Below are 57671 nucleotides of genomic sequence, written 5' to 3' on the forward strand. Positions count from 1 at the left end.
AGGAATTACCGAACTTGCTCAGGAAGTATTTGGTGTCAATACGAAATTGTATGTACCAAATCAAATCGGTATTCGTAATCCAGCCTTTGCCCAAGTTATTAGTATTGTCGAATATGTCGGAAACTTGGATGAAGTAGAAATGATTGCACAAGCAGCTGTAAATGGAGAAGCCACTCTTCGTCAAAAACCGGTGGAAATCCCAATGGATTTACCAAGAGTCCGTCCAAGCGTTCAGCCAGTTCAGCGGGAAGTTGTGCCAGAAACAAGCAGTGAACCAGTGGAAGATAGAAGTTTTGTTCCTTACTCAGAAGAAGTGGAACAAGATGAGCCAAAGGCGAAAATTACGGATCGCATTCGTGGTTTGTTCGGAAGCATGTTTGAATAAGAAAAGAGAAAAGGGAATAAACTATGACATTTTCATTTGAAGCAGCAGCAGCTCATGGCGCTGTCATTAAAGTTATTGGTGTTGGTGGAGGTGGTGGTAACGCCATCAACCGTATGATTGAAGAAGGTGTTTCAGGGGTTGAATTTATCGCTGCAAACACAGATGTACAAGCGCTCAGCAGTTCAAAGGCAGAGACTGTTATTCAGTTGGGACCAAAATTGACTCGTGGACTCGGTGCTGGAGGTCAACCTGAAGTTGGCCGTAAAGCTGCTGAAGAAAGCGAAGAAGCCTTGACCAATGTATTGACAGGTGCCGACATGGTCTTCATCACCGCAGGTATGGGTGGTGGATCTGGTACAGGAGCTGCCCCAGTTATCGCTCGTATCGCAAAAGACTTGGGCGCCTTGACAGTTGCTGTTGTGACTCGTCCATTTGGTTTTGAAGGAAACAAACGCGGAACTTTTGCGGTTGAAGGAATAGAAGGTCTTCGTGAGCAGGTTGATACGCTATTGATTATCTCAAACAACAATCTTCTTGAAATTGTAGATAAGAAAACGCCACTTCTCGAAGCTCTTAGCGAAGCGGATAATGTCCTTCGTCAAGGGGTACAAGGGATTACAGATTTAATTACCAATCCTGGTTTGATTAACTTGGACTTTGCAGATGTGAAGACCGTTATGGAAAACAAAGGGAACGCCCTTATGGGAATCGGTATTGGTTCTGGAGAAGAGCGTGTCATTGAAGCAGCTCGCAAAGCGATTTATTCCCCACTTCTTGAAACAACCATTGATGGAGCTGACGATGTCATTGTCAATGTAACTGGTGGATATGATATGACCTTGACAGAGGCTGAAGAAGCGTCTGAAATTGTTCATCAAGCCGCTGGTCAGGGTGTCAATATCTGGCTTGGAACATCAATTGATGAAACAATGAAGGATGAAATCCGCGTGACAGTAGTTGCTACAGGTGTTCGGCAAGAGGGAGCTGAAAAAACAACTCGCTCCCGGGTAGATTATGCACCAGCAAGTCGTCCAAAAACAACTCATTATGATAATCCTACATCATCTTATACAGAGACACCAAAAGCTTCAGCCTTTGGTGAATGGGATTTGCGTCGAGAAAATATTCTTCGTCCAGCGGAACCAACGAACCATTCAACTGTTTCAGTCGAGAAATTTTCGATGGATGATGAAGAAGATGAGTTAGATACTCCACCATTCTTTAGAAATCGTTAAAATGACATTTCAACATAATAAAGATGCCATCTTTACTGCTGTTGAGTTGGCTAAGAAAAATGCGCATCGTTCTCAAGATTTAGTCAATATTATAGCTGTCACCAAATATGTTGACAGCTCTATTGCTAAAGAACTGGTAAAAACAGGTATTGAGCATATCGGTGAAAATCGGGTGGATAAATTCCTTGAGAAATACCATGCTTTAGCTGATGAAAAACTGACTTGGCACTTGATTGGAAGTTTGCAGAGAAGAAAAGTAAAAGACGTTATCAACTATGTTGATTATTTTCATGCGTTAGACTCTATTAAATTAGCACAGGAAATTCAAAAACGTGCGGAAAAGCCGATTAAATGTTTCCTTCAAGTGAATATATCAAAGGAAGCAAGCAAGCACGGTTTTCTAGTTGAAGAAATAGATGCAGTGCTAGAGGAGCTCCTTTTGCTGGACAAGGTGGAAGTAGTTGGTTTGATGACCATGGCACCCTTTGAAGCCAGTCAGACAGAGTTAGTGCAGATTTTTTCAGCGGCGCAAGCTCTGCAACAAGAGCTGGCCAATCGTCACCTACCTCATATGCCCTTTACAGAATTAAGCATGGGAATGAGTGGTGATTTTGAGGAAGCGATTCAGTGTGGAGCAACCTTTATCCGTATCGGAACAGCATTTTTTAAGTAAGGAAGAGAAACGTGGCTTTTAAAGATACATTTAAAAACATTATTAATTATTTTGAAGTAGATGATGCTTCAGAGCAAGAGGAATATGAAGTGTCAAGTGAAGCACCGAAGCTGAGGGTGGCACCGACCAGAGAGGTAGAAACTCCTTCGTCGCAGTTTAGTCGTTCTCATCAAGCCACTTCAAAAGAGAGTGTCTCGCAACCGACACCGCGTCGGCAAGAAGTCTCTTCAATAGGAGACAAACAAACTGAGAAGACAACGATTGATATTAAGTTTCCCAAGAAATATGAAGATGCACCGGAAATCGTCAATCTTCTGTTGGACAATGCCAGTATTTTGATTGATTTTCAGTATATGTCAGAAACGCAAGCTCGTCGCTGTCTCGATTACTTAGATGGTGCTCGTTCTGTTGTGGCAGGAAATTTGAAAAAAGTCTCTAATACTATGTGGTTGCTGACTCCTGTGAATGTCATGGTGAACATCGAGGAACTTCGTTCGTCGAATTTCAACCATGGTCAGGAAGCACAGTTTGATTTTGATATGAAACGGTAGGAGCCTATGGCGGTTGTGATTTTTATACTGCTGAAAGCACTTGAGATTTATTCCTATATATTATTTGGTTATGCCATTTTGAGTTGGGTACCGGACTTATACGATACCTTTATCGGGCGGACCTTATCTTGGCTTGCTCAGCCAGTATTGACTCCTTTTCGTAAGCTGAAGTTACATTTTTTTGGTCTTGATTGGACAATTGTGGTTGTGGCCATCTTATTGAATGTATTGGAACGCTTACTGATTGATTTGCTTCCCTTATTTTTATAAGGTGTGTGAAAAATGAAGCAGTTATTTCAACATTTTTCAAAAGACGAAAAAGAATTCGTTGAGCAGATGATTGATTTGTGCCAGCAAGTCGATACGACCTATTCGTATCGGTTGACACGTTTTTTAAATCCTAGACAGAATCAAATTGCAGCTTCTATCGCAGCACATTTTCAACTTGTTTATTTTTCTAGTCAGGAAGAGTTGGAAACAGAGTTTTCTCGTGGCATTATAGCACCAGACTATTATCAACTGGATGTAGCGCATTTCGAGTTAGCAGTAGTGGAAGTACTGTATCCAAGAAAGTATCATGAGGTGACACATTCACAGATTTTAGGGACTCTCCTACATCGTTTAGGGATTAAGCGAGAATATGTAGGAGATATTCTGGTAGGTGAAGACCAAACTTTTGTAGTGTTGGATAGGAAGTTTCTCCCGCTCTTACAGTCGGAGGTTGCTAAGATAGGACGCACCCCTGTTTCGTGGAAGGAGCGGGAATGGGAAGTCGTTAGCAAACTGAAAAAGCAAGAAGCTCAACAAAAGCAGATTTTAGTGTCTAGTTTGCGTTTGGATAAGTTGATTTCTGTTGCTTTTCAGCTATCACGGACAAGTGCAAGTAAGTTAATTGAAGCAAGACAGGTCAAACTAGATTATCAGCCGATTGCTCAAGCAGGGCACGAGGTTGACATTGGCCAATTGATTAGTGTTCGAGGGTACGGACGAGTCTGTATCAACGAATTAGTCGGCTATTCAAAACAAGGTAAATTGAAATTAGAGATAGAAGTCATTAGAAAGTAGGGAGACATGGTGCTTACATCATTAGAACTAAAAGATAAAACATTTGGTACAAAATTCAGAGGATATGACCCAGAAGAAGTAGACGAGTTTTTAGATATTGTGACAGATGACTACGAAGAGTTGGTGCGTAGAAATCATGAGCAAGAAATGGAAATTAGAACTCTAAAAGATCGACTTGCCTACTTTGATGAGTTAAAAGAGTCGCTCAGTCAATCGGTCATTTTGGCACAAGATACGGCTGAAAAAGTGAAGATTGCTGCGAACGATCAGGCTTCTAATATTGCCAAACAAGCAGAATACGATGCACAAGCCTTGGTCAATGAAGCTCGCAATAAGGCAAATGAAATTCTCCGATTGGCAACTGACAATGCGAAGAAGGTAGCTGTTGAGACAGAAGAATTAAAAAATAAAACACGTGTCTTCCATCAGCGTTTGAAGTCAACTGTTGAGAGTCAGCTGTCATTGATTGATTCACCAGAATGGGAAGAAATCCTTCGTCCGACAGCCTCTTATCTCCAAACAAGCGATGAGGCTTTTCGTGAAGTATTAGAAAATGCCTTGGGTGAAAAAGTGGAAGTCGTTGAAGAAGACCTTGATATGACACGCCAGCTTTCAGCCGAAGAAATGGCTGAGCTAGCCCAACAAGCAGAGGCGCTAGAACAAGCAGAAGCTTGGAATCAGCAAAATTCACTGGGCGTTTCAATTGATTTTAATAGTGAAGAGTAGTAGAAATACGGTAAGATAGAAATAGTTTTAGCGAGTAGGTGATGGTGGAAGACCTGCACTCCCTTTGTATCTTATTATCATTCTATAGGATTTTCCTTGAACAAAGTAGGGGAAAACGGCTTGCTCCCGTTAACGAGCAACAGAAGGGATGGGCATTTTGCCTATCTGAACTAAGGTGGTACCACGAGCTTTCGTCCTTTTTGGCGGGAGTTTTTTTATTGTCATACTCTAAAATATCAGTATCTACTTGCGCTTCACCAAATGACACCAATAGGGAGTGGAATAGCCCGTGGTGAGCGAATGAAGTGAGCTAAATAAGATGCTGTTGCAGTGAGTAATCCTCGTCAAAAATCAACATCTGACGTCGTTCACTCATCTTACTGAACTCTAGTTCTACCTTCAGTTTTTAGGACACAAGCTACGCTAGTTTTACCAATCGCCTTCCACAATTCTCAATTGTGGAACCTAGCAAGAGGTTGATTTTCATTGAGTGTTAGTAAGGAAGTTAAGCTAGAAGAGAAAGCGAGCAAGGTGAGTGAACGACATCAGAATAGGATATGTGGAGAGGGATCAAAAAGAATGTGTGTTGCAGATGATTAGATTAGCATTAGTAGATGAGACAACATTTGAAGCCGTTATTGAGCTATCGGTCAGCCCTAAAGATGAGCGCCGTCTGGCTTCCAATCTCTATTCGCTAGCTCAGGCTTGGCTCTATCGAGATAAGGATCCGGTTGAGCCCTTAGCGGTTCTTGCAGGAGATAAGGTGGTTGGGTTTCTCTTGTTATGCAAAGAGAAGCAGGAATACTTGATTTGGCGCTTGATGATTGACCAAACCTATCAGAATCTAGGCTATGGCAAAGAGGCTCTGAAATGGGTCATTCGACGAGCAAAGGCAGATCCGACTTGCCGTCATGTTTTGGTAAGCTATGTTGTCGGTAATCATCGTATGCGAAGCATATTAGAACGGTTGGGGTTTCATTCTGTAGGTCTATCTAAGAATGAAATAGTAATGAAATTAGACATCAAATAAAGGAGAACTTATGAAATTAAAAGATACTTTGAATCTTGGAAAAACAGCTTTTCCAATGCGTGCAGGCTTGCCAACTAAAGAACCAGTTTGGCAAAAAGAATGGGAAGAGGCAGAACTTTACCAAAAACGTCAAGCATTAAACGAAGGTAAACCGCACTTTGTCTTGCATGATGGGCCTCCTTATGCCAATGGAAATATCCACGTCGGACATGCCCTGAACAAGATTTCAAAAGACATCATTGTGCGCTCAAAATCCATGTCTGGTTTCTATGCACCCTACATTCCAGGTTGGGATACGCATGGTTTGCCAATCGAGCAAGTCTTGGCCAAGCAAGGAGTGAAACGCAAGGAAATGGACTTGGTTGACTACCTCAAGATGTGCCGTGACTACGCCCTCAGTCAAGTCGATAAGCAACGGGAGGATTTCAAACGCTTGGGTGTATCTGGAGATTGGGACAATCCTTATGTTACCTTGACACCCGATTATGAAGCAGCACAAATCCGTGTCTTTGGTGAAATGGCTAAGAAAGGCTACATCTATCGCGGAGCTAAGCCCGTCTATTGGTCATGGTCCTCTGAGTCAGCTCTAGCAGAAGCAGAAATCGAATACCATGACTTGGTATCTACTTCCCTCTACTATGCCAACCGTGTCAAAGACGGTAAAGGAATCTTGGATACAGATACCTATATCGTCGTTTGGACAACGACACCATTTACGATTACAGCTTCTCGTGGATTGACAGTCGGCCCTGATTTTGAATACGTAGTGGTGAAACCTGCAAATGACGACCGTAAATTCCTTGTGGCTGGGGAATTACTGCCTAGCTTAGCAGAGCGCTTTGGTTGGGAAAATCCACAAGTTGTTGCCAGCTATAAGGGGCAAGAATTAGACCGAATTGTGACGGAACACCCATGGGATGTGGAGCATGATGAGTTGGTCATGAATGGTGACCATGTTACCCTTGATTCAGGTACAGGGGTTGTCCATACGGCACCAGGATTTGGTGAGGATGACTACAATGTTGGGATTAAATATGGCTTGGAAGTGGCTGTGACTGTCAACGAGCGGGGGCTTATGACAGAAAATGCTGGTCCAGACTTTGAAGGTCAATTCTATGAAAAAGTTGTTCCAACTGTTATTGAAAAACTTGGCAATCTACTGCTTGCCCAAGAAGAAATCTCTCACTCCTACCCATTTGACTGGCGGACCAAAAAACCAATCATCTGGCGTGCTGTACCGCAGTGGTTTGCCTCTGTATCAAAATTCCGTCAGGAAATTCTTGATGAAATCGAAAAAGTAACCTTCCATTCAGAATGGGGCAAGGTTCGTCTGTACAATATGATTCGTGACCGTGGTGATTGGGTGATTTCTCGTCAACGTGCGTGGGGTGTGCCTCTTCCAATCTTCTATGCGGAAGACGGAACACCAATCATGACAGAAGAAACGATTGAACATGTCGCAGAGCTCTTTGCTGAGCACGGTTCGATTATCTGGTGGGAGCGTGAGGCCAAGGATCTCTTGCCAGCAGGCTTTACTCATCCAGCTTCTCCAAATGGTCAGTTTACCAAGGAAACAGACATTATGGATGTTTGGTTTGACTCTGGTTCATCATGGAATGGGGTCGTAAATACCCGCCCAGAATTGAGCTACCCAGCTGACTTGTATTTAGAAGGATCTGACCAATACCGTGGTTGGTTTAACTCCTCATTGATTACCTCAGTAGCTGCAAATGGTGTTGCACCTTACAAGCAAATCTTGTCACAAGGATTTGTCTTGGATGGAAAAGGGGAGAAAATGTCCAAATCTCTTGGGAATACCATCTTGCCAAGTGATGTCGAAAAACAATTCGGAGCAGAAATCCTGCGTCTCTGGGTAACGAGTGTTGATACTAGTAACGATGTGCGGATTTCAATGGATATTTTGAGCCAAGTTTCAGAAACCTATCGGAAGATTCGTAATACCCTTCGTTTCTTGATTGCCAATACGTCTGATTTTGTTCCAGCAGCAGATACTGTTTCGTATGACGAATTGCGTTCTGTGGATAAATACATGACCATTCGCTTTAATCAAATCGTGTCAAGCATTCGTGAAGCCTATGCGGATTTCAAATTCTTGGATATTTACAAGACAATTGTGAACTTTGTGACGGTTGATTTGTCAGCCTTCTACCTTGATTTCGCCAAAGATGTCGTCTATATCGAAGGAGCAAAATCATTGGAACGCCGTCAAATGCAAACTGTTTTCTATGATATGCTTGTGAAATTGACCAATCTCTTGACGCCAATCTTACCACATACGGCAGAAGAAATCTGGTCTTACCTGGAGCATGAAGCAGAAGACTTTGTCCAATTAGCTGAATTGCCAGAAGCACAAACCTTTGATCATCAAGCTGAAATTTTGGATACTTGGTCAGCCTTTATGGATTTCCGTGGCAAAGCGCAAAAAGCTTTGGAAGAAGCACGTGCTGAAAAAGTAATCGGTAAATCGCTCGAAGCACACTTGATGATCTATCCTGATGAGGCAACAAAAGCACTATTAGAGGCTATTAATAGTGATGTAGCGCAACTCCTCATCGTATCTCAAGTGACGATTGCAGAAGGAGCAGCACCAGCAGCTAGTGTAGCCTTTGAAGATGTAGCCTTTACAGTTGAACGGGCAGCAGGAGAAGTCTGTGAACGTTGCCGCCGCCTTGATACAAGTGTCGGTACACATGCAAATCCGCACCTTGCAACAGTCTGCGACCACTGTGCTACCATTCTTGAAGCCAACTTCCCAGAAGCTGTAGCAGAAGGATTTGAAGCGAAATAAAGAAAGGAATGAGAAGAAAGCCATTATTTCAAAAAAGCGACTTCTCTTACTTCCTCATTCTTTGTTTTCTAGTATCAACAATCATTTTTCTGTTGGCTACCGAGACCGAGATTAGCTAAGAAACCAGGTCAACAGAACAATAGAAAAATCCTCAGAACATTATTTCTGAGGATTTTGTTTATTTCACAATCGGAATAGACATCTCTACCAAGCGCTCAGTATGAATGGTTTGGATGGCTGCTTGGTTTATCATTGAAGCGTCAATTTTGCGCTTGAGGAAGAAGTCACGAATCTGATCGAGTTCGGACATTTGAATTGCACGGTATTTATTGCTAATTAAGAGTTCGTAGTGAAATGGAGCTTGGGTAAAAATCACGTCTGTATTTCCAGCAGAGTAGGTCTCTACCAGAAAGGCGTCTGTATTAGCTAATTGATTCTGCACAAGTTGTGCCTGACTGTTTGTTGTATTGATGATCTTCATGCGTGACCTCCAATCATTCTTTGCATTTATTATAGCACTCTTAGTGGGATTTGACTAGCCTTATTTGTCTTTTTGGGCTAATTTCCATTGCTCGATGCCCCATTTGTGGCTACCACGTTTGAGCTTTTCAATGGCAGTCTCAATATCAAACCAAGCGAGGTGGTTAAAGTCTTCTAGTGGCTGTCCAAGTTCTTGGTAGCTGGTCACTTCGTAGATGTAGGCAGGATTGTAATAGTAGGTATCTCGGTGGCGTGAGTAGAAGTACTCATCTGCCTGCCCATAATAGTCGCCAATCTCTGCTGTAAAGCCCAGCTCTTCCACCAATTCACGCGCAAGGGCAGTCAAGTGATTCTCCCCTGCTTCAATCTCGCCCCCCGGGAGGAACCAAGCGCCGTTAGGCGCTTGAACAAGAATAATCTTCTCTTTGGATTCATCAGGAATGACCGCATAGACGCCGTAGCGATTCTGGTAGGTTACTCCTGTTTCTTTTTTTCCGAATACTGCATGTGTCATGGTATATCCCCTACGATGATTTTCTATCATTATAGCATATTTTTAAGTCAAATGGGTTAGGATTTTGCCTTTATGGCAATATCCCCCTTGCTAGTAAGGACTGCTCGTAAATTCTTTTCTTCTGGATGTTCCAAGTAGAAGTCGGTCAGTGCATCTTCGATGTGTTCTTGAATGGTTCTACGAAGCGGACGGGCTCCCATTTTTGGATCGTAGCCCAAGTCCACCAATTTTTCCTTGACCTTGTCGGTCACATGGAGTGTGAGTCCAGTTGTTGCTAGGCGCTGATTAACATCAAGGAGCATGAGATCCACGATATGAAGGAGATTTTCCTTGCTAAGGGCATGGAATTCAATAATGCCGTCAAAGCGGTTCATAAATTCTGGGCTAAAGAAATTGCTCAATTGACCGAGAACAGACTGGGTACGACCTTCCATCGCAGCACCAAAGCCAACACTTGCTTCGACCTTACCTGTTCCGGCATTGGAGGTCATGATGATGATGGTATCCTTGAAGCTAACTGTGCGGCCTTGGCCATCTGTCAAGCGACCGTCGTCAAGGACTTGAAGGAACATGTGCATGACATCAGGGTGGGCTTTTTCAATCTCATCAAGAAGAATGAGCGAGTAAGGATTGCGACGGACTTTTTCGGTTAATTGTCCTGCTTCTTCGTAGCCGACATAGCCTGGAGGAGCCCCGACCAATTTTGCGACAGCGTGTTTTTCCATGTATTCGGACATGTCAAAGCGAATCATACTATCGGCAGAACCAAAGAGTTCGATGGCGAGTTGTTTGGATAGCTCGGTTTTTCCGACCCCTGTTGGTCCAACGAAAAGGAAACTTCCAATTGGACGGTTTGGTGCACCGAGTCCTACCCGATTGCGGCGAATAGCTTTGGCAATTTTATCAACGGCATCGTCTTGACCGATAACGTGTGCCTTGAGGTCATTTGCAAGATTGACTAATTGCGACTGTTCTTTTTCTTTCAAATCACCGACTGGAATATTGGTTTTTTGCTCAATGATGGCTTCGATTTCTTTTTCGGTAATGACAGGGATATCTTCCTCGCTGATTGTCGCTTTTTGCATCTCTTTGTATTTGGCAATCTGGTCGCGGAAGTAGGCGGCCTTTTCAAAATCCTCATCACGGGTGGCCTGGGCCTTGCGATTTTCAGCATCAATCAAGCGCTGATCAATTTCTTTTGGATCAACGAAATTCAGCGTCAAGTTCATCTTTGAACCTGCCTCATCGAGTAAGTCAATAGCTTTATCAGGCAAGAAGCGGTCTTGAATGTAGCGGTTGGACAAAATGGCAGCCGCTTCAATAGCTTCATCGGTGTATTTAACATGATGATAGTCTTGGTACTTGCTTTGGATCCCTTTTAGAATGGTAATGGTCTCGTCCACACTTGGCTCATCAACCTTAACAGGCTGCATACGACGTTCCAAAGCGGCATCTTTTTCGATAATGCGGTATTCGTTGAGCGTTGTTGCGCCGACTAGCTGCATTTCTCCACGAGCAAGGGCAGGTTTTAGGATATTTCCAGCATCCATGTTACCGTCACCGGCAGAACCAGCACCGACGATTTCATGGATTTCATCGATAAAGAGAATGATTTCCTTACGGTTGCGGATTTCTTCCATGAGCTTTTGCATGCGTTCTTCAAATTGCCCACGGATACCCGTTCCTTGAACGAGGCTAACCACATCGAGTCGAATGACTTCTCGTCCTTGGAGTTTTTGTGGGACATCTCCGTCAACGATTTTTTGAGCTAGACCTTCAACAACGGCTGTTTTTCCGACTCCAGGTTCTCCGATTAGGACAGGGTTATTCTTGGTCCTACGGTTAAGAATTTCAATGACACGCTTGATCTCTTCATCTCGACCGATAACGGGGTCAATATCCCCACGGCGAGCAATTTCAGTGACATTGATCCCAAATTCTTCTAGGAGGCCGTTTGGTTGTTTTGGCGGAGTTGATCCACCGCTGTTGCCACGATTGCCACCGCCTGCTTGGGTTGGCGGTGTTTGATTGCGGCTCTTTCCAGCTGGTGTGTGTCCAGGAATGCCTCCGATATTATTGAAGAATTCGCTAAAGGGATCCATATTATTTGGATTTGTTAAATCGCCTAAGCCTTTTAAAATGGCATTATTTGGATCAGTTTTCATGATTTGGTAACAGTTGTGGCAGAGATCCACTTGTTGTTGTTTTCCATTTAGATTTGTATAAAGATGAATGGTTGCATCATTAATATTACAGTTATGACAAAGCATGGGCAAACCTCTTTTCTGTGAGAAATTCTGCCTTTAGAGCTCTTGAAATTGATACAGGAAAATAGACTTTCTTGCCGTCAAAAAACAAATAGTCAATAAAGGTCAGATATACGTTAATTATATCAAGATTTGGCTAAATTGCAAGAATCTGCTACCTAAATGGGACGGAATTTGTAGGAAAATCAGAATAAAAATGGATGAAGCAAGACTTTTTAGCGAAAATATGGTAAAATACTCCTGTAATTAAGATACTTAGAAATAGGAGAAGTGATATGGAATCACATTTAGTAAGAATTATTAATCGTCTAGAAGCAATGGCGACGGACGGTGGCACGCTAAAACGGAATTTTGAGCGTGATGGTGTCGTGGTTGCAGAGGTTGCTTACAGCTTTGATGAAGAAAATGGTTCAGTCTTTACTCTTCGTGATGTGGTAGCGCGTGAAAGCTATACGTTTGATAGCATTGACTTGATTGCGATGGAAATTTACGAATTATTGTACTAATGTTAATCAGGAAAAGCACTACGGTGCTTTTTTTATCGAATTGAATATTTAAACAAAGGTGTTGAATTTTTATTCAAAAAGAGGTATAATAGGTGACAGATAGTTTGAAAAGAGGTAATTAAATGGATTTTTCATTTCTTCCCAAGTATTGGGCTTATTTTAACTATGGAGCGCTTGTCACACTCTTGATTGCAGCTTTGGTCGTATTCTTTGGGAGTATCATAGGAATTTTATTGGCCTTTGCTCAGCGGAGCAAATTTCGCCCCTTGGCTTGGTTGGCCAATCTCTATGTCTGGATTTTCCGTGGAACTCCTATGGTGGTACAAATCATGATTTCTTTTGCGGTGATGAACATAACGGCACCGACTTTTGAATTGGGAATTTTATCTGTTGATTTGTCACGCTTGTTGCCAGGGATTATTGTCATTTCTATGAATAGTGGTGCCTATGTGTCAGAGACGGTACGGGCTGGGATTAACGCCGTTCCAAAAGGGCAGTTAGAAGCAGCTTATTCATTAGGAATTCGTCCTTTTGAAGCCATGAAATCCGTCATTATGCCACAGGCTATTAAGAATATTTTACCAGCTTTGGGGAATGAATTTGTGACCATTTTAAAAGATAGCTCACTCTTATCTACCATCGGTGTGATGGAGCTGTGGAATGGTGCGACAACCGTTGCGGCAACGACCTATTTGACCCTGACACCGCTCTTGTTTGCGGCTGCTTATTATCTGGTCATGACGAGCGTTTTGACCTTAGCCATTCAAGCATTTGAGAAACAGTTAAACAAAGGAGGGCAAACTCATGCGTGAGCCAATTATTTCCATCAAAAATCTGCATAAATCATTTGGAAAACATGAAGTGCTAAAAGGGATTGATTTGGACATTGAGAAGGGACAGGTCGTTGTGATTATTGGGCCGTCTGGCAGTGGGAAATCAACTTTCTTGCGAACTATGAATCTGCTTGAAGTGCCAACCAAGGGGACGGTGACCTTTGAGGGGGTTGATATCACGGATAAGTCAAATGATATTTTTAAGATGAGAGAAAAAATGGGCATGGTCTTTCAGCAGTTCAATCTGTTTCCGAATATGTCGGTGTTAGACAATATTACTCTGTCACCGATAAAGACCAAGGGATTGGCAAAGAGTGAGGCTGAAAAAATTGCCTATGATTTGCTCGAAAAAGTTGGCTTGCCCGATAAGGCTCATGCCTACCCTCAGAGCTTATCAGGCGGTCAGCAGCAGCGGATTGCGATTGCCCGTGGTCTAGCGATGGATCCTGATGTCCTGTTATTTGACGAGCCAACGTCAGCCCTTGACCCTGAGATGGTCGGAGAGGTTTTAAGCGTGATGCAAGAGTTGGCAAAATCTGGGATGACCATGGTGATTGTCACCCATGAAATGGGCTTTGCCAGAGAAGTGGCAGACCGTGTTATCTTTATGGATGGCGGCATTGTCGTAGAAGACGGCACACCCCAGCAAATCTTTGAAGAAACCAAAGAATATCGGACAAAGAATTTCTTGTCTAAGGTGTTATAGTATTCCGATTTTTAAGCACGAAGTTTCAAGCTGGGCACTTGCTCAGCTTTTAGTGTCATACTCAATGAACATCAACATCTGACTAGGTTCCACAATTGAGAATTGTAGAAGGCGATCGTTAAAACTAGCGTAGCTTGTGTTCTAAAAAACGCCGGTAGAACTAGAGGGTAGCTGAGGCTGGTTTGTCCTGTTCCCATTTCCAACCTTCAACAGTCCGCTGGACTGTTAAAGCAAGGTGAGCTAACGATGTCAGATGTTGCATGTTGGCGAGTATCCATTCTGATAGAGAATACTTGATATAGATAGAAACTATAAGGCTATCTAGCCAAGAACTGCTAGAGCCTGCTTTCATTTTTTGATATAATAGGAAAAAAGAAAAGGAGATGAGAAATGGTAGTCATTGATGGGAAGGCACTTGCGGCGAAGTTACAGGGGCGTTTGGCAGAAAAAACAGCTTTTTTGAAGGAAAAAACAGGATTAGAACCAGGCTTGGTTGTGATTTTAGTGGGTGAAAATCCTGCCAGCCAAGTTTACGTGAGAAATAAGGAGCGTTCAGCCCTAGCGGCTGGTTTTCGCAGTGAAGTTGTGCGAGTTCCTGATACGATTACCCAAGCAGAGCTGCTGGGTCTGATTGAGCACTACAATCAAGACGATGCTTGGCATGGGATTTTGGTGCAGTTGCCCTTGCCAGCCCATATAGATGAAGAGGCAGTTTTACTTGCGATTGACCCTCAAAAAGATGTGGATGGTTTTCATCCGACCAATATGGGCAAGCTCTGGAGCGGCCATCCCGTCATGATTCCCTCAACGCCAGCAGGGATCATGGAGATGTTCCGCGAGTATGGGATTACGCTTGAAGGGAAGAAAGCGGTCGTGATTGGTCGGAGCAATATCGTTGGAAAACCCATGGCCCAACTCCTTTTAGATGCCCATGCGACAGTGACCATTGCCCATTCACGGACTGAAAACCTAGATCAACTAGCACGTGAAGCAGATATCTTAGTTGTAGCAATTGGCCGTGGGCATTTTGTGACCAAGGACTTTGTCAAAGAAGGGGCGGTGGTCATTGATGTCGGTATGAACCGTGATGAAAATGGCAAATTGATTGGCGATGTAGCCTATGATGAGGTCAAAGAGCTCGCCAGCTACATCACACCTGTGCCTGGTGGAGTTGGTCCCATGACCATTACCATGCTAATGGAGCAGACTTTCGATGCCTTTCAACGGAGCTTGAACAAATAAGGTGAAAATCCATGGTCAGAATTTTAGATGATAGCCTTCTTAGGCGAGTGATTCAGCCACGGCAGCCAAACAGTCACAAGGGAGACTACGGGCGAGTGCTGCTAATCGGTGGGACCTATCCCTATGGTGGGGCCATATTCATGGCGGCTCGTGCGGCAGTTTCCAGTGGTGCAGGTCTTGTGACAGTGGCGACAGAAAGAGCGCATCTGCCAGCACTTCATGCCTCTTTACCAGAAGCTATGGGAATGGATTTCCAAGATGAGGACTTGCTGTGCAGCCAAATCAAGAAAGCAGATGTTATTCTCATAGGCCCAGGCCTTGCCTTGGGAAATCGGGAACAGGCTTGTTTTGAGTTGCTTATGAAGAGGGTTAGCCCTGGGCAAATTCTCATCCTAGACGGAGGGGCTATTCAGTTTGTCAAGCAGCAAGGAATGACTGCTCTGCCGGCTGGCTGTATTGTAACGCCTCACCAGAAAGAATGGGAAGTATTGAGTGGCCTAGCGATTGGGAAGCAAAATGACCGTGCTAATCTTGGAGCTTTGGAAAGATTTCCATCAGATGTCATCTTGGTACAAAAGAGCCAAGAAACAACGGTTTATCAAAAGGGGCAAGAAGATGTTGCTCGCTTGTTGATTGGTGGACCGCACCAAGCAACAGGGGGTATGGGAGATACCTTGGCTGGAATGATTGCTGGTTTTGCGGGTCAATTTCCGCAGGTTTCGCTCCGTGAGCGAGTTGAGGCTGCGGTGTATCTTCATTCTGCCATTGCAGCGGAGCTCAGTAAGACTGCCTATGTCACCCTTCCAACGGCTATTAGTCAGGAAATTCCACGTTTGATGAAACGGTATGTTCATCGTCAATCTACAAAATGATACAAAAAGAAAACACTTCTATTTCTAGCAGCGTACTAGTTTCGATAGAAGTGTTTTTCGTAGTTTGCTTTATGGCTTGAGTTGACAGATTTATACTCCATGAACAGTAAAGGTAATGTTTTTTGCGACTTTCTTAAATACTTCGGATATAAACTGTCTACTGTTTATTATTGCTCATCTCATTAACTGAAAAGTATCTTATTTGACTCGCTCAACTTGCGCCATTTTATAGTAAAAGAATAAATAGCTATAAACAAAATAGTTATTTTTGAAGTTAAACGAGTATTAGAAAGACTAGAAGCACTGCAAAATCAGGCTCGCTAGAAAGAGGCAGGGCACAAAGGGAAGGGACTTGGGTTGAAATAGTTTGAAAATCAATAGTCCAAAGACACTTGCTAACTGGACAATCCAGAGAATTTCGGTGAAGGAAAAGAGGAGAGAAAGGCTAGCTAGGTAGAAAAAATCGCCTGAACCGATATTGAGATTGTATTTTTCAGCAAGTAGGGCAAGGGCGATTAAGCCACAAAAGACCCAATTCAGACTCGATAACAAGAGGGCTAGGAAAGTAAAGAATAGCCAAATCATGAGTGGATATTCTTGGTGTTTAATATCATAAATAGTCAGTACGAGTCCAGCAAACAGCAGTGCGCATTGTAGAACGGAGATAACATCAAAAGCTAAGAGGAGAATGAGTCCAGCCGAAATAGTCTCTAAGCCTAGATACCAGTAAGGGATTTTTGTCTGGCAATAACGACATTTAGAGCGCATGACAAGTTGCGAGAGAATTGGAATCATATCCCACCATTTTAATGGCTGTTTGCAATGATTGCAGTGACTAGCTGGAAAGAGGATTGACTCGTCAGGAAAACGGTCAATAACGACACCGAGAAATGAGCCAAGAGAAGCTCCTAAAAAAAATAATAAAATAATCTTCATACCTATTTATTCGCAACTGCTTGAAAAAAGTAAACAGAAAGATCAATTTTTCTATTTTTTTGCTACTCCCATTCTTGAAATGTGGTAGAATAAGAGAATGAAATCTTACAATGCTTTGAATGATTATTATCGGACTTTGTTTGGCGAAAAGACCTTTAAAGTGCCGATTGATGCGGGATTTGACTGTCCGAATCGTGACGGAACAGTGGCAAAAGGCGGTTGTACATTTTGTACGGTATCGGGATCGGGAGACGCGATTGTGGCACCTGATGCGCCTATCCGTGAACAATTTTATAAGGAAATTGATTTTATGCACCGCAAATGGCCAGATGTTCGGAAATATTTGGTCTATTTTCAAAATTTTACCAATACGCATGAAAAGGTTGAGATTATTCGGGAGCGGTACGAGCAAGCCATCAATGAGCCAGGAGTAGTGGGCATCAATATTGGAACGCGACCAGACTGTCTACCAGATGAAACGATTGCCTATCTGGCAGAATTGTCAGAGAAAATGCATGTGACAGTGGAGTTGGGGCTTCAGACAACCTTTGAAAAAACATCTGATTTGATTAACCGGGCTCACTCGTATGAACTCTATGTTGAAACTGTGAAACGATTGCGTAAATTTCCTAAGATTGAAATTGTCTCTCATTTGATTAATGGTTTACCCGGCGAGACACACGAGATGATGCTTGAAAATGTTCGCCGTTGCGTAACGGATAATGATATTCAAGGGATTAAATTACACTTGCTTCATTTGATGACCAATACCCGTATGCAGCGAGATTATCATGAGGGGCGGCTGCAATTATTGAGTCAAGAAGGATATGTGAACATTATTTGTGACCAGTTGGAAATTATCCCCAAACATATCGTCATTCATCGGATTACAGGAGATGCACCACGCGATATGCTGATTGGACCAATGTGGAGTCTCAATAAGTGGGAAGTGCTGAATGCCATTGAAACCGAGATGCGTCGCCGTGGGAGTGTCCAAGGCTGTAAAGCAAAGGAGCAGAAATTTATATGTTAAGACCATTAGAAATGGCCCATCAGTTTTTAGCAGAAGTCATTACCAAGGAAGATATCGTGGTGGATGCGACCATGGGCAATGGGCATGACACTCTTTTTTTAGCTGAGAGAGCCAAAAAAGTGTTTGCATTTGATATCCAAGAACAGGCGATTGAGCAGACTCGTGTGCGTCTGGAAAAGGCTGGTCTGACCAATGCTGAGCTGATTTTAGCAGGTCATGAACAACTGGATGTCTATGTAGAAGAGGTAAAAGCAGGGATTTTTAATCTGGGTTATCTGCCAAGTGCAGACAAATCGATTATCACACAGCCCAATACGACTATTCTCGCACTTGAAAAATTATGTCAACGCTTGGTATTAGGAGGTCGAATTGCGATGATGGTCTATTATGGACATGAGGGAGGTGTTTGTGAGCGAGATGCAGTGCTTGATTTTGTGTCTCAGCTACCACAACGAGAATTTACCGTGACGATTTATCAAACCCTCAACCAGATCAATCACCCACCTTTCTTACTCATGCTTGAAAAATTAAAGGAATACAATCATGGATAAAAAATATTTACAGGAAAAATTAGACACACTGCGAAGTAAGTATCTAGAATCAGATGCTGGTGAGCAGCTTGCAAAAAAATTTGATGATGCACATTTAAGCAAAAAAATGGTCAAAATTAAACAGAAATTGGTCAGTCTTGAAATGGAACGGTGCCAAAAACAAATCGAGCACCGAGATGTTTCCAAAATTGATGAAAAAATCTCTGAACAAAAACTCTTATTTGAACAATGTTGTAAGGAACAATAAGGAGGGTAGTGGATGACAATACTCCTTTATTTAATTGTATTTTTGCTGGTTTTGATTGCGTCAAATGCAGCTAATAAATTGTTTCCACGTTTGCCGTTACCATTGTTACAGATTGTTGCCGGAGTCTTGTTAGGTCTGTGTATACCACAAGGAAAGTTTCATCTTGACACGGAATTCTTTCTCGCTTTGGTCATCGGGCCGCTTCTTTTTCGTGAAGCAGAAGAAAGTGATGTCACAAGCATTTTGAAGCACTGGAAAATTGTGCTGTATCTCATTTTCCCAGTCATTTTCATTTCAACTCTTAGCCTAGGTTATATGGCGAATTTTCTTTGGGCTAGTCTTCCGTTAGCCGCTTGTTTGGCGGCAGGAGCAGCCCTTGGTCCTACAGATTTAGTAGCCTTTTCTTCTCTATCGGATCGTTTTACATTTCCAAAGCGTGTCGAGAGCATCTTAAAGGGAGAAGGCTTGCTGAATGATGCGAGTGGATTGGTTGCTTTTCAAGTGGCGGTTGCAGCCTGGGTTACAGGTGAATTTTCACTAGAAAAAGCTAGTGTATCTCTCCTCATTTCCATTGTAGGTGGTTTTGCGATTGGAGCGATAACGGCCTTTTTCAATTATCGATTGCATCGTCTATTGCTACATGCTCGAGCGTCTGATATTGCGAGTCAATTATTACTGGAATTAAGTCTACCCTTACTCACTTTTTTTCTAGCTGAAGAAGTTCATGTTTCAGGGATTATTGCGGTCGTTGTTGCAGGGATTTTTAAGGCTAGTCGGTTTAAAAATATTACCTTATTGGAAGCCCAGGTTGATACAGTAACCGATACGGTTTGGGGAACTGTTACCTTTATGTTAAATGGTTCGGTCTTTATCATTTTAGGAATCGAATTGCAGATGATTTTAGAGCCGATTTTGAGCAGTCCGATTTATGATAATCTCTTTTTAATGATGACTATTTTTGTTCTCACCTTCTTGTTGTTTAGCATCCGTTTTCTCATGATTTATGGTTTTTATGCCTATCGGATGAAGCGCGCAAAGAAAAAGATGACCTATGCCTTGAAAGATAGTCTATTGCTGACATTTTCAGGAGTTAAGGGAACGGTTTCCATTGCAACGATTTTGTTAATTCCAGCAAGCTTAGAACGAGAATATCCTCTCTTACTCTTTCTTGTTGCAGGCGTTACCTTACTCAGTTTCTTAACGGGCTTGGTCGTATTGCCACGTCTATCTGAAAATAAGGAAGAAACGCTGGAATATCTGATGCACATCGCAATTTTAAATGACGTAGTGACGGAATTAGAAGCGGATTTGGCACATACCAAGATTAAAGGACCACTCTATGCAGCGATTGATAATTATCATGGTCGTATCGAAAACCTGATTTTAGAGCGGGAAGATAAGACTGTTCGAAAGGATCTGGCAAGTCTTCAACTCTTGATTCTGAGTATTGAAAATGATGGTCTTGAGCAGGCCTATGAAGAAGGAAAGATTGATGATCGGTCCTATCACCTTTATCAGCGTTATCTTTTAGGAATGGAACAGCGAATTAACCGAAATTTTGCTTCTCGTTTTACCTATTTTTGGATTGTTTTTTGGCGTGTTTCTCGTCTTATTCTCCATGAAATTGTGACATTGGGTGCTAGATTGCGTTCTTGGCGGAAAAAGGAAAAACGCCATTTGACCAAGGAAGAAATCGAGAGTATTGCAGAGCTCTATCTTGCCAATACGGAGGTGATTGTTGAGAGTTTGGAGCATTTGAAGGGGATTTATAAAAATTCGCTGATTAATTTCTTACAGGATTCTCGCTTGCGTGAAACAGCGATTATTGGTAGTGGAGCCTTTATTGAACGGGTTATTACTCGGATGAAACCGACCAATATTGTTGAAATGCTACGTGGCTATTACCTGGAGCGTAAAATCATCTTTGAATACGAAGATCAGGGACTGATTTCGCCTAGTTACGCTAAGCGTTTGCGACAGAATGTCAATAATTTAGAAAACTATTCCCTCAAGGAAACCGTGAATACCTTGCCGTATGATATGGTGAATTACGCTAGGAAGGGATAAGAAAAGACTGGGCACCAGCCATAGTGGCTGTTTTGCTCAGTTTTTTTCTTGCCAAAATTGTTTTTATATAGTAATATATAAGGTGTATTTGTTTTATATAAAAACAAAAGGGAGTTGGTTATGAAAAGTAAAAAGGGTGGGTATTTGACCCTCAAGATTCGTCTTTTAAACGGTAGGCTCTTTAATCGTTATCTATCCATGGATGAGCGAGCTTTGTATAACGCAGAGCAGGGAAAAATTTTATCAGCCCTTTGGGATAGATCGCCTCAAACAGCGACAGATTTGTCACAAGTGACAGGGTTAGCCAATAGTAGTTTGTCTCTGATGTTGAAACGTCTGGAAGAAAAAGGTCTTCTTGTTAGTCAGGTTTCGACAGAGGACAAGCGTAAGAGAATGGTAGATTTAACTCCGCTTGGTGCTAGTCAGAAGTCTGTTGGGGAAGCGATCAGTCAACAGCTGAGCGATGTTTTTTACCGTGGATTTTCAGAAAAAGAAATCGAGGCAGTAGAAGGATACTTAGAACGAATTTTGAAGAATTTAGAAGCACAAGCAAATCAGGTATTCAAACGATAAGGAGAGAGCGATGCAAACAAAAGATTTATTGATTCAAACATTGGAACGTGCCGAGGAGCGCTTTTTAGAAACATTGGATATGATGAGCATTGAGGAAGCTAATACGATGCCAAATCCCTTGCTAAAATCTGTAACTTGGCTCATCTGGCATACGGCAAGAACTGTGGATTTTCAGATTGCAGATTTGGCGAAGGTAACTCCCTTATATCAATGTAATGACTGGGAGAAGCGATTCGGTTTCGATTTACCGAGCGATACGCAGGACTGGATTCATACGGTGGAAGAAGCGCAAAAAGTACAGGTAGCAGATAAACTGTTTCTCATAGAGTATTTGCAAGAAGCAATCGCTTTTGGCAAGCACTATATCGAGGAATTAGAGGAGCAGTCTCTAGATGATGTTATTGACGAGTCTTGGGAGCCTGTGGTGACACGTGGTGTGCGTTTGGTATCAACTGTTGACGATGCAGTAATGCACTCAGGACAAGCAGTTTATACAAGACGTTTGGTGATTGGGCGATAGGAGCAGTAAATGGGACAAGCCAGTTTATTTGAAGAGGAGATGAATCAGAGTGCCCCACTAGCAAGCCGAGTCCGTCCTAAGACTTTAGACGAATTTGTTGGTCAAGGGCACTTAGTTGGGGAGGGGAAATTTCTACGAGAGATGATTGATAAAGACCAAATTTCTTCCATGATTTTCTGGGGACCACCGGGTGTTGGAAAGACGACGTTGGCTGAAATCATTGCAAAGACAACACGCTCTCGTTTTGTTACCTTTAGTGCTGTCATGAATGGAATTAAGGAAATTCGAGTTATCATGAATGAAGCTGAAGAATATCGCCAGCTTGGTGAGAGGACTATTGTATTTATTGATGAAATTCATCGATTTAATAAGGCCCAGCAAGATGCCTTTTTACCTTATGTAGAAAAAGGTAGTATTATTTTAATTGGAGCGACGACAGAAAATCCTTCTTTTGAAGTGAATTCTGCCTTACTATCAAGGACACGTGTCTTTGTTTTGAAGCAATTGACAGCTGAAGAGTTGCAGATGCTTTTAAAACGGATGCTTCGCTCTCCACTTGCTTTTCCCGATTGGGACATTGAGGTCTCAGACAGTATTCTCAAGCAAATTGCGATTTATTCAAATGGTGATGCACGTACAGCTCTCAATACATTAGAAATGTTGGTCATCAACAGTGAAACAAGGGATCAAAAAGTTCGGGTGACAGAAGACCTAGTGGAAACTTTGCTGGATAAAAAGACAGCCTATTATGATAAAGACGGTGAGGAGCATTACAATATCATTTCCGCACTCCACAAATCCATGAGGAATAGTGATGTGGACTCGGCTATTTATTGGTTAGGTCGGATGATTGATGGAGGCGAGGATCCTGTCTATATTGCTCGGCGTCTGCTTCGATTTGCGAGTGAAGATGTGGGTCTAGCTGATAATGGTGCTCTTAATTTAGCAGTTAACGTTTTTCAGGCTTGTCGCTACATTGGTTTACCAGAGTGTGATGTGCACTTGACGCAATGTGTCATCTATCTCTCTCTGGCCCCTAAGTCTAATGCGACTTACAAAGCACGCACAGCTGTACAAAAAGATATTAAAAAAACGATTGACGAGCCTGTTCCACTCCATTTGCGCAATGCAACGACCAAACTCATGAAAGAAGTCGGCTATGGGAAGGGGTATCAATTGGCTCATTTCTATGATGAAAAATTGACGACTATGCCAACCAGACCTGCAAGTATTAGTAATCATGTCTATTATCAACCGACTGAAGAAGGACACGAGGCTCGAATGAAACAACGATTGGACTATATCACAGAATGGAAAAGAAGGAACGATACAGGTTTTCACTAGGAAGGAGCAGAAATAGAGAATGCCTGGACTCCCTATTATGGCTGCACAGACTTTTGAAGTGTCCTGTACCCTCTCCATATTTTTTATAGGAACAGAAAAACAGTCGAATGCTTCAAAAGGAGACATCCTTCTCTGCTTCCTATGTTCAGATATCAACAGTCCGATGGACTGTTGAAGCAAAGTGAGTTAACGACGTCAGATGTTGATTTTTGATGAGTACAATCTCCACAGTCAACAATCAAGCACTAGAAAAGGAAGAAATCAAAAAAAAACAGACGGATTTGTGCTGCTCCGTTATTTAGGAGAAATCCAAATCTGTCTGTTTGCATATGCTTATATTAGTGGTTTGATAAAGAGTCGGTCTTCACCAAGTGAAATCAGCTCCACCTGCTGGTCATAAAATTGACTCAGAATATCAGGGATTAGAATGTCTTCTTTTGGACCTTTCGCAAGAATTTTGCCTTCTTTGAGTAGGAGGACATGCGTAAAGGATTGGGTAATTTCTTCGGCATGATGGGTCACATAGATAATCGCTGGCGCTTCAGGAAGTTGACAAATTTGTTCGATATGCTTGAGTAGGCGTTCACGGGCGAGTAAATCAAGACCAACCGTTGCTTCATCTAAAATCAACAGCTGAGGTTTTTCCATGAGACTACGGGCAATGAGCAGTAGTTGGCGCTCTCCTTGAGATAAGCTAGCATAAGTGCGACCAATCAGATGAGCAGCATCAATCCTGTCTAGCATATCCTTTGCTTCCTGCAATTCCTTTTCACCATATTTACGATAGAGAATAGACGATTTATATTTTCCAGTGAGGACAATTTGCTCTGCGTACAGATCAGTCGGAAAGCGTTCGGCTAAAAAGGATCCGACAATCCCAATCTTGGTCCGTAAACTTGGAATGTCACCCTTTCCAAATTCAATATCAAGAACGCTCAATTCACCAGAACTCTTCCAAAATTCAGCTGTTAAAATACGCAATAAGGTCGATTTACCAGCTCCGTTTAAACCCAGAACAGCCCATTGCTCTCCTTTAGCATATTCCCATGAAAGGTTGTCTAAAATAGTTTTTCCCTGTCTACGATAGGAAAGATTGCGCATTGAAAGAATCATAAACTACCTCGTTTTCAACTCATTTCCACTATTATATCATAGAAATGTGCCACAAGGATCGGCGAAAGGAATCTTATTGATGTTTAGCGATGAATGTGCGTATGCTTTTATCAAACAAGAGACCAAAGGAGGTTGGTTTTTCTAAATCCTCTGTTGAGGCATTGGCTATTCCAATCATATCGCCATTTTTATTGAATAAGGGGGAACCTGATGACCCACTAGCGATAGGAGCAGTATAGGTGAGGAAGTTTCCGTCAATTTCTTTAATCATTCCCTGACTATCCCATAAGGTGCCAGGCTCTTTATCACCTGGATAGCCGACTGCTCGGATAAAATCAGAGACCTTTGTTTTGTCCGTTGTGTCAAGACTAGCCATTTTTTGAATGGTAAGGTGGCTCAGTTCTTTGTTGGAAGTGATGGGTTTTTGGAGTTTGACAATGCCAACATCCATACTTTCATCTTCTGGGGCAATGAACTCTTTGATAGGGAGGTCCACCTGTTTACCCTGTTGATCAACAGTTCGAACGACAGCTGCGTCTGCTTTTGCAAGACCAGTGACAACATGACGATTGGTCAGCAATGTATCTGGGGAGATAAAGACCCCTGTACCGTGCCCTTTTGCATTTTCTATTGATTGGATTAAGGCAATGCCGTTGTAAGTGCTAGTGGCAATATCTTGGATTTGGGTCCGACTGCTGATGGTTTCCTTGTTGCTGGAAGTTGTGGTTTGAGGTGCAGGCTTTGTCTGCTTAGCTGAGCAAGCAGTCAGGAAAAGTCCGCTGGTTGATACGAGTAGGCCCACAAGTGCCAATTGACAAAATCGGTTTGGTTTCATGAATGTTCTCCTTTATAGGTTTCATTTACTATCATCTTATCAGATTCATCTCACTATCCTCTATGCCTCTTGCAATTTTCATCTATTTTTTGATTTGGAAGCAAAATAGCAAAACCGATTGCTGGTAACAGTTCGGGAAATGTGCCTTCAAGTGGAGCAATTGCCACTATTTTAGCGACTTTAGTAGAATCTAAGTGACAAGAATGTAAAAAAAGTGGTATAATAATACTATTATATTTTTTATAGGAGATACACACATCATGGAAGACCCTGGTAGTCAGACCATTCATTTACAAATTTTATTATTGCTTTTATTAACCTTACTCAATGCCTTTTTCTCAGCTTCTGAGATGGCTCTTGTTTCTCTCAACCGTTCCCGTGTAGAACAAAAAGCGGCTGAGGGAGAAAAGAAATTTATTCGTTTATTACATGTACTAGAAAATCCCAATCATTTTTTATCGACGATTCAAGTCGGAATTACCTTCATCAGTATCCTGTCAGGGGCGAGCCTAGCAGGTGACTTAGGGACGGTATTTGCTGGCTGGTTAGGAAATTCTGCGACAGCACAGACTGCTGGCTATTGGCTTGCACTTGCCTTGTTGACCTTTATTTCAATCGTCTTAGGAGAATTATATCCTAAGCGAATTGCCATGAATATGAAGGAAAATTTAGCGGTCATTTCAGCGCCAATTATTCTCTTTTTAGGGAAGCTTGTTAGTCCCTTTGTGTGGCTTTTGTCAGCAGCGACCAACCTCATCAGTCGCATAACACCGATGGAGTTTGACGATGCTGATGAGAAGATGACCCGTGATGAAATCGAGTACATTTTAACCACACAGAGTGAGGAAACTTTAGATGCAGATGAAATTGAAATGTTGCAGGGGATTTTTTCACTGGATGAAATGATGGCACGTGAAGTCATGGTACCGCGTACGGATGCCTTCATGGTCGATATTGAAGACGATACAGCAACGATTATGGCGGAAATTTTGAAGCAGAATTTCTCGCGGATTCCAGTTTATGACGGAGATAAGGATAATGTTGTTGGGTTGATTCATACCAAGCGTATCTTGGCGGAAGGCTTTTCCACTGGTTTTGAAAATTTAAATATCCGACGGATTTTACAAGAACCACTCTTTGTACCAGAGACGATCTTTGTGGATGACTTATTAAAGGCTTTGCGCAATACTCAAAATCAAATGGCTATTCTACTTGATGAGTACGGTGGTGTGGCAGGAATTGTGACTTTAGAAGATCTGCTTGAGGAAATCGTGGGAGAAATTGACGATGAAACGGATAAGACAGAGATTTTTGTTCGAGAAATTGGAGAACACACCTATATTGTTCAAGGAAATATGACCTTAAATGACTTCAATGAACATTTTGGGACAGAGTTGGAAAGCGATGATGTAGATACGATTGCAGGCTTCTATCTGACAGGTTTAGGGACAATTCCAAGTCAAGAAGAAAAAGAAGCCTATGAGGTCGATAATCACGGCTATCACTTGGTTATGATCAATGATAAGGTCAAAAATGGTCGTGTGACCAAGTTGAAAATGATACTGACACCTCTTGAAGCTGAAGAGGATATGAAAGATAGAAAAGAAAAGAAAGACTGAGCGATGGCTTAGTCTTTTGTTATATCAACCATAGTTAGTCCCTTTGAATCTATTAGCTCATTAACGCATCTTACCTAACTCCAGTCATGCTCTAAATAAAGAATCATGTTGGTAAAAAATAAACGTTTCTGATTGTTGTGTCAGTATAAGAAACATCCCTAAATCTGAATGTGCTTTTAAGAAAGTAGGAAGGAATAGTGAGAAGTGTGTCTTCAGCAGGAATATTTTCCTATTCAAAGTCATTCATACAAACGCTTTCCTAATTTTATGGTATAATAAAGCTAGTAAGAAGTGAGGAAGAGAAAATGGAAGCAATCGATTACAAAAATGTAACAGGTCTAGTGCATTCAACGGAGAGTTTTGGAGCGGTAGATGGTCCGGGCATTCGCTTTGTGGTATTCATGCAGGGCTGCCACATGCGTTGTCAGTATTGCCATAATCCTGATACTTGGGACTTGGTCAATCCAGCAGCTACTGAGCGAACAGCAGGAGATGTGCTTAATGAAGCCATTCGCTACAAGGGATTTTGGGGGAAAGAAGGTGGCATTACCGTATCAGGTGGTGAAGCGACCATTCAGATTGACTTTTTGATTGCTTTGTTTACCTTGGCAAAAGAAAAGGGGATTCATACAACCTTAGATACCTGTGCTCTTACTTTCCGCAATACGCCAAAATATCTGGAAAAATATGCCAAACTCATGGAAGTAACAGACTTAGTCTTGCTGGATATTAAGGAAATGAACCCAGACCAACACCGCTTTGTCACAGGTCATAGCAATAAAACCATTTTAGAATGTGCTCGCTATCTCTCTGACATTGGTAAACCAGTCTGGATTCGCCATGTCTTGGTGCCAAACTTAACAGACCGTGATGAAGATTTGATTGAACTGGGGAAATTTGTTAAGACCTTAGACAATGTCGAGCGTTTCGAAGTTCTTCCCTACCATAATCTAGGCGAATTTAAATGGCGGGAATTGGGACGTCCCTATCCGCTAGAAGGAACCAAGCCACCAACTAGAGCCCGCGTTGAAAATGCCAAAGAGCTCATGGATACGGAAAGCTATCAGGATTATCTAAACCGTGTGCGAGGGAACTAAGAATCTGTATTCTCCATCTAAGGCTAGTTATTAAGCCATTCATCATTTGTTTTTTTCAAAAAACTGCCTTGATTAGCGAAAAAGGCTCTCTTCTATAAAAGCATTTCACTTGTACAGACAGGTTTTGAGAATGTTTCGTCAGATAAGGAATTCCTCCAACCATTTAATTGGGAGGATTTTCTTATTTTAGGGAGGGCGATTACTGCAAAAATATTGCTAGAACTACTTGAATTTTATTCCAAAAGTGTTACAATGAAAACATGAAAACGTTTTAAAAAATAAAAGGAGGGGCTGTCACGTTCTATTCTGTTGATGTTTGCATGTTTTAATTTTAGGAAAAGAGCTAATCATGAAAAAATATTTAAAATTTGTTCTCACAATAGGAGTTAGCCTTCTAACTGTAACTGCAGTGAATGCTTATGGCTCGTATACAGGATTTTTCTGGAAAATTTCGACCTCCTCTTCGATGTATGGAAATGCTGCTAGAAGTAGTTTTGAGGGAGCTTTTGATATTGAAATTCATCCTGTATCCATGAGGATTGAAAGCTTTGGCTATACAGGAACTGTGTACTGTGATGGCAACGGTATTGTAACAGCAAGTTGGAATTGAGTGAAAAAGGAGTTTTGTTATGATTATTTTAGTGATAGTTCTCCAGTATTTTCTCTCAAAAACTCGGTATAAGTATTTACTTAGTTACCTTAGTCTTGTTTTCGGACTATGTAGCCTGTTTTTTTTGGTTTATAACGAGTCTTTTTGGCTAGCAGCAGCCGTACTCCTTTTAAGATCTATAAGTATTTCCATATTCTTTGTACTACTGAACTTTCTGTTTGAAAGATTGCAAAGAAAGAGATAGACGTTATCTCAAGAGAAAGAGAGCGCTTTGACTAAAAACGGTCAAAGCGCTCTTTGTAATCGTTAATTATTTTATGATTCAAGTGTTTTCTTCATCTACTAGTGCTAGGATTTCCTAAAAATTTGCATCATCTACGCTGTCCAACCAATCGCTAGCTGCCTTGGTGGTTGCTGCGAGAGCTCCTTCTTTAAAGGGTGATTCAAGATTTGCAGCAGCAACGACTTGAAGGAAGGATTTTGTTCCACCGAGGTCACAGATACGGAGGTAATCTTCCCAAGCAGTTTCGTCCTTGTCTACTTGCGTGCGTTTCCAGAATTGGAGGGCGCAGACTTGGGCTAAAGTATAGTCAATGTAGTAGAACGGACTTGCAAAGATATGTCCTTGACGGTACCAGAAGATACCACGGTTAAGTGCTTCTGATTCAGAGAAATCACGGTCAGGCAGGTAGAGTTCTTCCAAACGTTTCCACGTAGCCTTGCGTTCTGCAGGTGTCATGGTTGGATTTTCATAAATTTCATGTTGGAAATGATCGACCAGAACTCCATACGGCAAGAAGAGAAGGGCGCCTGCTAGGTGACCAAATTTATATTTGTTCACCTGTTCTTTAAAGAAGCGATCCATCCAAGGCCAGGTCATAAATTCCATAGACATGGAGTGGATTTCACAAGTTTCATAAGTTGGCCAGATGACTTCAGGGCTAGCAATCCAACGTGAGCGATAGACTTGGAAGGCATGCCCAGCTTCGTGGGTCAAGACATCGATGTCGCCACTTGTTCCATTGAAGTTCGAAAAGATAAATGGGCTCTTGTAATCTGGAATATAGGTACAGTAACCTCCGCTATCTTTACCAGTTTTTGCAACCAAGTCAAGCAGCCCATGTTTCACCATAAAGTCAAAGAATTCCCCTGTTTCTGCTGACAATTCGTGGTACATTTTTTGTGCCTCTCCGACGATAAATTCAGGGTCTCCTTGAGGAGTTGGATTACCGTCTAAGAATTCCAAGGCTAAATCATAGTGTTTGAGGCTAGGCACTTGAATGCGTTTTGCTTGGCGTTCGCGTAGTTTTTGCACGATTGGCACGACATGTTTGAGAATTTCTTCACGGTAGACCTTAACCATATCGCGGTTGTAGTCAAAGCGATTCATGGCTGCATAGCCATATTCTACGTAGTCTTTAAAGCCAAGAGTATGGGCAATTTCAGTCCGAACCTTGACCAATTCATCATAGACACGGTCGAACTCTTCTTCTTTACTTGCAAAATAAGCGGTTGAAGCGTCAGAAGCAGCCTTGCGGACTGCACGGTCAGTTGATTGGGCAAAGGGTGCCATTTGGGCAAGGTTGTAGTTTTGACCTTCAAAGTCAATTTTTGCTCCCGCAATCAAGTCCCTGTACTGGTCTACGAGTTCATTTTCCTTTTGGAAAAGAGGAATAGCTTCAGAGGAGAAAATCTTTTGCTTGTTTTCAGCCAACATGAAGAAGGTTTCTGGTAAGAACTCACTTAATGCTGCACGGTATGGACTAGCTAAAACGGCTTGATAGTAGGCAGTTGTTAATTCTTCAAAGAGGGGGAGGTGTTCATTCCAAAACCTGGTCTCCTCATTGTAGAATTCATCCGTCATATCAATCGTATGGCGAATGTGCCATAAGTTCATCTGCGTGTCGAGGGTCGAGTTGATGGCTGTAATAGCTTTGACCACCTCAATGGCTTTTTCTGCTGAATCTGCCGTCTGTAATTGTTCCGTTAGATGAGATAAGTCTTCTTTGACGAGGGTATAGTCAGGCCGTGTATAGGTATAATCTGTAAATTTCATAAGAATTTCCTTTCCATTGTTCTACCTACTATCTTACTCTTTTTGAAAACGTTTTGCAAATCGAGAGTGAGGAATGATTTGCAAGTGCTAAAAAATATGCTAAAATAGAATGAATACTGTTTAAAGAGGTAATAGAACATGTCAAAATTGTTAGTTTTTGGTCACCAAAATCCTGATACAGATGCGATTGCGTCTTCTTATGGTTGGGCTTACTTGGAGCGTGAGGCTTTTGGTCGTGATGCGGAAAACGTAGCGCTTGGGACACCAAATGAAGAAACAGCCTTTGCTCTTAACTATTTTGGAGTAACAGCACCGCGCGTGGTAGAATCTGCTAAGGCAGAAGGTGTAGCGCAGGTCATCTTAACAGACCACAATGAATTCCAGCAATCTATTTCTGATATTAAAGAAGTAGAAGTAGTTGCAGTTGTTGACCACCACCGTGTGGCGAATTTTGAAACAGCAAATCCTCTTTACATGCGCTTGGAGCCAGTTGGATCAGCTTCTTCCATCGTTTACCGTGCCTTCAAGGAAAATGGTTTGACACCACCAAAAGAAGTGGCAGGTTTACTCTTGTCAGGTTTGATTTCGGACACACTCTTGCTCAAATCTCCAACCACTCATGCAAGTGACCCACAAGTCGCTACAGAATTAGCAGAACTAGCAGGCGTTAACTTGGAAGAATACGGACTTGCCATGCTCAAAGCAGGAACCAATCTTGCTAGCAAAACAGCTGATGAATTGATTGACATCGATGCTAAAACCTTCGAATTAAACGGTAACGCCGTTCGTGTGGCACAGGTCAATACGGTTGATATTGCAGAAGTTTTGGAGCGCCAAGCAGAAATCGAAGCAGCCATTGAAGCTGCAAGTAAGGAAAATGGCTATTCAGATTTTGTCTTGATGATTACGGATATTGTCAACTCAAATTCTGAAATCCTAGCTCTTGGTCGCAACATGGATAAGGTCGAAGCAGCCTTTAACTTCACACTTGAAAACAACCATGCCTTCCTTGCAGGAGCTGTTTCTCGTAAAAAACAAGTGGTTCCACAGTTGACAGAAAGCTTTGGCAACTAATCTATGAATCGACAAAGTCCTATTTGGTAGACCAGGTGGGACTTTTTGTGTGGTATAATAATTTCATGATTAAAGTTTACAATCCAACCAAGCTAACCCGCACCGCTTTTTTTCAAGATCTCATTCAGTATTTGGACCAGCATAGTGATGTGACCCTACGGCAGATTAAAAAAGAATTTGCCACGGTTGCAACTGTCGATCGGCAATTGGATCGCTTGATTGAAGCAGGCTATATTCGCAGGCAAGATCGCCGCTATACCAATGCCTTTTCTTGCTTGACTAGCTTAGAGGGCTTGAGGCTAGATCAGGAAATTTTTGTAGAGACGACCAGTCCGATTTTTGAGGAATTAAGCCGTGTGACCTTTACGGTTGCAACAAGCAATTCCACCAACAAGGTCATCATCGAGGAAGAAGTTGATGCGCTTCGGGAGCGCTTGACCTTGTCATCTTATTTTTACAAGTTGTCCAACCAGCTTCCCTTATCAAGCGATCAAGAGGTTCTCTATCAGCTTTTGGGTGATGTCAACAAAGACTATGCCATGAAGTATATGACGACTTTTTTGTTGAAATTTGCACGAAAAGATAGAGTTTTACAACGACGCTCTGATATTTTTGTCAGAGCATTGGAAATCCTAGGTTTTATCAAGGAAGTTGATGCGCAGACCTATGCCTTAACCATGGACTTGGATAAGGAGAATCTGGTATTTAAGGCAAAAGGTACTTCTCTTACTCTGTGACGTTCAGCTTCTTTCGTCGTTCATTCACTTTGCTGATCCGTTGAGGGACGTATGTGCACTTCTTATTTCAATTACCTTCGGTTGTGTTACTGAGTCAGCTGTTGATTGTTGGAGAGTATAGCGCTATCGTCAGTTCCTTTCATCATAGATAGTTGACGATAGCTTTTTTCTTTTGGGAAAGAGCAGAGTGTTTGACAAGAAAGTGTTTTTATTTTATTGCCGAAAATCTTCTGCAACTTTTTTAGGACAGAAAGAGCTACTTGAGAAATGGAATTGTTCGTTTAAATGGAACGATTTTTAAACAACGAAGCGCTAGCGATGTTTTATTGGAAAAAGGTTCGGAAAATGCGAAGAATACCCAAAAATTGACAAGAGAAAACGCTTACTATATAATTGAACCATAGAGATTGAAGAGGAGGAGGGGGTGATTCTCCTACTAATCTTCAATCGGAACAGGTATAAAAATAAAGGCATTATCCTTGTTGCATAGAATAGCGACGAGAGAGTGATGCGACGTCATTATCGTAGGTATCGTTAGTGTAACTCAGTGTCAAATAGGAGGGTCTGATGTGCATTGCAAGATATAAAAACGGAGACAATTACAATTACAATTTCATTTCAAAGAAAGTGGAGAATAACAAGGCCTTCCAAGAGGAAACTGTTATCTAACAGCTCTATCGCAAAGCGTGAAAATGGGTGTGTGGCATCACAGAAAGAACGTGGGTAGGCTGGAACGATATTCGATATGAACGGGTCAATTGGTTTACGAATGGCTATTGATAGCCTAAAAAAGAGGTGAGTTTTTCTTGCCTCTTTTTCAAAAGGAGGGAACCATGTTAAAGATAGATGATTTAACCCTCAAAACGAGGCACCCTATTTTAACAGATTTTTCTTATTGCTTTGAAAGGGGAAAAATGTATGGAATAGTGGCGGTTAATGGTTCGGGAAAAACAACCTTTTTTAGGGCGATTATGGGCTTGATACCTGTGGAAACAGGCCATTTTAAATTGACAGAAGCCTCTAAAGGTAGGAAAGAACTATTTTATTTTGAAGATTCTGATTGGTTTGATATCAATTTATCAGGTTTAGACTATTTGACATTTATCCAAAGCGAGTGGGCATCCTCAGTTGATATTACAAGTATTATTAAGGTGTTAGGCATGTCGGATTATATCAAACTTCCGATAAAAAAATATTCTCTTGGTATGAAACAACGACTTCTCATCAGTCTTTATTTAGTAAGTGATGCCAGTTATCTACTCATGGATGAAATTACAAACGGACTCGACGAGCAAAGTCGGGGTGTCATCTTTTCCGAGTTACAAAAATTGCGAGACAAAGGAAAGATGATTATCATTTCCTCTCACTACAGAGAAGACATTATTGAATACTGTGATGTCATGCTGAATTTTCATCGGGAAAAATTGGTCGAGGTGTCAGCATGAGTTATATAACATTATTATTTTCTAAAGTTTTAAAGAATAAATTAACGTGGGCCTCTTACCTTGTGGTACTCTTTCTATCACTGTCCGTCTTATTTCTGAATAGTCGGAACAGAAACCACGATATACTAAAAAGTGATGTCGAAGCCACTGTGTTACAAATGGGTCTATATGTCGAACAACTAGAGCGAGATAAAAATGCAGAAGGTCTATCGATTGAAGAAAAGGAAAATATCGCTCAAGCCCTGTCTGATGGGCAAGTACAATTAGCTAAAGAAAAGGAGTTTTTGAAGGCAATTAACAGTGATGATTGGGCTGTTGTTTATGCTGAACAAGTAAATCATTTAAGCAAAGCTGTTAAAACATTAGAAAAAAATGGAGCAGACGAGGCTGCTATTCAAGGTTTTAAGGAGGGGCTTCTGTATTACCAAGCCTTATCAGATAAAAACTATCCTTTTGAAAACATGACTTTTCCCACTAAAACGATAGGATTTTTGCAAGATTTGACGATCTATTATCTTCCTTTTCTTGTGACGATTATGTTGGTCTTTGTGATTTCTAATCTTTTTGGCTCTATTTACCGTGATAAGATTGATACCTTCCAGATTTTACCAATTAAGATGTCAACGAGAGTTACTAGAGAAGTTGGTGTCGTTATCGTGTTGGGAACTGTATTGCCAGTCGCTCTACTTTTGGTATTAGGGGCAGTGTCTGCAGTTATTTTTGGTGTTGGTAATCCTGATTATCCGATCAAATTCCATATGGAGGGAACGAAAGAGATTTATTTTTCAGCTATTGGACAGACCATATCACCAAGTTTGGGATTGTTTGTATTAGCCTCTTGTTTTGTTGCCCTGTTTACTTACCTTATCATGTGTTTGGTGAAAAATCAGATGTTGGGACTATTTATTTCCCTTCTCATGACCTTAGGAGCTGTTTTGCTACCACAATTTGTGGTTCCTCTACAGCCTCTGACTCATTTAATTCCAACGACCTACATGAGAAGCTTTATAGTGACGACTGGACAGATAGCCTATCAATTAAATAATAGGCACATTACGTCGCATCAAGGCTATCTTACTCTAGGAATAGGCATCGTACTGATGATTGTTTGTGCGTTAGTTGTTGGACGAAAAAAAAATCTCACCTTGCTTTTAAATAATACTCTCTAAAAATCAATATCTAACTAGGTTTCACAATTGAGAATTGTGGAAGGTTGGAAATAGGGAGTGAACGACGTCAGATGTCGATTTTTGATGAGTGTAACGCTAAATAGAAAGAACACCAATCGCCTCTATAGGTCACTGAAAAAAGAGAGTGATTGAAAATGTAACGAATACTAGAAAAATTAGAATAAAAAGCTAAAAAACCGAACGATTGCTACTTAGCCTCTCTTGAGAAAGTACCATCATTCGGTTTTTTGTCATCTTATTTTTTATCCAACGATTTTTTCAGTGAGCTTGAATCGCCCTTGTCCGTTTTCTTCTTAAACCATTCTTCTAGTTTTGCATAGGGCGTTGTCAGAGCTTCTTTCCAGACCTGATAACGGGTATCAATTAGGAGGCGGAAGAGCTTATCGAGCATTTCTCGTTCTTCATCGGTTAGATTTTGTTGTTGCTCCATTAGGAGGCCGATTTTTTTAGGAGTATCTACGGTAAAGTCATTCAAGCGTTCAATTCCAGCATCAATAAACATACCAAACAGTAAATCAAAGAAGTGCTTGAGTTCGTCCTCGTTTAGACTGGCTGTCCATGTTTTTAAGGTTGTGTCAATCTGGATACTGTTTTCCGTCAAGGCAGGTGCTAGTTTGAAATCATGTCCCTCAACTTCCCAAGTGAAGCTGATATGTTGGAGCAGGCCAAAGGCTTTACTTTCGACAATCTCTGCCTTGTCAGGTGTTTCAAGTAGCATACCGACAATCGAATTTTGGGGGATGATAGACTGGATGCGTTCTTTCATTGCTTGATAACCGTCTGATTCAATTACAGAAGGATGAACTCCGGGAGAATCATAAGCAATAATCTGCGCAATGCGTTCTTGATTTCTTTGTTCTAGCTGACTGCTGGCATAGATGGCGAGATTTCCTCCCTTGGAGTGTCCAGCTACATAGACCGTGTAGTTTGGAAGCTGCATGATGGAGTTAAGGTACTGGGTTGCAGATTGTTGGGCAGGGATTTCTGCCATGTAGGTCATATGAAAATCTTCTTTCCAACCGATAATGGTGTCATCTGTTCCCCTGAAAATCGTGACGAGTTTGTCTTGGCCAACTTTGTAGGTAATGGCCGCAAACTGCTTTTCCTCTTCCTTATCATAGTCGTTAACATAGGCAAGTGCTTTGATAGCCTTGAAACGTTTACTATTTTTTAATAAGTCGAGCAGCTTAATGCGATCTGGGGTAATGGTGACAGAGAGATTGGGGGTATCACCATGATTTTTCTCTTCAAATTGCGTAATGATATAATCCAAGCGCTTCAGTTGCTGAACGGTTACATCGGATGAAACTAAGCCGTCAAAAGGCAGATAGGAAATCTCTGTTAAGGCTAGAATATCCAAGCGATTGAGGGGTAAATCGTAAAAATCGTGATTGGCTACTTCTTCAATGTAATTCAGTAGATTTGGCATAGAATACTCCTATGATATATTTAAACTATTATATCGTATCAAAAGGATAGTCGCAACTACTACATAAACTGGTTTCAGAGAAGTCGAATTCGTCATTCGCCAAAAAAATTGCGTCTATTTACACAAAATGAGCGATAGAGGCGACTGGGTGACAAAAATGTTAGAAAGAAATGGTAGGTTTTCGTTTTTTTGCTAGGAAAATAGCTTATAATGGAAGAAGAGAGGACGTGGTGCAATGAAGCAAAAAATCTTACTTGTAGAAGATGATACAGTTATTCGTCAATTGGTGGCAAAAAATCTTCGGAATTGGAATTATGAAGTGGCTGAAAGTGAGGATTTTCAGCTGATTTTAGAGCAGGTTGAGGCATTTCAACCGCATTTGATTTTAATGGATATTGGTCTGCCTTTTTTTAACGGCTATTATTGGTGTCAAGAAATCCGGAAAATCTCACGTGTGCCGATTCTTTTTCTATCTTCACGTGATCAACCAATGGATATTGTAATGGCCATCAATCTAGGTGGCGATGATTATGTGACCAAGCCTTTTGATATGACAGTTCTTCTAGCGAAAATTCAAGGGCTTTTACGCAGAACCTATGACTTTTTGGGCGAGCAGACGGTATTGACCTTTGAAGGCATTCGGTTGGACTTAAAAAGTATGCAGGTGAGCTATGATGGTGTGAGCGAAGATTTGACCAAAAATGAATTTCAAATCCTACGAATTTTATTCGAGCAGCCGCAGGTCATTGTCAGCAGGGAAGAATTGATGAAAGAATTATGGAATAGCGACTTGTTTGTTGATGATAATACGCTGACGGTGAATGTTGGTCGCTTGCGCCGCAAATTGGCGGATATGGGTTTGCAGGATCTTATTGTGACCAAAAAAGGAATGGGATATGGATTGGTGAAGCACGATGACTAAAGGACAAGTAGGCTTTTTTGTTAAGCGCTGGCTGGCAACGCGCTTGTTGTTCCTATTGGGCATGCTCTTCTTTATTCTTCTTATCGGTGGTTTTAGTCTACTCTTTCATGTGGAGAATGCACTTGTTGGCTATGCCAGTCTGTTGCTTTCCTGTATTGCTGGAGTGGTGGTTTTCCTTGATATGGGCAAGGAGTGGCAGCGGTTTACCTTGGTAAGCAGGCAAGAGCTTGTGACGAGAGGAACAGCAACTGAAGTAGTCTTACAAGCACGTGTGCAAGAGTTAGAAGAGGAGTTGCGCCAACAACTGGATCAGGAGCGCAGGCGTCAGAGTGATTTTCAAGACTACTATACCTTGTGGGCTCACCAGATGAAAATCCCCATTGCAGCCAGTCAACTGCTAGCGAGAGATTTGCCAGCTGGTCCTGAGAGGCAGGCCTTGGAGCAGGAATTATTCAAGATTGAGCAATATACAGGACAGGTTCTGCATTATTTGCGTTTGGAATCTTTTCATGAAGACTTGCTTGTTCAGCGTGAGTCGCTTGACCTTCTGGTACGGCAAGTCATCAAGAAGTATTCGATTTTCTTTATCCAGCAAAAGACAGAGCTTCGCTTAGACGAGTTAGAGCTGACTCTTGCAACAGACAAGAAATGGTTCTGCCTCCTGCTTGAACAATTTATTTCCAATGCTATTAAGTATACGGTAGGTGGACAAATTTGGATTTACCTAGACGGTGATGATCTGGTCATCCAAGATACAGGGATAGGCATTGCTAAAAGTGACATGGAACGGATTTTTGCTCGTGGCTTCTCAGGCTACAATGGCCGCATTTCACAGCAATCTTCTGGTCTAGGACTGTATTTGGCACAAGGAATTGGTGAAAAGTTGGGACTGACCTTCCGTCTGACCTCGGAAATAGGACAAGGTACACAGGTACGCATCTGCCTCAAAGAAGAAAAACTGATGCTTGATTGACCGAAACTAACAAAAATGTAAGACAAATGAGAGCTAAAGCTAAGGTAGCATAGGAAGAAATGGGCTATCATAAGACTAGAAAGAGTTGAGCAGACAGAAGATTCATCTGTTTGAACAGGCAAGACAGTATCGACTACGGATGTCTGAACTTGCGATTCAAGGAATACAAGGAGGTTTATAATGGTATTACTCGACGTTCAACATGTACAGAAGATCTATCAGGCACGCTTTTTAGCCAATCAGGTAGAGGCCTTAAAAGACATTCATTTTACCGTTGAAAAAGGTGAATATGTGGCAATTATGGGGGAATCAGGTTCGGGGAAATCGACATTACTCAATATTTTAGCTATGCTAGACAAGCCGACCCAAGGCAAGGTGTTCTTAAATGGGGTGGATACCCAGACAATCAAAAACAAGGATGCTTCTGCCTTTCGCAGGGAGAAGTTGGGTTTTGTCTTTCAAGATTTTAACCTACTAGACACCCTATCGGTCAAGGACAATGTCCTCCTTCCCTTGGTGTTATCGCGTGTCCCTGTCTATGAGATGAATAAGCGGCAATCAGAAGTGCTTGATAGTCTAGGAATTGCCAGCTTAAAAGATAAGATGCCCTATGAGATTTCAGGTGGTCAGCAGCAACGGGTCGCAGTCGCGCGTGCCATTATCACGCAACCAGAAATTCTACTTGCAGATGAGCCAACTGGAGCGCTTGATTCCAAGTCTTCTGCCACCTTGCTGGATATTTTTGACCAAATCAACGAAATGGGGCAAACCCTTCTGATGGTTACCCATTCCACAACAGCAGCCAGTCGGGCGAAACGTGTCCTCTTTATCAAGGATGGCAAGCTCTATCATCAGATTTTTCGAGGAGATCGTGCCTCACATGAGATGTTTCAGTTGATTTCAGATACGCTGACCCTCATGGCGAATCGAGGTGAGTAGGATGTGGAAGGTTATCTATACATTAGCAGGCACTAATCTGTTGAAAAATCGGAAATTGTACTATCCCTTTGCCCTAGTGACGGCATTATCCGCAACGATTGCTTACCTATTTACCTCGCTTAGCCACAATCCACACTTGGCAGAGGTCTACGGAGCAAAAACGGTTACGCTGACTCTCCAATTTGGCCAGTATATCGTTCTGTTCACGGTTGCCATGATGCTCCTTTATGCCAATGGCTTCGTTATGAAAAATCGCTCGAAAGAGCTGGGAATCTATACAGTTCTTGGTCTAGAAAAAGGGCATCTGCTTCTAATGACTTTAGTTGAGACTATTTTATTTTCTCTAGTGACAGTGGGGTTCGGTCTCATTTTTGGAGTGATTTTGGATAAGCTGATCTATGCGATTTTACTCAAGACCATGCACGTTAAGGTGGTGTTGGTTTCCGTTTTCCAATGGAACAATGCGCTGACGGTCATCTTGTATTTTCTCTTGATTTTTTTCGGCTTGGCTGTTCTAAATGCTGGAAAATTAAGTCTATCTTCCTCGCTTCAGTTAGTGAAAGGTCAGAAACGAGGAGAGGCAAAAGGACGATTTTTACTACTTCAAACCTTGCTTGGACTGGGAATTTTGGTCTATGCCTACTATCTATCCCTAAGTGTAGAGAGTCCGATTAAGGCCCTGCCTGTCTTTTTCACAGCAGTTGTCCTCGTTATTGTTGCCACCTACATACTTTTTCATGCGGGAATCATCAGCTTTTTGAAATGGTTGCAAAGGCGAGAAAGCTATTACTATCAGCCGGCGAATTTTATCTCTGTGTCTAATCTTGTCTTTCGGATGCGAAAAAACGCTATGGGGCTAGCGACCATTGCGATTTTGTCTACCATGTTTATTATTACGATGATTGGTGGAATCAATATCTATGTTGGCGGAAATGATATGATTCAGCAGTTGGAGCCAAATGATTTCACCTACCATTATCAATTTGAAAAAAATGGAGTAGCTACTGCTGATGAGGAAGCGGTACTGAAAGAATGGACCTCACAGAACCTAGAGCAAAATGGTGTTCCAATCAGCAAGATAGTTACCTATACCTTTTTTGAAGGCATTATGGGAAAGATGGAGAAAAATCACGTCAAGCTCCTTGATAAGAATAGGACTGGCTTCAGTTTTTACGACATCAACGTCCTTTATGTCTTTGATGAAGCTTCTTACAAAGGCATGACAGGTGAGCGTTTAGACTTGTCAAGCGATCAGGTTGCAGTTTATAGCAAGAATGTTGATTTTGATGCGCATCAACCATTAGTGATAGGGGAGCAATCCTTTACGGTTAAAAAGCGCCTGCCCAAGAATTTTGCAGCCTATCAGACACCGAACAATATGACCCAACTATTTCCAGGGCTTATTCTAGTTGTGCATGATTTAGACGATGTTTCCTTGTTGACAAATAGGAAGACCTATATCGGAGTAGATACTAGCTTGACCGAAGAGGATCAGATACAGCGTTGGGAAAATTGGCAGGCGCTGAATCCGGATCAGCAACCTGCCTCCCTCACCCTTTCTGGGATGGGATCAGGTAGTCGCGTAGCCGAACGAGCTAGTACCTTTGCCTTTACAGGTTCCCTCTTCTTTATTGGAATCTTCCTATCTGTGGTCTTCCTTATGGCAACTGTATTGGTGATTTACTACAAGCAGATATCAGAAGCCTATGAAGACAGGGAACGTTTTGTCATCATGCAAAAAGTAGGGCTGGACGAGGGACAGACCAAGCAGAGTATTCGCAAGCAGATGGCGACCGTCTTCTTTCTTCCTCTGAGCTTTGCCTTTCTGCATTTGGCTTTTGCCTATAAGGTTCTATCTCAGATTTTGCTGCAGATTGGAATTATCAATAGTAGTCTAGTCTTACAGGTTGCCCTATGGAGCTGTTTCGGGTATTTCACTCTCTATCTCCTTGTCTATCTCTTAACGGCTCGCTCTTACCGATCTGTTATCCGCTCCAACTAAATCAGCCTTAAGACGGATGAAAGAGATGGGAGGATAGGGTATACTAAAGTCAATCCTAAATATTTTCATAATCTCCTTAGAACATCAGCCACATGGCTGGTGTTTTTGTGTACCTAAGACTTGTGATATAATGGAGTAGCGAAGGACAGGCAGAGGAACTGTCCGCTATAGAAAAGAGGTAGAACATGACATTTGAAGACATTTTACCAGGTCTAAAGGCTAAGAAGAAATACGTCCGTACAGGCTGGGGTGGGGCTGAAAACTATGTCCAACTCTTTGACACGATTGAGCAAAACGGTGTAGCGCTTGAAGTAACGCCCTACTTTTTAATCAATGTGTCAGGCGAGGGTGAAGGTTTTTCTATGTGGAGCCCAACACCGTGCGATGTCTTAGCGACAGACTGGGTAGAAGTCCATGACTAAGAAAGTCCTTGTGACAGGGGTCTCATCAGGCATTGGACGGGCTCAGGCTCAGCTGTTTTTGGAGCATGGCTATGAGGTCTATGGGGTTGATAAGGGAGAAAATCCTCTATTGGTCGGTGCCTTTCATTTTCTACAACTAGACTTGCGGGATAACTTAGCGCCCCTTTTTGACTGGCTGCCAGAAGTGGATATTCTCTGCAATACCGCTGGAAAATTGGATGCTTATAAGGCGCTTTTAGATACTAGTGAGGAAGAAATCGAGGACATCTTAGCTATTAATTTACTTGCTAGCATGCGGATTACCCGCTTTTATTTGGCAAAGATGCTGGAAAAAAAGGCAGGTATCATTATCAACATGTGCTCGATTGCTAGTTTCCTAGCTGGTGGTGGCGGTGTAGCCTATACGACTAGTAAGCATGCCCTTGCAGGTTTTACCAAGCAGCTGGCGATCGATTATGCAGACAAGGGGATTCAGGTTTTTGGCTTAGCACCAGGTGCGGTCAAGACAGCCATGACGGCTAGTGACTTTGAAGAGGGAGGTCTTGCGGAATGGGTTGCGGCTGAAACGCCGATTAAGCGCTGGCTGGATCCGGAAGAAATTGCTGAAGTCACCCTCTTTTTGGCAAGCGGAAAAGCTAGTAGTATGCAGGGGGAAATCCTCAAAATTGACGGTGGCTGGAGCTTGAAATAAGGTGCAGTGACATGGATTATTTCCGCAGGCTGGCGCTGTTTGAGAGCACAGGAGTCTTCGGTTTTGTGATACTATGCGAGGGATTTATCTGCACAGGAGTCTCTTACTATTGAAATTGCAAGGACTCTTATGGTTCAACACAAAGACTTTGCGCACACTTTGGCCGCTTAGATGGTGCTTTCGTCGTGTGCAAAAAAGGAAGGGTCGCCTGTCATCAAGCTTCAAAAAACTAGCTTAGAAAAGATTTAGTTTACAAAAAGTAAGGAGAAATCATGACAGCAGAAGAAATGTGGGCGGCTTATCGCCTTATCAATCCTCAGATTGGAGAGGATATCGATGCTTGGCAGTTTGGTGCTGAGCCTGATTTACTGGCTGATTTGGTCTTGCGAGGGGAGAAAACCGCAACGGCCTCAGTTTATGATGAATATCTTGTTTCAGGAGAAAGCTTGCCAAAAGTTGGTGAGCGGAGTGTGATTTTGGACAGCAGTGGACAGGCAGTTTGTGTTATTGAAATAAAGAGAGTAACGATTGAGCCTTTTTATCAGGTTTCAGCTGCCCATGCCTTTAAAGAAGGAGAAGGCGATAAGTCGCTTGATTATTGGCGTAGAGTGCATGAAGAGTTGTTTAGCAAATGGCTGACAGAGCTAGGTCTCGCATTTTCCATTGATTGTCGAGTAGTTTTAGAGGAATTTGAAGTTGTTTATCCGCTCAATTAAACAGCAAATTTCTTTCCCTCACGGAGAGAGATTTTATAATGAATTCTGGTAGTTCATTTGGAGGACTTAACTTTGTTGCTTCTTGAAAATATGCTATAATGAAGGGAACAGAGATAGATTGGACATTAGAAAATGACAAATTATGCAATTATTTTAGCAGCAGGTAAGGGGACTCGGATGAAGTCGGACTTGCCAAAAGTCTTACACAAGGTAGCAGGGATTTCAATGGTGGAACACGTCTTTCGGAGTGTATCTGCCATTGCTCCTGAAAAAATGGTCACAGTGGTTGGGCACAAGGCGGAGATGGTCGAAGCTGTCTTGGCAGATCAGACAGAGTTTGTGACCCAAGCAGAACAACTTGGAACGGGCCATGCGGTCATGATGGCAGAGCCACTCCTTCAAAACTGTACTGGACAGACGCTGGTTATTGCTGGTGATACTCCTTTGATTACTGGGGAGAGCTTGAGAGACTTGGTTGAATTTCATGTGAATCATAAGAACGTAGCCACTATTTTGACAGCAGAAGCTGATCATCCATTTGGGTACGGTCGTATCGTGCGCAATCAGCACGGTGAAGTGACGAAGATTGTCGAAGAAAAAGATGCTTCTGAGTTTGAAAAGCAAATCAAAGAAATCAATACAGGGACCTATGTATTTGATAATGCGCATTTATTTGAGGCATTGAAAAATATCACTACCAATAATGCACAGGGAGAATACTATATTACAGATGTGATTAGCATTTTCCGTAAAGCAGGTGAAAAGGTTGGTGCCTATGTGCTCCGTGATTTTGATGAAAGTCTTGGAGTCAATGACCGTGCGGCCCTTGCTAAGGCTGAAGAAGTCATGCGTACCCGCATTAACAAGAAACATATGGTCAATGGTGTTAGCTTTACAAATCCAGCAGCGACCTATATTGATATAGATGTAGCGATTGCGCCAGATGTGCAGATTGAAGCCAATGTAACCTTGAAAGGAAAAACGTCGATTGGTGCAGAAACTATCTTGACAAACGGTACTTATATTGTCGATTCAGAAATTGGTGCTGGCGTGGTTGTGACCAACTCTATGATTGAGGAATCGCGTATCGCAGAAGGTGTGACAGTTGGGCCTTATGCTCATATCCGCCCAGGATCACAGCTAGCAAAAGATGTTCACATTGGAAATTTTGTTGAGGTAAAAGGCTCTACAATCGGTGAAAATACCAAGGCTGGTCATCTGACCTATATTGGAAATGCGGAAGTAGGACGAGATGTCAATTTTGGAGCTGGAACGATTACCGTCAATTATGATGGACAGAACAAATACGCGACGAAGATTGGCAACCATGTCTTTGTTGGTTCCAATTCGACTTTAATTGCTCCGCTTGAAATTGGAGACAATGCCCTGACAGCTGCCGGTTCAACCATTACAAAGAATGTCCCTCAAGATGCAGTTGCCATTGGCCGTAATCGTCAGGAAAACAAGGCTGAATACGCCAAACGCCTCCCCCATTACCCAAAGGATAAGGAGGAATAATGATGAAATTCGAAGAAAAGACCATGAAGCGGACAGAGATTTTCAAGGGCCATATTTTTGATGTCGTTGTGGATGATGTGGCACTTCCTATGGGCGGCGAAGCCAAGCGGGAGTTGATTTTTCATAAGGGAGCCGTCTGTGTTCTTGCTGTGACGCCTGAGGACAAGCTGATTTTGGTCAAGCAGTACCGCAAGGCGATTGAACAAACCAGCTATGAGATTCCAGCAGGGAAATTAGAAGTTGGAGAACATGCTGACCCTAAAGCTGCTGCCCTTAGAGAATTAGAAGAAGAGACAGGCTATACTGGTGAGTTAGAGCTCTTGTATGATTTTTATTCTGCAATCGGTTTTTGCAACGAACGCTTACGCCTTTACATTGCGAAGAATCTGGTTAAGGTTGAAAATCCCCGTCCTATGGACGAGGATGAAGTGATTGAAGTCTATCATGTGAGCTTAGAAGAGGCACTTGCGTTGATTGCTAGCGGCGATATTTGTGATGCTAAGACCATTATGGCTGTTCAGCAGTTACAATTGATGAGAAAGTAGGAAATGCGCAATGAGGAAGCCCTTATTGACAGATGAGATACTAGAGAAAGCGAAACCAAAAAAGCAGCAACAGCGTTTTGGCTATTATGCCCCTGATGAGGATGTAATGGATGAGTTTGCATTCGAAGATGAATGGGAGGAGGAGTACACAGGCTACCGTGAAGGCTATACGCATCGTATTCCTGTTGAGTCTTCGATTGTCAAAAGTCGTCGGATTGAGACCGTTAAGCGTGAGGAATTCCGTAGCAAAGTGAATAAAATGCTGTTTTGGGTCATTCTTCTAGTTATTCTCTTTCTCATTGCAGTCTTTTTTTGGTAAGGAGTTTAGATGAAATTTGGAATTATTGCAGCCATGCCGGAAGAATTGAAGGCTTTGGAGGAAGCGCTCGAGAGTGGAAGTGAGCAAATCGTATTAGGAAGAACCTACTATACTGGAAGACTCGGCCAGCATGAGGTGATCTTGGTTCAATCAGGGGTTGGAAAGGTCATGTCGGCCATGTCTGTGGCTATCCTAGCCCAGCAATTTCAGGTTGATGTGATTGTGAATACCGGTTCAGCTGGCGCAGTTGCAGATGGGATTGCCATTGGGGATGTAGTTGTGGCAGATCAGTTGGCTTACCACGATGTGGATCTGACAGCCTTTGGCTACGAGTATGGTCAAATGTCTGCTCAACCCCTATATTTTGAAGCAGATAAACCGCTTCTCTTACAGATGAAGGAAATCCTTGCTCAACAAGCTATCACAGCCCATAGTGGATTGATTGCGACGGGAGATAGCTTTATTGCAGGTCAAGACAAGATTGCAGCTATAAAGGCTCAGTTCCCAACTGTTTTAGCGGTTGAAATGGAAGGGGCAGCCATTGCCCAAGCAGCTCATAGCATCGGACTGCCTTTTCTTGTCATTCGCGCCATGAGTGATACCGCGCAAGGAGATGCCAATATCACCTTTGATGAATTTATCATCGAAGCAGGGAAACGCTCGGCAGAAGTCTTGATTGCGTTTTTAAAAACGATGTAATAAAGTAATTTCAGTAATCTTAAAGGAGGTTGATGATGTCTCAACATGTAATTGTATTTGCTGCGGACAATAAATATACCAATCAGCTCGTGACAGCTATTAAATCAGTATGTACGCATAACCAAAATATTAAGTTTTATATCTTAAATGATGATATTCCTAAAGAATGGTTTCTTGTCATGGAACAGTATTTGGAGAAATTGAATTGCAGTATTCGCGATGTGAAATTGATTGAAAATGAAGTAACGAAGTTTACGGGACCGTTTTCTCATATCAATTATGTAACGTATTTTCGGTATATGATACCAGAAGTGGTCACAGAAGATAGAGCCTTGTACCTGGATGTGGATCTCGTTGTTACTGGGGAATTGGATGAACTTTTCAGTCTAAATTTGGATAATCATACAATCGCAGCAGTCCCAGATTGGAATCAAGGAGAGTTCTCAGGGCAGTTTAATGCGGGAGTTTTGTTGTTTAATCTAGTTCGTTGTCGCAATGAAGACTTTACAGAACGAATGATTAGCTACACACGAGAGCATTTACCGAACCTAAAAGTGGGAGATCAGACAGTTTTAAACCATTTCTATCCAGATTACTTGCCTCTGCCTGAACGATACAATACTCAGATTGGTGCAGAATGGTTAGGAGCGTATTATAAAGATGGAGAAGCCCCAGTTATACTCCACTATTCGACAAATCATAAACCTTGGAGCAATTACGGATATAATAGCTCTCGAGAAGTTTGGTGGTTTTACCATAATTTAGATTGGCAGGAGTTACTAGCCTACTGGAAAATCAAGAAGCAAGATATGGAACGCATATTCTCGCTAAACTTTAAGCAGGAATGCTTTGTTTTAACAAATTCTGGAGATATCGAACATATCGAGTATCTCATACAATCATTGCCAGAATATCGTTTTAATATCGCTGCTCACACGCTCATGTCTCCTAATTTACGGAATTTGGATCAGTATAAAAATGCGTACACCTATCCAATGGTTACACCTCCAATGCTTGAAAAAATGTTTCATGATTCTTCGATTTATTTAGATATTAACCACTTTAATGAAGTAAACGATATTGTTCAGAAAGCAAGAGAAAGTGGCAAAAGTATTTTTGCATTTTCAAATACAAAACATAGGGAAGATGATTACTATGTAGAGATTGTCCCTGAAAGTACTCCTGAAAAGATGGTTGAGTGCCTAAAAGCAGTGTGTACCGAAAATCAGTAGACCAATGATTGCGATGGAGAGATTATGGGGATACAACTGACTCATAATAGTTCGGTAACGTTTTCTTGAAAAAGCTAGCTGAATAACGAACATTTCGAATAAATGACAGTTTATTTCTACCCACCCCCCCTATAAAAACGATGAAGCTGAGCAAGTCTTTTCAGCTATTACTCACTAATAAGGAGAATAATCATGACAAAAAATCCATTGGAAGAGAGTATTCAAAGTCGAATGTCGGCGGAACGATATCAGGTCCCCACTAAAAAAAAGGAAAGGGAAAAGATTCCAGTTTTCCAGATTTTATTAATCCTGTCAATGATTCTAGGGCTGATTATGACGCTGCTTAGTGTATTGTCGCAGATATGGAAATAGACAGAATGCTCTGCCATGAAAAAGGAGACAGATGAAAGAATTAGTACTTCATGTAAGAAATAATAGGGAAAGTTTAGCGTTTATCAAGCAACATAGAGTTTCGGTCGCCCGTTTTGGCGATGGTGAGATCGATGTTATTGCTGGAGCCAGTATCCCTTATCAAGATTATACTCCAGAGTTGGCGAATACGCTTCGTACCATCCTAGCTTATCAAAGTGATGAGAATTTCTTGGTATGTCTACCAGACGTATTTGAACGACAAGAACGGTATAATGCCTTTTGCCGTCAATTTTGGGACCAGCATTTACAGCATTATCAGGCACTATATCAAGAAATCTGTACAGCAGATTGGTATGGGAGTACATTCCTTTCTCGTCCGTATATAGATTTGGAAGATAAGAGTACCGTGGGCGATTATTTTTCTCAACTTCGTGGTTTGTGGGAAGGACAGGACATCTTGATTGTAGAAGGGGAAACTTCGCGCTCGGGTGTCGGAAATGACTTGTTTACGAATTGTCGCAGTGTAGAACGTATTATTTGTCCTTCACGGAATGCCTACAGTCACTATCAATGGATTCGCCAACAGATTGTTCAACATGGAAAAGAGAAGTTAATTCTTTTAATGTTAGGACCGACCGCCAAAGCTCTATCTTGGGAACTTTCCAAAGAAGGTCTATGGCTGGTTGATTTAGGTCACATTGACTCAGAGTATGAGTGGTATAAGATGGGAGCAACTTCAAAAGTTAAATTGCCCCATAAACATACTGCTGAATTTAATTTTGATACAGATATTACATTTGCAGATGATGTTTATTATATAAAGCAAATTGTTGCAGATTATCGAAGAAATCCAGAAACTCCCTTGGTCAGCATCCTTGTTGCCGTTCAAAATGATGAGAAGTATGTGGAAGAATGCTTGAACAGCATTTTCCAGCAAAAGTATCAACAGCTAGAGGTTTTAGTTGTTGATATTGGGTCAACCGATGGCTCCTCTGTCATCTGCAAGCAGTTTGCAGATCGTGATCAGCGTCTTCGGTATATCCGTTATGAGAATACAGCCATGTCTGAGGCGCTTACGACCTCTTTACAAACAGCGACTGGTGACTACGTTGCGCTCTTTTTGGCAAAAGATATTTTGAGAGACGATTTTTTATCTGTTTTATTGGAAAAGTTATGGGAAACAAACGCCGATATTGCAATTGGAAATTATATCACCTATAGTGAAACCAATCAAGTGTTTCATTATTATGTTTTAGACAAAGATTTTTGTATTGAAAAACTGAGTCCGCAGGAAGCGATAAATCGGCAAAGCCAGTGGCAATTTAATACCCTTTGCTTCCAAATGCCATGGGGAAAGCTATATAAACGTCAGTTATTTGAACACTTTATCTATCCAGGAAATCATGATTTGGTCAGTCATAAATTATACTTACAGAGTCAATCGATTGTCTTTGTTAATAAGGATTACTATGTCTATCGGGAAATACCTCAATCAGAGCAGATAGATGTACCTGCCTTATTAGCTATTTGGAATGAAAAACTGGCTGATTTAGTACTAGCTTCTTGCGATTTAACGATTACTTTACAGCATTTTCGCTGGTTACTAGGCATATGGAAAAAAGAGCTGGAAGAGAAAGGGCAAGAAACAGGCGCTACCTACCAGCTCTTGGAGCAGAAATTAGATTTTTTACAGAAAGCAGAAACGAAATAATGGCGATACATATTACAAATCTATACGGTCAATCTTCTAGGAGTGTGGCTTTGATGTCTCAAGCCATGGTGGCAGATATTGGTAGAAGTCTGGGCATGAAAGAGATTGGAATTTATTACTATGATTCTAGTCAGGAAAGTGCGAGTTCGAAGGCTTCCCGTTTTGATGGGATGAACGCAGCATTGGCGCATGGCGATATCGTGATTTTCCAAACACCGATATGGCACCCAGTCAGTTTTGAGAAAGAATACTTGCAGTGTATCAAACGCTACAGCATCAAATTAGCGATTTTTATCCACGATGTCCTACCCTTGATGTTTGAAGGAAATTACTACCTCATGCCCCAAGTGATTGAGGTTTATAATATGGCAGATGTACTGATTGTTCCTTCACAAGCGATGGTAGATGTTTTACGAGAGCATGGACTGACGGTTAAGAAAATCATTATCCAACATATGTGGGATCATACCATACCGTTAAGCGAGGAAGAGCCACGTTTTTCACAGACTGTGAATTTTTCAGGCTCACCAAAACGCTTTTCCTTTATCGAGGATTGGAAGTCAGACATCTTACTTCAGATTTTTACAGATGAAGCGGATCAAGTGGATTTCTCGGGAGCCAATGTACAGCTCAACGGTTGGAAATCGGGAACAGAGTTGTTGAGTCATCTGGCACGTAATGGCGGATTTGGCTTGGTTTGGAATCAGAGAGATGGCCGAGACTATTATCAGTTGAACGCCTCTTATAAATTGAGTACTTATTTAGCAGCAGGTCTCCCAGTCTTTGTACCTACTACCTTATCGAATAAAGAAATCATTGTCAAAAATGGACTGGGATTTGCCATCTCTTCTTTGGATGATATTCCTGCTATTTTAGACAGCCTGACGGAGGAAACTTATGCTCAGATGGTTCAGAAGGTCAAAAATTTTCGGATGCTGTTGAATCAAGGTTATTTTACCAAAAAGGTTTTGGTTGATACGATTCATGCCCTGTTTCAGTCAGAGGATGAGGTTGACATGCTATGAGAAACATTTTGTTTCGGTATCCTCTCGTCAAGAAAATCTTGTTTTCATTTTTGATTAGTATCGTTTTCCTCTTGGGACGCTATATTCCCTTGCCCAATGTAGCTATTTCACAAACAAGTTTGGAAGCAGACTCTTCTTTGGAAGTAGCTTCTGCCCTATCTGGTGGGAGTTTGGCCAATATCGGCCTCTTTTCCCTAGGTTTAGGACCATGGATGTATTCCATCATCTTGAATAGGGTCTTTGCACTTGGTCGAAAACGTCCAGCTGGAGGAAACTTGCAACAACAAAAGCAATTGCTTGTCATGCTAGTTGTTGCGCTCATTCAAGGGTTGGGAATTGCCCTTACGCTGACCTATGTAGAACCTACCTCTGTTCAGCTGATTGCAACGGCTACGGTTGTATTGGTAACAGGCTCCTTTGTCCTCATGTGGTTAGGGAATTTGAATGCAGCGTATGGCGTGGGTGGACCGACCTTGATCATGTTTTTAAGCATTATCGTTTCCCAGTTTCGGGTTGTTCCAGTCTTTGCAACTGTCCTAGCAGGCCCTAAGGCCTTGTATGCACTGTTTATCCTTGTTTGGACCTTAGTGAGTATCTATGTGACTGTTGTCTTTGAGAAGGCAGAATATCGCATTCCTATCCAAAGGGTATCCATCAATAGTGATATGGCTAAGAAAGCCTATTTGCCGATTCGCGTCAATCCTTCTAACGGAATGCCGATCATGTATGCCTATACCTTTTTGGCGTTTCCTCAGTATTTTTTAATTTTGTTGTCATACTTTTTAAAAAACAATTCTCTGTTGCAGTATGGTGTTTATTTCACGACACGAAACGAGATTGGGATAGGAATCTATGTGTTACTAGTGCTCTTGCTATCGTATAGCTTTGCATTTGTCAATTTAGATCCACTTTCTATTGCCAAAGGATTTCGAGCGTCTGGGGACTATATAAAAAATATCCGCCCTGGCAAGCCTACTCAGCTATATTTGACACGCTACATTCGCTTTTTTGGTATCTTCAGCGGTGTCATTACGGGGATTCTACTCAGCACTCCCCTTATTCTCTTCTTACCGGAGCAGGAACTGCAGATTATTACTCCTTTGTCTGGAATTTTTATGATGATGACAGGGATGATCTTGATGATCCGTGAAGAAGTATTTACATCGCGCTTACGGCGTAAATATACAGAATTATTTGAAGGAAATTAGAAAGATGTTTCATTTTATTCCAGCCTGGTATGGACAAGGCAGACCTTGGTATGATCCGACAACTGCTTGGTATCGTGGCGTTTCTTCGATTCATTTTGATGATGCAATTAATCAGATGCGAATGTTTCAGCAGACAAATGAAGACATAGGGATGCTACTCTCAAATTATATGCCCAATCTTCGCTATTTTCTGCATCGTTATGATTTGTTTGAAGTCCCTTATTGGTCTGTATTTGACGAGATTCAACATACCCATCATATCCAGCCACGGATGCTTGATTTTAAGGAATTTCAGTGGCCAGAAAATGTGGAGTTTGTCTATACAAATTTTTTAGTGCTTGTTCGGCGGGACAAAAAGCTATGGGCACATGTGGAATTTGGTGAAGAAGCACATTTGATTTATATCCAATTTTTTAAAGATGACAGACCATCAAAACGCTTGGTCTTTGATGACCGTGGTTTCTTATCAAGTATCGTATACTATGATGACCAAGGAAACGAGAACTATCAAGACTATCTAAATGCGACGGGAGACTGGCAGATTCGGGAAAATTTACAGACGCAGGAAGTGACTGTTAATCCTAGTGTAGCCCACCGTTTTCAGAAAGAACGCTATGGCTCGATTGCTGACGTTATCCAAGAAAAAGTAGCGGCCTATGTAACCAGATTAACAGTAGAAGATGTCTTAGTTCTAGCTTCCAGCCCACAACATAATAACCTAATCTTGCAAGCTAAAGGTTCGCATCGATTGATTCTATCGTATTTTGATGAGCGCTATCCTTTTCATCAGATGGAGCAAATAGCGCAGGATACAGCTCTAGCTGATTTGGTGGTGGTAGATAGACAGAGGAGCAAGGAACGATTGCAAGAAGCTGTTTCTACGCCCATTGAGCATATTTCTCTCTTTGACGCTCGCTTGAATCTTGGAAAAAGCCAGCGTTTTCGTGAATTATTTCTCTATTTCTTGATGGATGATCTGGAAGAAAATGTGTTGTTGCAGTATTTGGATCAGATTGCCCCATTTATGAATGAGCATGAAGATGTTCATCTGAAATTAATTAGTTACCAGACAGACCCAGCCCAAGAAGAAGCAAAACAAGATTGGCTTGAGGAAGTGTTGGCTCGTTATGAACTAGAATTTTTCCAATTGGAAACGGAGGAAGAACAGGCTGAGGCTTTTGAAGACGATGATGAAGAGGTAGAGATAGAAGCGAAGCGAGTGAGTATAGAATTTCTACGATCAGATTTAGATATTATGAGCTCCCTAGAAGAAAGTCGTCTGATTATTGATGTGACAAGTGAGCCTGATTTATATACCCAGATTGCAGGAATCAGTGCAGGAATTCCACAGATTACTATCCAATCAACGGAGTTTGTCGAACATTTGAAAAATGGTTATCTGCTCTCTCATCCGTCTGAACTAAGTCTTGCTTTGCACCATTATTTAGTCGGCTTACGGAATTGGAATGAATCCTTGATGTATGCCGCTCAAAAAATCGCCTCCTACACCAGTGGTAGTTTGGTAGAAAAAATAAAACAAAGTATAGGATATCATGAGTAAAAAAAAGATTAGATTGCTCCAAATCGGTCATCACAATTGGCAGGATGAGGCAGAAATTCCAGAAAATATAGATTGGATTTACTTGCAACCGCAAGAAATTCTTTCTTTTTTACAGGCAGAAAATAAGAAGCTAGAAGCTCGTTATCAAAAAGAAAAAGCGAAGTTTCCTAAAAAGAAGGATATTAAGCGAAGGAAAGTCAAAGTAGATGGCATCATTTTAACTGAGCCGGATTATCCATCAGAACTATTGCTATTGGACACCGTTGTAGAACCTTACCATGTCTTTTTTCCGAAAGATCTAGCGACAAGTGATCCTATTTTACAGGAATTTCTTTTTCGAAAATTAGGACAACAAGCAGACTTTTCAGATAAACCTTCTATACTTCGGACTTTTTCCAAAATTTTCTTTGGTGGGCAATTCGGACAAAAAATAGGAATTTCGAGTTTTGGTGTTCAAGCAGAGTCTGAAAAATACCTTTCTCATTATGAGGGAAATCATTATCTTGTCCTAGATGGGGAGTATGGGGAAGACTACCGAGTGATTGGCTCCTTTTTGTATGGTGTACCGATTTATAAAGATGTGCAAGTGGAGCTATGGCAGGAATTTGTCAAAGAAGCCAGTTGTGATGTAAAAATTCAGGTCAAGTATATTGCAGACGGATCCTTGGGTGATATTGTGGAAGAATGGGAGTTTGAAGGGGATGAATTGCAAGAACCAAATGCTATTGACAGCGATTACAATGGCTCGCTTTCAGTTAGCATTTTAGCAAGAGGTAAAGGATTTTTAAAAATAGGTCCCTTACATTATCGCTGGGGGAGAGCAGGTTTTGGTCAATTTAGTCTAGGTGGCCAACGTTTTTGTGATTCGGAACGTAGAGAGTTTAACTATTTCTTTCATCCTGGAGATTTTAAACCACCTTTGTGCGTCTATTTTTCAGGTTTCCGTACAGCGGAAGGTTTTGAAGGATATGGCATGATGAGAAATTTAGGAACTCCAATGCTATTGATCTGTGATCCACGTTTAGAAGGTGGCTCGTTTTATATGGGGACTGGAGAATTTGAAGCAGCCATTTCAGCAACTATTAACCAATGCTTGGCTTATCTTGGTTTTTCTAATAAAGAGTTGATTCTATCAGGGATGTCAATGGGAACCTTTGGTGCTACCTATTATGGAGCAGATTTAGATCCACACGCAATCATTTTATCTAAGCCTATTTTTAGTTTGGGACGGACAGCAGCTTTAGAAAAAACCATCCGTCCAGGTGGCTTTCCCACGTCACTCGATTTGTTACTACATTTTGAAGGTGATTTATCCGAAGAAGCACAAGTGCGCTTTAATCAGCGCTTCTGGAATAAAATCAAATCGGGTCACTATACGAATACAAAATTTTTTATTGCTTATATGAAAAATGATGATTATGACCATGCGGCCTTTCAAAACTTAATGGAATGCTTTGCTCATACGGATGTGCAAGTTGTCGGAAAAGGCTGGATTGGTCGACATTTGGATGGCTCTAGTGAAACCATTCCTTGGTTTTTAAATCAATATCAAAAGGTATTACAGAAAGATTTTGGTAGAGGAGAAACGTGATGAGATATCGCATTTACTGGGGGAAAATAGGGCTAGAGACCTATTTAACAGGCTCGGTTATCATTCCGAGGAATAAGACGATTCAGATTGAAAATATCCTCATTCCACCTGGAGCAATTATGTATAAATGGTCATCTTCGAAAAATTACCAAGCAGCTAGAGAGCAAGCGAATCTGCCCTTGCTAACAAGAGGAGCAACCTATCATCTACATTTTTCAGCAGAGACGATTCCTGCACAGAGCATTTATCTTCGGGTGAATTTTTACGACCGATTTCAAAAAGCCGTTGATTTTGTAATCTTGAAATCTTCTGATGAATCCTTCACCTACCCTCCTGAAGCCTACTATTATGATATTGAGTTAGTCAATGCGGGCTGTACGAAGATGCTGTTCCGTTATTTGGAAGTAGAAGAGGTCAAGACTGAAATAGACCTGAGAGCGCCTAGTTCGCTAAATGTTTTATTCTGGGATAAAAAGGCAGATGAGGACTTGGCTACTAGTTTGTATGCTGGGCAGGCAGATACGCTTATTTTGACCGAGGGAGCGGCCACGCTTTATTTTGATGAAAAAAGTCTAGAAAAAGTCGAGCAGTTTATCGTCGCTCATCCTAAAGCTTCCATTTCTTTTATTGGAAGTGGTCCATGTGGGAATTTTGCAGCTCTCTATCATGCCATGTATTTTGAGTTGGGCAAGGCCTATGTGACAGATGATATGTATCCAAAAGAAGAGTATGACAGGATAATGTCGCAGATTTTTGATGAGACAATTGATGTTGACCGATTTTTAAGTCGTCTATCTTATGAAGATAAAGTGATTTGGTATGAGGAGTTGGGCAAACAGGACACTCTATCTTTTATAGCACCTAGTATGAATGCAGTAGATTATGCGCTGCAGCTCCCTTTGACCTATTAAGCAGAAAGCTGGAAGAAAGAAATAATGAAACAAAATTGGTTTTCGTTGGACTATTATCGTTTGAAACGATTGAAAAGGATATTGAAAAAAATCAATGCCAGAAGTACTGAAATGGCGGCTTTGACAGATAGAGAATTACAGAAGAAAACAACTGAATTTAGAGAGCGCCTTGCTCAAGGAGAGAGTTTAGATAGTCTGTTGCCGGAAGCGTTTGCGGTTGTTCGAGAGGCTGATAGACGGGTTTTGGGGATGTTTCCCTACGATGTCCAAGTGCTTGGAGCGATTGTTCTCCATGAAGGAAACTTAGCTGAAATGAAAACTGGAGAAGGCAAGACCTTAACGGCTACGATGCCTCTTTATTTAAATGCCCTGTCTGGGCGTGGAGCCATGCTTGTTACGACAAGTGGCTATCTGGCCAAACGTGACGGGACAGAAATGGGAGAAGTATTTCGCTTTTTGGGCTTGACGGTTGGAATTACTGAGGGAGATGAGTCTAAGAAGAAATTAACAGCCAAACGCAAGCGCCAAATTTACCATTCGGACATTGTCTATACAACGAATGGAACCTTGGGCTTTGATTATTTGATTGACAATTTAGCAACCTCTGCTCAGGGAAAGTACATGCGAGATTTTCACTATGCTATTATTGACGAGGCAGATGCGGTCTTGTTAGACACGGCTCAGACTCCTCTGGTCATCTCTGGCTCACCTCGTCTTCAGTCCAATTTATTAACTTTTGCGGATAATTTTGTTCTCAGCTTGACCAAAGGGGAAGACTATATATTTGAAGAGGATAAAAAAGAGATTTGGCTAACTCAGAAAGGGATTGATGTCGCAGAAGCCTATTTTTCAGTGAAGAATTTCTTTAGTCTTGAAAACTTCGACTTGGTTCGTCGCGTCACCTTGGCCTTAAAAGCCCACTACCTGTTTGAAAAAGGGAAAGATTACGTGGTGGATCCTGGAAAGGATGGAGAAGACGAGGTTAAATTACTGGATCTTGGAAATGGACGTATCTTAGAAGGGACCAAGCTTCAAGGTGGGCAACATCAAGCTTTAGAAGCTAAGGAGCGCGTGAAAATCACCGATGAGACTCGGGCAATGGCCTCGATTACCTATCAAAATTTATTTCTCAAGTTTCCTGTCTTGGCCGGGATGACTGGTACGGGGAAGACGGTGGAAGATGAATTTGTGGAAACCTATAACATGGAAGTTATCCGCATACCGACTCATCGCCCCATTCTACGAGAAGACCGTAAGGATAAGATTTATACCACCTTGCCTGAAAAAATTACGGCCTCTATGCAGCTCATCAAGCAGCTCCATGCGATAGGGCAACCCATGTTGATTGTGACTGGTTCGGTCAGAATGTCGGAATTGTACTCTGAAATCCTTCTAATGGAATCCATTCCGCATAGTGTGCTCAATGCCCACAATGCAGCCAAAGAAGCACAGATGGTGGCCGAGGCTGGTCAATTAGGGGCTGTGACCGTTGCGACAAATATGGCAGGAAGGGGAACAGATATCAAGTTGGGGGAAGGCGTAGCAGAATTAGGTGGTCTCGCAGTTATTGGAACTGAACGCATGGCTAATGAACGTATGGATTTGCAGATGCGGGGACGTTCGGGACGGCAGGGAGATCCTGGCTTCAGCCAATTTTTTGTCTCCCTTGAAGATGATTTGCTCATCAAGCACGGAGGCGACTGGTGCCAGAAGTATTTTAAAAAGCATAAGGACGCATGTGACCCCTTGTCGCCTAAACAATTGTCCAATCGCAGGTTTGATAGGTATCTGACCCAAGCTCAAGCTAAGAGCGAGGCAGTTGGTCGCAGTTCACGGCAGACGAGCTTGGCCTATGATGACAGTGTCAAAGTTCAACGCGAGACTATTTATGCCCAACGCAATCGTCTGATTTACGCTAACCAGGATGAGTTTCACTTGCTGGAT

Annotated in this window: 56 protein-coding genes (2 of these 56 only partly in view); 48 read left to right on the plus strand and 8 right to left on the minus strand. The window is 41.8% G+C overall.

Annotated features, from left to right (window positions below):
* The 9 genes from ftsA to ileS all read left to right on the plus strand — a co-directional run.
* Positions 1 to 385, plus strand: partial view of a cell division protein FtsA gene (gene ftsA, locus A4H00_RS06420; RefSeq protein WP_067088320.1) — the 3' portion only. 995 nt of this gene lie to the left of the window's left edge; only the last 385 of its 1380 coding nucleotides appear in the window; the start codon falls outside the window, past its left edge; its stop codon occupies positions 383 to 385.
* Positions 386 to 408: 23 nt separating this feature from the next.
* Entirely contained in the window at positions 409 to 1620 is a 1212-nt protein-coding gene (gene ftsZ / locus A4H00_RS06425; protein WP_067088323.1) for a cell division protein FtsZ, read from the plus strand.
* A 1-nt stretch (position 1621) separates the two neighbouring features.
* The gene (locus A4H00_RS06430; protein ID WP_067088326.1) at positions 1622 to 2293 is read left to right on the plus strand and encodes a YggS family pyridoxal phosphate-dependent enzyme; all 672 of its coding nucleotides are present in this window, start codon (positions 1622 to 1624) and stop codon (positions 2291 to 2293) included.
* Positions 2294 to 2304: 11 nt separating this feature from the next.
* Complete coding sequence (locus A4H00_RS06435; RefSeq protein WP_067088328.1) at positions 2305 to 2844, plus strand: cell division protein SepF; 540 nt, start codon at positions 2305 to 2307, stop codon at positions 2842 to 2844.
* Between the two features lie 6 nt (positions 2845 to 2850).
* Positions 2851 to 3114, plus strand: coding sequence for a YggT family protein (locus tag A4H00_RS06440; RefSeq protein WP_067088330.1), 264 nt, complete (start codon positions 2851 to 2853; stop codon positions 3112 to 3114).
* Between the two features lie 12 nt (positions 3115 to 3126).
* Entirely contained in the window at positions 3127 to 3909 is a 783-nt protein-coding gene (locus tag A4H00_RS06445; RefSeq protein ID WP_067088332.1) for a YlmH family RNA-binding protein, read from the plus strand.
* Between the two features lie 6 nt (positions 3910 to 3915).
* Complete coding sequence (locus A4H00_RS06450; protein ID WP_067088334.1) at positions 3916 to 4635, plus strand: DivIVA domain-containing protein; 720 nt, start codon at positions 3916 to 3918, stop codon at positions 4633 to 4635.
* A 592-nt stretch (positions 4636 to 5227) separates the two neighbouring features.
* On the plus strand, positions 5228 to 5665 hold the full coding sequence (locus A4H00_RS06455) for a GNAT family N-acetyltransferase (RefSeq protein ID WP_067088336.1): 438 nt from the start codon (positions 5228 to 5230) through the stop codon (positions 5663 to 5665).
* A 10-nt stretch (positions 5666 to 5675) separates the two neighbouring features.
* Positions 5676 to 8474 carry an isoleucine--tRNA ligase gene (ileS, locus tag A4H00_RS06460; RefSeq protein ID WP_067088338.1) on the plus strand — a complete coding sequence of 933 codons (2799 nt, stop codon included), beginning with the start codon at positions 5676 to 5678 and terminating at the stop codon, positions 8472 to 8474.
* Between the two features lie 178 nt (positions 8475 to 8652).
* Here ileS and A4H00_RS06465 read toward each other — a convergent pair whose 3' ends face one another.
* Genes A4H00_RS06465 through A4H00_RS06475 form a run of 3 tightly spaced genes read right to left on the minus strand, consistent with a single transcriptional unit; the run spans position 8653 to position 11738 of the window.
* Positions 8653 to 8955, minus strand: a complete 303-nt coding sequence (locus A4H00_RS06465) for a DUF1827 family protein (RefSeq protein WP_067088340.1) — start codon at positions 8953 to 8955, stop codon at positions 8653 to 8655.
* 60 nt (positions 8956 to 9015) lie between these two features.
* Positions 9016 to 9468 (minus strand): NUDIX hydrolase, encoded by a 453-nt coding sequence (locus A4H00_RS06470; RefSeq protein WP_067088342.1) that lies wholly within the window; start codon positions 9466 to 9468, stop codon positions 9016 to 9018.
* A gap of 56 nt (positions 9469 to 9524) precedes the next feature.
* Positions 9525 to 11738, minus strand: coding sequence for an ATP-dependent Clp protease ATP-binding subunit (locus A4H00_RS06475; protein WP_067088344.1), 2214 nt, complete (start codon positions 11736 to 11738; stop codon positions 9525 to 9527).
* A gap of 272 nt (positions 11739 to 12010) precedes the next feature.
* On the opposite strand from A4H00_RS06475, the gene A4H00_RS06480 reads away from it, so the two are divergent.
* The 5 genes from A4H00_RS06480 (at position 12011) to A4H00_RS06500 (ending at position 15894) form a co-directional block, all read left to right on the plus strand.
* The gene (locus A4H00_RS06480) at positions 12011 to 12241 is read left to right on the plus strand and encodes a DUF1797 family protein (protein ID WP_067088346.1); all 231 of its coding nucleotides are present in this window, start codon (positions 12011 to 12013) and stop codon (positions 12239 to 12241) included.
* A gap of 122 nt (positions 12242 to 12363) precedes the next feature.
* On the plus strand, positions 12364 to 13053 hold the full coding sequence (locus A4H00_RS06485) for an amino acid ABC transporter permease (RefSeq protein ID WP_067088348.1): 690 nt from the start codon (positions 12364 to 12366) through the stop codon (positions 13051 to 13053).
* Positions 13046 to 13780: an amino acid ABC transporter ATP-binding protein gene (locus tag A4H00_RS06490; protein WP_067088350.1), complete on the plus strand. Its 735-nt coding sequence runs from the start codon at positions 13046 to 13048 to the stop codon at positions 13778 to 13780. Before A4H00_RS06485 ends, A4H00_RS06490 begins: the two co-directional genes overlap by 8 nt.
* A 390-nt stretch (positions 13781 to 14170) precedes the next feature.
* A complete protein-coding gene (locus A4H00_RS06495; RefSeq protein ID WP_067088351.1) occupies positions 14171 to 15022 on the plus strand; it encodes a bifunctional methylenetetrahydrofolate dehydrogenase/methenyltetrahydrofolate cyclohydrolase in 852 nt (283 codons plus the stop codon).
* Between the two features lie 11 nt (positions 15023 to 15033).
* Positions 15034 to 15894 carry an NAD(P)H-hydrate dehydratase gene (locus A4H00_RS06500; protein WP_067088353.1) on the plus strand — a complete coding sequence of 287 codons (861 nt, stop codon included), beginning with the start codon at positions 15034 to 15036 and terminating at the stop codon, positions 15892 to 15894.
* Between the two features lie 294 nt (positions 15895 to 16188).
* On the opposite strand, the gene A4H00_RS06505 is transcribed toward A4H00_RS06500, so the two are convergent.
* Entirely contained in the window at positions 16189 to 16830 is a 642-nt protein-coding gene (locus A4H00_RS06505) for a prepilin peptidase (RefSeq protein ID WP_067088355.1), read from the minus strand.
* Between the two features lie 97 nt (positions 16831 to 16927).
* Here A4H00_RS06505 and mnmL point away from each other — a divergent pair, with 97 nt between their 5' ends.
* From mnmL to A4H00_RS06540, 7 genes are all read left to right on the plus strand, one after another.
* Complete coding sequence (mnmL, locus tag A4H00_RS06510; RefSeq protein WP_067088357.1) at positions 16928 to 17863, plus strand: tRNA modification radical SAM protein MnmL/YtqA; 936 nt, start codon at positions 16928 to 16930, stop codon at positions 17861 to 17863.
* Positions 17857 to 18414, plus strand: coding sequence for a tRNA 5-(aminomethyl)-2-thiouridylate-methyltransferase MnmM (mnmM, locus tag A4H00_RS06515; protein ID WP_067088359.1), 558 nt, complete (start codon positions 17857 to 17859; stop codon positions 18412 to 18414). Before mnmL ends, mnmM begins: the two co-directional genes overlap by 7 nt.
* Positions 18407 to 18661: a hypothetical protein gene (locus tag A4H00_RS06520; RefSeq protein ID WP_067088361.1), complete on the plus strand. Its 255-nt coding sequence runs from the start codon at positions 18407 to 18409 to the stop codon at positions 18659 to 18661. The genes mnmM and A4H00_RS06520 overlap by 8 nt, the downstream gene beginning before the upstream one ends.
* Before the next feature lie 12 nt (positions 18662 to 18673).
* Positions 18674 to 20728 carry a cation:proton antiporter gene (locus tag A4H00_RS06525; protein ID WP_067088364.1) on the plus strand — a complete coding sequence of 685 codons (2055 nt, stop codon included), beginning with the start codon at positions 18674 to 18676 and terminating at the stop codon, positions 20726 to 20728.
* Between the two features lie 120 nt (positions 20729 to 20848).
* On the plus strand, positions 20849 to 21301 hold the full coding sequence (locus A4H00_RS06530; protein WP_067088365.1) for a MarR family winged helix-turn-helix transcriptional regulator: 453 nt from the start codon (positions 20849 to 20851) through the stop codon (positions 21299 to 21301).
* Between the two features lie 10 nt (positions 21302 to 21311).
* Positions 21312 to 21821 carry a mycothiol transferase gene (locus tag A4H00_RS06535; RefSeq protein WP_067088367.1) on the plus strand — a complete coding sequence of 170 codons (510 nt, stop codon included), beginning with the start codon at positions 21312 to 21314 and terminating at the stop codon, positions 21819 to 21821.
* Positions 21822 to 21830: 9 nt separating this feature from the next.
* On the plus strand, positions 21831 to 23165 hold the full coding sequence (locus A4H00_RS06540; RefSeq protein ID WP_067088369.1) for a replication-associated recombination protein A: 1335 nt from the start codon (positions 21831 to 21833) through the stop codon (positions 23163 to 23165).
* A gap of 333 nt (positions 23166 to 23498) precedes the next feature.
* On the opposite strand, the gene A4H00_RS06545 is transcribed toward A4H00_RS06540, so the two are convergent.
* Entirely contained in the window at positions 23499 to 24278 is a 780-nt protein-coding gene (locus A4H00_RS06545; protein ID WP_067088371.1) for an ABC transporter ATP-binding protein, read from the minus strand.
* 73 nt (positions 24279 to 24351) lie between these two features.
* The gene (locus A4H00_RS06550; RefSeq protein ID WP_067088373.1) at positions 24352 to 25113 is read right to left on the minus strand and encodes a S1 family peptidase; all 762 of its coding nucleotides are present in this window, start codon (positions 25111 to 25113) and stop codon (positions 24352 to 24354) included.
* Positions 25114 to 25373: 260 nt separating this feature from the next.
* On the opposite strand from A4H00_RS06550, the gene A4H00_RS06555 reads away from it, so the two are divergent.
* The 3 genes from A4H00_RS06555 to A4H00_RS06565 all read left to right on the plus strand — a co-directional run bounded on the left by A4H00_RS06555 (position 25374) and on the right by A4H00_RS06565 (position 28439).
* Positions 25374 to 26732 carry a hemolysin family protein gene (locus A4H00_RS06555; RefSeq protein WP_067088375.1) on the plus strand — a complete coding sequence of 453 codons (1359 nt, stop codon included), beginning with the start codon at positions 25374 to 25376 and terminating at the stop codon, positions 26730 to 26732.
* Between the two features lie 305 nt (positions 26733 to 27037).
* The gene (gene pflA / locus A4H00_RS06560; protein ID WP_067088377.1) at positions 27038 to 27829 is read left to right on the plus strand and encodes a pyruvate formate-lyase-activating protein; all 792 of its coding nucleotides are present in this window, start codon (positions 27038 to 27040) and stop codon (positions 27827 to 27829) included.
* Between the two features lie 349 nt (positions 27830 to 28178).
* Positions 28179 to 28439, plus strand: coding sequence for a hypothetical protein (locus tag A4H00_RS06565; protein WP_157770989.1), 261 nt, complete (start codon positions 28179 to 28181; stop codon positions 28437 to 28439).
* A gap of 358 nt (positions 28440 to 28797) precedes the next feature.
* Here A4H00_RS06565 and A4H00_RS06575 read toward each other — a convergent pair whose 3' ends face one another.
* A complete protein-coding gene (locus A4H00_RS06575; protein WP_067088382.1) occupies positions 28798 to 30495 on the minus strand; it encodes a M3 family oligoendopeptidase in 1698 nt (565 codons plus the stop codon).
* 138 nt (positions 30496 to 30633) lie between these two features.
* Here A4H00_RS06575 and A4H00_RS06580 point away from each other — a divergent pair, with 138 nt between their 5' ends.
* The 4 genes from A4H00_RS06580 (at position 30634) to A4H00_RS06595 (ending at position 34920) form a co-directional block, all read left to right on the plus strand.
* Positions 30634 to 31569 (plus strand): manganese-dependent inorganic pyrophosphatase, encoded by a 936-nt coding sequence (locus tag A4H00_RS06580; protein ID WP_067088384.1) that lies wholly within the window; start codon positions 30634 to 30636, stop codon positions 31567 to 31569.
* Positions 31570 to 31634: 65 nt separating this feature from the next.
* Positions 31635 to 32306, plus strand: coding sequence for a DUF1803 domain-containing protein (locus tag A4H00_RS06585; RefSeq protein ID WP_067088387.1), 672 nt, complete (start codon positions 31635 to 31637; stop codon positions 32304 to 32306).
* Between the two features lie 833 nt (positions 32307 to 33139).
* Entirely contained in the window at positions 33140 to 33751 is a 612-nt protein-coding gene (locus tag A4H00_RS06590) for an ATP-binding cassette domain-containing protein (RefSeq protein ID WP_067088389.1), read from the plus strand.
* Positions 33748 to 34920, plus strand: coding sequence for an ABC transporter permease (locus A4H00_RS06595; RefSeq protein ID WP_167541356.1), 1173 nt, complete (start codon positions 33748 to 33750; stop codon positions 34918 to 34920). The genes A4H00_RS06590 and A4H00_RS06595 overlap by 4 nt, the downstream gene beginning before the upstream one ends.
* Before the next feature lie 256 nt (positions 34921 to 35176).
* Here A4H00_RS06595 and A4H00_RS06600 read toward each other — a convergent pair whose 3' ends face one another.
* Positions 35177 to 36370, minus strand: coding sequence for a DUF2974 domain-containing protein (locus A4H00_RS06600; RefSeq protein ID WP_067088393.1), 1194 nt, complete (start codon positions 36368 to 36370; stop codon positions 35177 to 35179).
* A 235-nt stretch (positions 36371 to 36605) separates the two neighbouring features.
* Between A4H00_RS06600 and A4H00_RS06605 the strand changes: the two genes are divergently transcribed.
* From A4H00_RS06605 to secA2, 20 genes are all read left to right on the plus strand, one after another.
* Entirely contained in the window at positions 36606 to 37292 is a 687-nt protein-coding gene (locus A4H00_RS06605; protein ID WP_067088395.1) for a response regulator transcription factor, read from the plus strand.
* Entirely contained in the window at positions 37285 to 38265 is a 981-nt protein-coding gene (locus tag A4H00_RS06610; protein ID WP_067088397.1) for a sensor histidine kinase, read from the plus strand. Before A4H00_RS06605 ends, A4H00_RS06610 begins: the two co-directional genes overlap by 8 nt.
* A gap of 180 nt (positions 38266 to 38445) precedes the next feature.
* Positions 38446 to 39204, plus strand: a complete 759-nt coding sequence (locus tag A4H00_RS06615; RefSeq protein WP_067088399.1) for an ABC transporter ATP-binding protein — start codon at positions 38446 to 38448, stop codon at positions 39202 to 39204.
* 1 nt (position 39205) lies between these two features.
* Positions 39206 to 41206, plus strand: coding sequence for an ABC transporter permease (locus A4H00_RS06620; RefSeq protein ID WP_067088401.1), 2001 nt, complete (start codon positions 39206 to 39208; stop codon positions 41204 to 41206).
* A 185-nt stretch (positions 41207 to 41391) separates the two neighbouring features.
* Positions 41392 to 41628 carry a DUF2829 domain-containing protein gene (locus A4H00_RS06625; protein WP_067088403.1) on the plus strand — a complete coding sequence of 79 codons (237 nt, stop codon included), beginning with the start codon at positions 41392 to 41394 and terminating at the stop codon, positions 41626 to 41628.
* Positions 41621 to 42319 carry a 3-oxoacyl-ACP reductase gene (locus A4H00_RS06630; RefSeq protein ID WP_067088405.1) on the plus strand — a complete coding sequence of 233 codons (699 nt, stop codon included), beginning with the start codon at positions 41621 to 41623 and terminating at the stop codon, positions 42317 to 42319. The genes A4H00_RS06625 and A4H00_RS06630 overlap by 8 nt, the downstream gene beginning before the upstream one ends.
* Positions 42320 to 42591: 272 nt before the next feature.
* On the plus strand, positions 42592 to 43035 hold the full coding sequence (locus A4H00_RS06635) for an ASCH domain-containing protein (RefSeq protein WP_067088406.1): 444 nt from the start codon (positions 42592 to 42594) through the stop codon (positions 43033 to 43035).
* A gap of 132 nt (positions 43036 to 43167) precedes the next feature.
* On the plus strand, positions 43168 to 44553 hold the full coding sequence (gene glmU, locus A4H00_RS06640) for a bifunctional UDP-N-acetylglucosamine diphosphorylase/glucosamine-1-phosphate N-acetyltransferase GlmU (RefSeq protein WP_067088408.1): 1386 nt from the start codon (positions 43168 to 43170) through the stop codon (positions 44551 to 44553).
* Positions 44554 to 44555: 2 nt separating this feature from the next.
* Positions 44556 to 45098, plus strand: coding sequence for an NUDIX hydrolase (locus A4H00_RS06645; protein ID WP_067091530.1), 543 nt, complete (start codon positions 44556 to 44558; stop codon positions 45096 to 45098).
* Between the two features lie 10 nt (positions 45099 to 45108).
* Positions 45109 to 45417 (plus strand): cell wall synthase accessory phosphoprotein MacP, encoded by a 309-nt coding sequence (macP, locus tag A4H00_RS06650; protein ID WP_067088410.1) that lies wholly within the window; start codon positions 45109 to 45111, stop codon positions 45415 to 45417.
* A 9-nt stretch (positions 45418 to 45426) separates the two neighbouring features.
* Complete coding sequence (locus A4H00_RS06655) at positions 45427 to 46116, plus strand: 5'-methylthioadenosine/adenosylhomocysteine nucleosidase (RefSeq protein ID WP_067088412.1); 690 nt, start codon at positions 45427 to 45429, stop codon at positions 46114 to 46116.
* Positions 46117 to 46151: 35 nt separating this feature from the next.
* Positions 46152 to 47348: a glycosyltransferase family 8 protein gene (locus A4H00_RS06660; RefSeq protein ID WP_067088414.1), complete on the plus strand. Its 1197-nt coding sequence runs from the start codon at positions 46152 to 46154 to the stop codon at positions 47346 to 47348.
* 192 nt (positions 47349 to 47540) lie between these two features.
* Positions 47541 to 47720, plus strand: coding sequence for a hypothetical protein (locus tag A4H00_RS06665; RefSeq protein WP_067088416.1), 180 nt, complete (start codon positions 47541 to 47543; stop codon positions 47718 to 47720).
* Between the two features lie 31 nt (positions 47721 to 47751).
* Positions 47752 to 49431, plus strand: coding sequence for an SP_1767 family glycosyltransferase (locus A4H00_RS11850; RefSeq protein WP_067088418.1), 1680 nt, complete (start codon positions 47752 to 47754; stop codon positions 49429 to 49431).
* The gene (locus A4H00_RS06675; RefSeq protein WP_206281826.1) at positions 49431 to 50456 is read left to right on the plus strand and encodes a sugar transferase; all 1026 of its coding nucleotides are present in this window, start codon (positions 49431 to 49433) and stop codon (positions 50454 to 50456) included. Before A4H00_RS11850 ends, A4H00_RS06675 begins: the two co-directional genes overlap by 1 nt.
* Complete coding sequence (secY2, locus tag A4H00_RS06680) at positions 50453 to 51664, plus strand: accessory Sec system protein translocase subunit SecY2 (RefSeq protein ID WP_067088422.1); 1212 nt, start codon at positions 50453 to 50455, stop codon at positions 51662 to 51664. Before A4H00_RS06675 ends, secY2 begins: the two co-directional genes overlap by 4 nt.
* Positions 51665 to 51668: 4 nt before the next feature.
* Positions 51669 to 53225, plus strand: coding sequence for an accessory Sec system protein Asp1 (asp1, locus tag A4H00_RS06685; protein WP_067088424.1), 1557 nt, complete (start codon positions 51669 to 51671; stop codon positions 53223 to 53225).
* Positions 53218 to 54816: an accessory Sec system protein Asp2 gene (asp2, locus tag A4H00_RS06690; protein ID WP_067088426.1), complete on the plus strand. Its 1599-nt coding sequence runs from the start codon at positions 53218 to 53220 to the stop codon at positions 54814 to 54816. Before asp1 ends, asp2 begins: the two co-directional genes overlap by 8 nt.
* Positions 54816 to 55727 (plus strand): accessory Sec system protein Asp3, encoded by a 912-nt coding sequence (asp3, locus tag A4H00_RS06695; protein ID WP_067088428.1) that lies wholly within the window; start codon positions 54816 to 54818, stop codon positions 55725 to 55727. The genes asp2 and asp3 overlap by 1 nt, the downstream gene beginning before the upstream one ends.
* A gap of 24 nt (positions 55728 to 55751) precedes the next feature.
* On the plus strand, positions 55752 to 57671 hold the 5' portion of the coding sequence (gene secA2, locus A4H00_RS06700; protein WP_067088430.1) for an accessory Sec system translocase SecA2. Its footprint extends 471 nt past the window's final position; only the first 1920 of its 2391 coding nucleotides appear in the window; the start codon lies at positions 55752 to 55754; its stop codon lies off the right edge, out of view.

It is taken from the genome of Streptococcus marmotae (genome assembly GCF_001623565.1).
Lineage (GTDB): Bacteria > Bacillota > Bacilli > Lactobacillales > Streptococcaceae > Streptococcus > Streptococcus marmotae.

Bases quoted from the DNA above. Each gene is read 5' to 3' on its own strand.
- ftsZ (WP_067088323.1), top strand. From the start codon at position 409: ATGACATTTTCATTTGAAGCAGCAGCAGCTCATGGCGCTGTCATTAAA.
- A4H00_RS06430 (WP_067088326.1), top strand. From the start codon at position 1,622: ATGACATTTCAACATAATAAAGATGCCATCTTTACTGCTGTTGAGTTG.
- A4H00_RS06440 (WP_067088330.1), top strand. From the start codon at position 2,851: ATGGCGGTTGTGATTTTTATACTGCTGAAAGCACTTGAGATTTATTCC.
- A4H00_RS06445 (WP_067088332.1), top strand. From the start codon at position 3,127: ATGAAGCAGTTATTTCAACATTTTTCAAAAGACGAAAAAGAATTCGTT.
- A4H00_RS06450 (WP_067088334.1), top strand. From the start codon at position 3,916: ATGGTGCTTACATCATTAGAACTAAAAGATAAAACATTTGGTACAAAA.
- A4H00_RS06455 (WP_067088336.1), top strand. From the start codon at position 5,228: ATGATTAGATTAGCATTAGTAGATGAGACAACATTTGAAGCCGTTATT.
- ileS (WP_067088338.1), top strand. From the start codon at position 5,676: ATGAAATTAAAAGATACTTTGAATCTTGGAAAAACAGCTTTTCCAATG.
- A4H00_RS06465 (WP_067088340.1), bottom strand. From the start codon at position 8,955: ATGAAGATCATCAATACAACAAACAGTCAGGCACAACTTGTGCAGAAT.
- A4H00_RS06470 (WP_067088342.1), bottom strand. From the start codon at position 9,468: ATGACACATGCAGTATTCGGAAAAAAAGAAACAGGAGTAACCTACCAG.
- A4H00_RS06475 (WP_067088344.1), bottom strand. From the start codon at position 11,738: ATGCTTTGTCATAACTGTAATATTAATGATGCAACCATTCATCTTTAT.
- A4H00_RS06480 (WP_067088346.1), top strand. From the start codon at position 12,011: ATGGAATCACATTTAGTAAGAATTATTAATCGTCTAGAAGCAATGGCG.
- A4H00_RS06485 (WP_067088348.1), top strand. From the start codon at position 12,364: ATGGATTTTTCATTTCTTCCCAAGTATTGGGCTTATTTTAACTATGGA.
- A4H00_RS06490 (WP_067088350.1), top strand. From the start codon at position 13,046: ATGCGTGAGCCAATTATTTCCATCAAAAATCTGCATAAATCATTTGGA.
- A4H00_RS06495 (WP_067088351.1), top strand. From the start codon at position 14,171: ATGGTAGTCATTGATGGGAAGGCACTTGCGGCGAAGTTACAGGGGCGT.
- A4H00_RS06500 (WP_067088353.1), top strand. From the start codon at position 15,034: ATGGTCAGAATTTTAGATGATAGCCTTCTTAGGCGAGTGATTCAGCCA.
- A4H00_RS06505 (WP_067088355.1), bottom strand. From the start codon at position 16,830: ATGAAGATTATTTTATTATTTTTTTTAGGAGCTTCTCTTGGCTCATTT.
- mnmL (WP_067088357.1), top strand. From the start codon at position 16,928: ATGAAATCTTACAATGCTTTGAATGATTATTATCGGACTTTGTTTGGC.
- mnmM (WP_067088359.1), top strand. From the start codon at position 17,857: ATGTTAAGACCATTAGAAATGGCCCATCAGTTTTTAGCAGAAGTCATT.
- A4H00_RS06520 (WP_067088361.1), top strand. From the start codon at position 18,407: ATGGATAAAAAATATTTACAGGAAAAATTAGACACACTGCGAAGTAAG.
- A4H00_RS06525 (WP_067088364.1), top strand. From the start codon at position 18,674: ATGACAATACTCCTTTATTTAATTGTATTTTTGCTGGTTTTGATTGCG.
- A4H00_RS06530 (WP_067088365.1), top strand. From the start codon at position 20,849: ATGAAAAGTAAAAAGGGTGGGTATTTGACCCTCAAGATTCGTCTTTTA.
- A4H00_RS06535 (WP_067088367.1), top strand. From the start codon at position 21,312: ATGCAAACAAAAGATTTATTGATTCAAACATTGGAACGTGCCGAGGAG.
- A4H00_RS06540 (WP_067088369.1), top strand. From the start codon at position 21,831: ATGGGACAAGCCAGTTTATTTGAAGAGGAGATGAATCAGAGTGCCCCA.
- A4H00_RS06545 (WP_067088371.1), bottom strand. From the start codon at position 24,278: ATGATTCTTTCAATGCGCAATCTTTCCTATCGTAGACAGGGAAAAACT.
- A4H00_RS06550 (WP_067088373.1), bottom strand. From the start codon at position 25,113: ATGAAACCAAACCGATTTTGTCAATTGGCACTTGTGGGCCTACTCGTA.
- A4H00_RS06555 (WP_067088375.1), top strand. From the start codon at position 25,374: ATGGAAGACCCTGGTAGTCAGACCATTCATTTACAAATTTTATTATTG.
- pflA (WP_067088377.1), top strand. From the start codon at position 27,038: ATGGAAGCAATCGATTACAAAAATGTAACAGGTCTAGTGCATTCAACG.
- A4H00_RS06565 (WP_157770989.1), top strand. From the start codon at position 28,179: ATGAAAAAATATTTAAAATTTGTTCTCACAATAGGAGTTAGCCTTCTA.
- A4H00_RS06575 (WP_067088382.1), bottom strand. From the start codon at position 30,495: ATGAAATTTACAGATTATACCTATACACGGCCTGACTATACCCTCGTC.
- A4H00_RS06580 (WP_067088384.1), top strand. From the start codon at position 30,634: ATGTCAAAATTGTTAGTTTTTGGTCACCAAAATCCTGATACAGATGCG.
- A4H00_RS06585 (WP_067088387.1), top strand. From the start codon at position 31,635: ATGATTAAAGTTTACAATCCAACCAAGCTAACCCGCACCGCTTTTTTT.
- A4H00_RS06590 (WP_067088389.1), top strand. From the start codon at position 33,140: ATGTTAAAGATAGATGATTTAACCCTCAAAACGAGGCACCCTATTTTA.
- A4H00_RS06595 (WP_167541356.1), top strand. From the start codon at position 33,748: ATGAGTTATATAACATTATTATTTTCTAAAGTTTTAAAGAATAAATTA.
- A4H00_RS06600 (WP_067088393.1), bottom strand. From the start codon at position 36,370: ATGCCAAATCTACTGAATTACATTGAAGAAGTAGCCAATCACGATTTT.
- A4H00_RS06605 (WP_067088395.1), top strand. From the start codon at position 36,606: ATGAAGCAAAAAATCTTACTTGTAGAAGATGATACAGTTATTCGTCAA.
- A4H00_RS06610 (WP_067088397.1), top strand. From the start codon at position 37,285: ATGACTAAAGGACAAGTAGGCTTTTTTGTTAAGCGCTGGCTGGCAACG.
- A4H00_RS06615 (WP_067088399.1), top strand. From the start codon at position 38,446: ATGGTATTACTCGACGTTCAACATGTACAGAAGATCTATCAGGCACGC.
- A4H00_RS06620 (WP_067088401.1), top strand. From the start codon at position 39,206: ATGTGGAAGGTTATCTATACATTAGCAGGCACTAATCTGTTGAAAAAT.
- A4H00_RS06625 (WP_067088403.1), top strand. From the start codon at position 41,392: ATGACATTTGAAGACATTTTACCAGGTCTAAAGGCTAAGAAGAAATAC.
- A4H00_RS06630 (WP_067088405.1), top strand. From the start codon at position 41,621: ATGACTAAGAAAGTCCTTGTGACAGGGGTCTCATCAGGCATTGGACGG.
- A4H00_RS06635 (WP_067088406.1), top strand. From the start codon at position 42,592: ATGACAGCAGAAGAAATGTGGGCGGCTTATCGCCTTATCAATCCTCAG.
- glmU (WP_067088408.1), top strand. From the start codon at position 43,168: ATGACAAATTATGCAATTATTTTAGCAGCAGGTAAGGGGACTCGGATG.
- A4H00_RS06645 (WP_067091530.1), top strand. From the start codon at position 44,556: ATGAAATTCGAAGAAAAGACCATGAAGCGGACAGAGATTTTCAAGGGC.
- macP (WP_067088410.1), top strand. From the start codon at position 45,109: ATGAGGAAGCCCTTATTGACAGATGAGATACTAGAGAAAGCGAAACCA.
- A4H00_RS06655 (WP_067088412.1), top strand. From the start codon at position 45,427: ATGAAATTTGGAATTATTGCAGCCATGCCGGAAGAATTGAAGGCTTTG.
- A4H00_RS06660 (WP_067088414.1), top strand. From the start codon at position 46,152: ATGTCTCAACATGTAATTGTATTTGCTGCGGACAATAAATATACCAAT.
- A4H00_RS06665 (WP_067088416.1), top strand. From the start codon at position 47,541: ATGACAAAAAATCCATTGGAAGAGAGTATTCAAAGTCGAATGTCGGCG.
- A4H00_RS11850 (WP_067088418.1), top strand. From the start codon at position 47,752: ATGAAAGAATTAGTACTTCATGTAAGAAATAATAGGGAAAGTTTAGCG.
- A4H00_RS06675 (WP_206281826.1), top strand. From the start codon at position 49,431: ATGGCGATACATATTACAAATCTATACGGTCAATCTTCTAGGAGTGTG.
- secY2 (WP_067088422.1), top strand. From the start codon at position 50,453: ATGAGAAACATTTTGTTTCGGTATCCTCTCGTCAAGAAAATCTTGTTT.
- asp1 (WP_067088424.1), top strand. From the start codon at position 51,669: ATGTTTCATTTTATTCCAGCCTGGTATGGACAAGGCAGACCTTGGTAT.
- asp2 (WP_067088426.1), top strand. From the start codon at position 53,218: ATGAGTAAAAAAAAGATTAGATTGCTCCAAATCGGTCATCACAATTGG.
- asp3 (WP_067088428.1), top strand. From the start codon at position 54,816: ATGAGATATCGCATTTACTGGGGGAAAATAGGGCTAGAGACCTATTTA.